We start from the raw sequence: 56,874 nt of genomic DNA on the forward strand, positions 1-56,874 counted from the left end.
GCTGACGAAGTGCTGGCAGACAAGGATCTGAGCGGGCAGACCGTTTTCATCACCGGCGCCAATTCCGGGCTGGGGCAGGAAACCGCCCGCGCCATGGCAGCAAAGGGCGCGCATGTGGTGATGGCGGGGCGCGATCAGGGCAAGCTGGACGATGCCGTGTCCGCGATCCGCGCCGAACATCCCGATGCGAAGCTCGACACCATCGTGTGCGATCTGGGCAACCTTGAAAGCATCCGCGCCGCGACCTCGCGCGCGCGCCAGCGCTTCGACACAATCGACGTCCTGATCAACAATGCCGGAGTCATGGCATCGCCCCTGATGCACACCGCAGACGGGTTCGAGCTGCAGTTCGGCACCAATCATCTCGGCCACTTTGCGCTGACCGGCGAGTTGATGCCGCTGATCGAGCGGGGCACGGCCAAGCGCATCGTCAACCTCTCCAGCCGCGCGCACCACATGGCACCGGCCAATCTCGACGATCCCAATTTCGAGCACCGCGACTACAACCCGTGGGTCAGCTACGGCAATGCCAAGACCGCCAACGTGCTGTTCACCGTCGAGCTCGAACGCCGCTACGCGCTGCGCGACATTCATGCCTATGCGGTGCACCCGGGCGGCATCAACACCAATCTCAGCCGCCACCTCGACGAGGAAATGACCGCTGCTCTGATCGAGCGGGTGAAGAAAAGCGACAGCAACTTTGCCTTCAAAACGATCCCGCAGGGCGCGGCGACCACCTGCTGGGCCGCGACCGCGCCCGAACTGGAAGGCAAGGGCGGGGCCTATTGCGAGGATTGCCACGTTGCCGAAGTGGACGACCAATCCTCCGCTGGCGGCGTGCGCTCCTACGCGCTCGACCCCGACGCGGCGCGGCGGCTGTGGACGATCAGCGAGGAAATGACCGGGGTTCAATACCCAGACTAGCTGGCGAGAAAATCCTTCAGCAGCGCGAACACGTCCCTTGCCTCGCGCGTCGGGGTGATCGCCATGAACACGTGCGGGGCGGCTTCGTATTCATACAGCTTCGCGTCCACTCCGGCGGCGCGCAAGCGGTCCGCGAAGCTGCGCGAATCGACGATGAACAGGTCGTGCCGTCCGGTCCAGATGCGGGTGGGGGGCAGCAGCGCCAATTCCGTTCCCGGCGTGTAGAGCGGGCTGACCTCGGCACTTGCCGGATCGCGCGTCCCTGCCACCATTTCCCCGCAGGCGCGCAGGGTGCCGATCTTGAGCATGATATCATGCGGCTCGACCGCCTTGATCGCAGGGTCGGCCAGCGTCAGATCGAGCCACGGCGCGAACAGCGCAAGCTTTCCCGGCATCGGCGCGCCCGCCCGCGCCAGCCGCAACGCCAGCGCCAGCGCCATATGCCCGCCCGCGCTATCGCCGTTGAGGATGATGCGCGCCGGATCGTGATGCTCGGCCAGCGCGGCGAACACCGCATCGGCCATCGCATCCTGCGCCGCATGCGGAGCTTCGGGCACCACCGGATAGAGCGGCACGGTGACGCTGATTCCGCAGGACTTCACCATCGCGGCCACCAGCGGCCAGTGCACCTTGAACATCGGCTGCACGAACCCGCCGCCGTGGAAATACAGCATGTGCCAGGCGCCGGGGCCGCCTTTGGGGTGGATCGTCACCACCCGATGCCCCTCCGCTTCCCAGTCTGCGACCTGAAAATCGCGGCGAAACTTGTCCGGCATCGGCGCGTCTTCGGGCAGGCGGCGGTTCGCCATGCGCTGGCGAAATCCCTCGGCGGTGTGCGGGAACACCGGCTTGCCTAGCCCCATCAGCCACTTGACCCCGCGCAGGATCAGGCTGGGCTTGGCGCTGCGCAGTTCGGTCGCGGTGTCGGTCGGCATCGGCATTCCCCTTTGCCGCCAGACTGACGCTGCACCGGGCCAAGTCAAGCCAGCGTGCTTGTCATTGCCCAGTCACGCACGGATGGCTATATGTAGCCCCATGTCTTCCATTCGGCCCTGGCGCACAATCGAACGGCGCAAATGTCGCCAGATCATGGTGGGGAATGTCCCCGTTGGCGGTGATGCGCCCATCACCGTGCAGACCATGACCAACACCCCGACCGAGGACGTGCGCGCCACGCTCGACCAGATCCGGCGGTGCGAAGAGGTGGGCGCGGACATCATCCGCGTATCCTGTCCGACCGAGGAATCGACCCGCGATTTTAAGAAGATCACCCAAGGCGCGAACATTCCGATCGTGGCGGACATCCACTTCCACTACAAACGCGCGCTCGAAGCCGCCGATGCAGGCGCGGCATGCCTGCGGATCAACCCCGGCAATATCGGTTCATCGCAGCGCGTGGCAGAGGTCGTGCGCGCCGCCAAGGCTAATGGCTGCGCGATCCGCATCGGGGTCAACGCAGGAAGCCTCGAAAAAGACCTGCTCGAAAAATATGGTGAGCCGTGCCCCGAAGCGCTGATCGAAAGCGCGCTGGATCACATCAAGCTGTTGCAGGATCACGATTTCCACGAATTCAAGGTGGCGGTGAAGGCGTCCGACGTGTTCCTCGCGGTTGCGGCCTATCACGGGCTGGCCGAAACGGTCGATTGCCCGCTGCATCTCGGCATCACCGAGGCGGGCGGGCTGATCGGCGGCACAGTGAAATCGAGCATCGGCATGGGCAGCCTGTTGTGGGCGGGCATCGGCGATACCATCCGCGTCAGCCTGTCGGCGGAACCGGAGGAAGAGATCAAGGTCGGCTACCACATGCTCAAGGCATTGGGCCTGCGCACCCGCGGCGTTCGCGTGGTGTCGTGCCCGTCATGCTCGCGGCAGGGCTTCGACGTGATCCGCACGGTCGAAACGCTTGAAAAGCGGCTCGAACACATCAAGACTCCAATGAGCCTTTCGGTGCTGGGCTGCGTCGTCAACGGCCCGGGCGAAGCGCGCGAGACCGATATTGGCCTGACCGGCGGCGGCAATGGCAAGCACATGGTCTACCTGTCCGGCATGAAAGCGCACGCAATCGACGACGAGGCCATGCTGGATCACATTGTCCGGCTGGTTGAGGAGAAGGCCGCCGCAATCGACGCGGGCGAAGCCGCTGCCTTCGATCCGCACGCCGCGCCGCAGCAACCTGCCGAAGCCGCCGAGTGATCCGCGCCGCCATTGCAGGAACGCTGGCGCTGGCGCTTGGCGCTTGTGCGACCACTCCGCCCGCCCCCGCACACCCCGAGGCGAAATCCTATGCCGTCACGCCCGACGCGATGGGCGATGTCGACGCTGCGCTCGCCCGCGCGTCCGCCAATGGCAAACGCGTGCTGCTGGTGATGGGCGCCAACTGGTGCCACGATAGCCGCGCACTGGCCGGGTGGCTGGAAACCCCGCGCTTCGCCGCGCTGGTGGCCGAGCGGTACGAACTGGTCTTTGTCAATGTCGGCCTACCACAGTCTGGCGACGGGCATAATCTGGCGATTGCCGAGCGGTTCGGCCTCGAAGGCTTTCCGGGCACGCCTGCGCTGCTGGTGCTGACGGCGGAAGGCCAATTGGTCAACGCCGACACCGCGCAAAGCTGGCGCAACGCCGCCACTCGCAGCGAGGACGCAATTCACGCCGAACTCGCCGCGCTGGCAGAGGCACCCGCCCCCGCCGCTGACTGAGCGGGCGCTTGGGATGATCGCCGCCTTTCTCCTCGCACTCGCGCTGGCGATGGATGCCTTTGCCGTAGCATTGACGCAGGGCGCGCGGTTCCGGCCCGGCTGGGGCGGCGCGCTGGCCATCGCGCTGACGTTCGGCGTGTTTCAGGGCGTCATGCCGCTGATCGGCTGGGCCATCGGCGCCTTCGCGCTTTCCTATGTCGAGGCGGTCGATCACTGGATCGCGTTCGGCCTGCTGACCTTTCTCGGGGTGCGGATGCTGGGCGGCGATGTCGGCGAGGACGGGGCGGCGCGCAAGCTGACCGGCAGAGCCCTGCTGGTCGCGGGGGTGGCGACCAGCATCGATGCGCTCGCCGCCGGGATCACCCTGCCGACGCTGGATGTCGCTCCGCTGGTGGCCGCCGCGCTGATCGGCCTCGTCACCTTCGGCTTGAGTCTCGCGGGCGTGGCACTGGGACGCGGCGCGGTGGATCGCTGGGGCGCATGGGCGGAGCGCGTGGGCGGCGTCATCCTGATCGGGCTGGGCGTCAAGATCCTAGCCGAACACACCGGCTGGCTGTGACCGGCACACTGGCCTGTCCTACTGGAAGCGAAGCTGGCATGGCGGTGCCAATGAACATCCCGTGCCGCCTGTTCCTGACCGCGCCCGTGTCCATCGAATCTGCGGCAGGTTTTGCTTCCTTGGACAGTGTCTCATGTGTCTCCTACAGGCCGGGCTGACCGCGTGATGCTCCACGTCGTTCACCACGCCGACTACATGGCCCCGCGCCCCGAACGCGGGTCGTTCCGGTTCGACAAGTACTACCTGGTGATGGAGGAACTGCGCGCCAGCGGAGCGCCGCTGACCGAACACGCCCCGGAGCCCATGCCGCGCGAATGGCTCGAAGCGGTGCATTGCCCCGACTACGTCGATCAGGTGTTCCGGGCCGAGGTTCCGCGCGACAAGGAACGTCGCATCGGCTTTCCGGTGACGCCCGCGATCACCTCCCGCGTGCGCCACACCAATGGCGGAACATGGCTGGCGGCCAAGCTGGCCATGCTGCACGGTTACGCCGCCAACTCCGCCGCGGGCAGCCACCACGCGCTGCATGATACCGGCGCAGGGTACTGCGTCTTCAACGACCTTGCGGTCGCGTCCAATCGCCTGATTGCCGAAGGTGATGCGCGGCGTATCCTGATCGTCGATTGCGACGTGCATCAGGGCGATGGCACCGCCAGCCTCACCGCCGGGCGCACCGATATCTTCACCCTGTCGCTCCATGCCGAGAAGAACTTCCCGGTGAGGAAAGCCCGCTCCACCCGCGATGTCGGCCTGCCGGACGGGGTCGACGATGATGGCTACATGGCCGCGCTGACCCGCCACCTGCCAGAGGTGATGGCCGACTTCGCGCCCGATTTCGTGCTGTATCAGGCAGGCGTCGATCCCCACGCACACGACAAGCTCGGCAGGCTGGCGCTGACCGATGCCGGGCTGGCGTTGCGCGAACGTTTTGTAGTGAGCGAAGCGCGCCGCCGCGGCCTTGCCATCGCCAGCGCGCTCGGCGGCGGATATGGCGACGATCAACGCGCCGTCGCCGCACGCCACGCTGCCTCGATGCTGGCGATGGCGGACGAAAATGCACGCGCCGCGCGGCCAGCATGATGCTACAGCAGCGTGCACGCACAACCGGGGGGACAATGCATGGCCGATCGTGAAACCGATTACCTGATCATCGGCGCTGGCGCGGTGGGCCTCGCCTTTGCCGATACGCTGCTGGACGAAGACCCGACAAGCCACATCACCTTCGTCGACAAGCACGCCCGGCCCGGCGGCCACTGGAACGATGCCTACCCCTTCGTCGCGCTGCACCAGCCATCGGCGTTCTACGGCGTCAATTCGATGGCCTTCCCCAGCGAACAGATCGACGATCATGGCCCCAACAAAGGGCTGTATGCGCTTGCCAGCGGGGCCGAAGTCACCGCCTATTTCGAGCGGGTGATGAACCACCGCCTGCTGCCCAGCGGCCGGGTAGCCTATCACCGGCTGAGCGAATTCAGGGGCCGAGACGATTCCGGCACGGCACGGATCGCAGGCGTGCTGTCCGGTGAGGAGCACAGCATAACGGTACGTCGCAAGCTGGTGGATGCGACCTTCTATCAGACCTCTGTGCCCTCAACGCACAAGCGCGCCTTCGCCGTGGCGGACGGTGTTGAGGTGATCGCGCCCGGCGCGCTGCCCGATCTGTGGAAAGACCCTGCTCGCGCGCCCGGCCATTTCGTCATCCTAGGCGGCGGCAAGACCGCGATGGATACCGGCGTGTGGCTAATCGAGGCCGGGGTCGCGCCCGACCGCATCCAGTGGGTGCGACCGCGCGACAGCTGGCTGAACAACCGCAAGTACATCCAGCCGGGCGAGGACTTCCTTGCCGCCACGGTCGAAAATCAGATCGCGCATCTGGATGCCATCGCGCAGGCCAAGGATGGCCATGAGGTGTTCGAAACGCTTGAACGCGGCGGCTATATGCTGCGGATCGACCCTGACGTGCGCCCCGAAATGTATCACTACGCGGTGATATCCGAAGGCGAGATCGCGCTGCTGCGGCGGATCACGCAGGTCATCCGCACCGGCCGCGTGACGTCTATCGAGCGGGGCAAACTGCACTTCGGAGCGGTTTCGCACCCCGTCCCCGACAACACGCTGTTCATCGATTGCACCGCCCGCGCGGTGCCCTTCACCGCCGAGGCCAACAGCGGGCCGCAGTTTCGCGGCGACACCATCGTGCTGCAACCGGTGCACGTCCCGCTGGTGACGCTCAGCGCCGCGATCACCGCGTTTCTCGAAGCGCATTTTCCGGACGATGCGACCAAGAACCAGCTTGCGCGCACCGGGCCGCTGACCGACACGCCCGAAACTTTCCCCTATGCCTTCATGATGAACCTGATGAACCGCGGCACCTGGTCGCAGACCCCGGAGATTGCAACGTGGCTGGCGACAGCGCGACTCGATCCGACCGGGCCGACGGTTGCGCGGATGATGGCAGCGGGCGATCCGCGGCTGGCGGCGCTCAGCGGGTTCCGGAACGCGGTGAAGCAGGCGATGCCGGCGGTGATCCGGCTGGGCATGGCGGCCAAGGCGATTCACGAAACCGCGGCCCAACGGCTATGACATGGCGCTGGGGTGCGACGAAACGCCATTTTCCGTTACCGGGAACGCAATCCGCGCGCTATAAGTTGTGACAGGATGAAGCGGCGCGACCTACTCAAGGGCACTCTGGTTGCCGGGGCGGCATTGGCCGCACCTGCCTCCCTGCTCGCCACCACTGTCCCCGCCGCGCCGATGTCCGGCTCCCCGCGTGACCGGATGCTGTTCGCCCTCGCCAAGCGGGAGCTTGACCGGGCGGGCGATGCGATCTGGAAGCGTGATATCGTGGGCATCGCTGATTTCGGCCTGCATTCGGCGAAACCCCGGTTCCACTTCGTGAATCTCGACCGGGGCGAGGTGCAGTCCCACTATGTCAGCCACGGCATGGGCTCCGATCCGCAGCACGACGGCTGGCTCAAGCAGTTCTCCAACACCGAAGGTTCCAACGCGACCAGCCGCGGCGCCTATGTGACGTGGGAGTGGTACAAGGGCCGGTATGGCACATCGGTGCGATTGGGCGGGCTGGACGCAAGCAACAATGCTGCGCTGCGCCGCTACATCGTGATGCACCGCGCCGACTATGCCGAAGCCTCGCACATCAGCCGCTGGGGGCGTCTGGGCCGCTCGAACGGCTGCTTCGCGATGGGCGAGGAACAGTTCCGCATCGCGCTGATGCACCTTTCAGGCGGGCGGCTGCTGTTCGCGGATTCGCTGGGGCTGGAGGAAGACGGCAGCATCCAGCCGGTGCCGGAACTGGCGATGATCGAGCGCCAGCCGCTCGACCTGTTGAAGCGTCCGTCAATCTCCGGTTACTGATGGCAGCCGACAGGCGCAGCACAGCGGATGAAATCACTGCCGCGCTGCTCTGGGCGGTGATCGGCGGCGCACTGATCGGTGGCTTGGGACTGACGCTCTGGATGATCGTCCAGAGCGGTGGTCAGCGCCTGCTGGAAGAGCCCCTGGCGCTGATATTCGGGCCAATTGGCGTCGGCGCCTTCAGCCTTTTCGTCGTTGCGCCCTGCACAATCCTGTTCGGCCTCATCAGCGCGGCGCTCATCAATCACCTGCTGCTTAGCCGCCCGGCAGCGCTGGCCGTGTGCATCATCACCGCCACCACCACACAGGTCGCCTGCGTCCGGGTGATGTTCTGGCAGGAATGGCATGAGCCCGCCGACTTCCTGTTCACCACGCCCTTTGCGCTGGGCGCGGCGTTTGTCCTGTGGTGGCGGCTGACCCGCGAAAAGCGCACCTAGCTATCCTGCAAGTCGTCCTCGATGACGATCACCTCGTCGGTCGGCAGGATGCTGCGGTTGCGCACGCGCGGCTTGTCGAGGCTGGCAAGCACCGGGGCGTCGCGGCCGTAGATGTCCTTGAAGGTCGCCATCTCGCCGTTGATGTCGGACGCCATGGTGAAATAGGTGATGTAGGCGGGCAGCTGCTTCTCCAGCATCACCTTGGTGTACTTGCCCGAGGTCGAGATCGCGACCGCCTCGTCCTTGCTCGCGCCCTTGCCGAGGATCGCCATGGTGATCGCCAGTTCCAGCGCGCGTTCCGTGCGGATACAGCCGTGGGACAGTGCGCGGCTATCATTGGCGAACAGGTGGCGCGAGGGCGTGTCGTGGAAGAAGATCGCGTGCGGGTTGGGCATCTCCAGCTTCATCTGCCCCAGCGAATTGCCCGGTCCGGGCTGCTGGACGACGGTGATGTACCCGTTCGCGCCCTTGGTGCCGACATAGCCGTTGCGCTTGGCCCAGGCGGGGTTGGCGAGCACCTTTGCGCCCAGCCCCTCGCCCTTGACGATCGATTGGGGGACCGTCCAGGTCGGGTTGAACACCACCCCTTCGACCATCTCGGCCAATTGCGGCGTGGCGGTGCGACCCGGCTTGCCCACCACCGTGCGATAGGTGCTGATGATGCGGTCCTTGACCGTCAGCCGCAGCTGGAATTCCGGCACGTTGGTGATGAGGTATTGCGAGCCGAGGTCGCGCGCCAGCCAGCGCCAGCGGTCCATGTTGGCGCGGATCAGCTTGCGCTTGTCCGCTTCGCTTTCCGGCGTGGTGGCAAGCGCATCGCGCAGCCGGGCATAGTCCGGATGCGTGGGCGCAAGCTTGTCCAGCGTGGCGGCAATGTCGCCGCTCGCCACAGCTTCGGCCAGCAAGTCGCCCGTACGGAAGGTCTCGCGGTCGGGATCGACCACGAACCACTGTTCGCGCGCGTCCATCGGGGTGCGCCCATCGCGCAGATCCTCGACCAGCCACACGAAGCTTTGCGAGGCGAGCGCATCGAGTTCTTCCGACGGGCCGGAAGTGAGCGCCACCTTGAGCGGTTGCAGATCGTAATCGGCAGGATCCAACCCTTCGGCCCCGATCCCCTCAATCGCGGCGACCAGTTTGGTCGCGTTGGTGATGGTCCACGGCTGCACCAGCGGCGCGGGCAATTCCAGCCCACCCTGCACCACTGGTTCGGAGATCATGCGCGGGAAGGCAGCGTCGAACGTTTCGCTGGGCGTCGGCGCGGGCGTGGGAGTGGGTCGGGCAGGGGGCAGCTCCACCCGTGCCGGCCCCGTCCAATTCTCGCCGCCGGGGATCATGTCTTCGCGGCTGCCCTGCGTCTGGGCAACAGCCGAGCCCGCCAGCAGCGCCGCTGCCGCGATCCCGCACGCCAATCTGCCCGCTGAATGCTTCATCAAAATGCTTTCCAACCCTGTTGTGCCAGCCTTGCCGACACGTGCCGTCGCTACGCATCATACGCGCTGGGGGCGCCCCCTATCAACTGCCTTCGCTTACTGCGGGGTGAATAAGCGGCGATGCACCTCGTCCGCGCCAACCTGCGCGTGACGTGAACCGCGCATGCGGTTAAGCGCGCCCTTGCCATGCCGATGCGCGCCCATCCCCTGCTGCCGTTTGCTGCCGCCTTTGCAGGCGTCGGTTTCCTGTCGCTGATGGATGCCTTCATGAAAGAAGCCGCGCTGCTGATCGGCGCCTATACCGCCACGGTGCTGCGCGCCGGGATCGGGGCGGGAATCATCGCGCCGTTCTGGCTGGCGCGCGGCCCGGCATGGCCGACAAAGGCAGTGATGAAGCTGCATCTGACCCGCGGCGTGGTTTCGGCCTTCATGGCGTTATCGTTCTTCTTCGCGCTTACCCGCCTGCCATTGGCCGAGGCAATCGCGCTGAGCTTCGTCGCGCCGCTTCTGGCGCTCTATCTGGCGCGGGTGCTGCTGGGCGAAACCATCGCCAGGAACGCGATCATCGCCAGCATCCTCGGCTTTGCGGGCACGCTGGTGATCGTTGGCGGGCGGATCGGAGCAGGCGGGTTCGACCGCGATGCCGGGCTGGGATTGGCCGCGATGCTGTTTTCGGCGGTGCTCTATGCCTACAATTTCATCGTCATCCGCCGGCAGTCGCAGGTCGCAGGCCCGGTGGAGATCGCGACGTTTCACAGCGGGATCGGCGGAGCGGTGCTGCTGACCTTCGCGCCGTTCGCTTGGGTCACGCCCAGCGCGCCCGCCCTGCTGCCGCTGATCGCCGCAGGCGCGCTGACCGTGGCGGGATCAATGGCGATCGCCTGGGCCTATGCCCGCGAGGAAGCGCAGGCGCTGGTGCCGATCGAATATTCCGGCTTCGTCTGGGCCAGCGCGTTCGGCTGGCTGTTCTTCCGCGAGACCGTAACCCTGCCGACGCTGGCGGGCACCGCACTGATCGTCGCCGGATGCTGGCTCGTCACCCGGCGCGACGCCGCGACCCGAAACCTGCCCGCCTGATACCATTTCCCTAGGGCAGACCCCTTGACCTCGCGCGCCTGAAAGCGCAGTGCGCGCCCGAAAACCGCGCCTTTTTACGGATCGGGGTGCGGATCAATTCAAAAGGATGAAAACGCCCCATGACCGACATCGGCAAGGACACCCTCGCAATCCGCCAGACCCTCTCTGTGAACGGGACCGACTACGCCTATTACTCGCTGGCGAAGGCTGCGGAACAGTTGGGCGATGTCTCGAAACTGCCGATTTCGATGAAGGTGCTGCTGGAAAACCTGCTGCGCTTCGAAGACGGCGGCTTCACCGTCGGGCGCGAGCATATCCAGGCGATCGTCGACTGGCAGAACAATCCCTCGACCGGCAATGAAATCCAGTACCGCCCCGCCCGCGTGCTGCTGCAGGATTTCACCGGCGTGCCCTGCGTGGTCGATCTGGCTGCGATGCGCGATGCGATCAAGCAGCTCGGCGGCGATACCCAGAAGATCAATCCGCTGGTGCCGGTCAACCTCGTGATCGACCACTCGGTGATGGTCGACGAATTCGGCCACCCCAAGGCGATGGAAGCCAACATGGCGTTGGAATATGATCGCAACGCCGAACGCTACGACTTCCTGAAATGGGGCTCCAAGAGCTTCAAGAATTTCTCCGCCGTGCCGCCGGGCACGGGCATCTGCCATCAGGTGAACCTCGAACACATCGCCCGCGGTGTGTGGTCGTCCGAAGGGCCGGACGGCGTGATGGTCGCCTATCCCGACACCTGCGTCGGCACTGACAGCCACACCACCATGATCAACGGTCTGGGCGTGCTGGGCTGGGGCGTCGGCGGGATCGAGGCCGAAGCCGCGATGCTCGGCCAGCCGGTGTCGATGCTGATCCCCGAAGTGGTCGGCTTCTATCTCGAAGGCGCGATGGCCGAGGGCGTGACCGCCACCGATCTGGTGCTGACCTGCGTGCAGATGCTGCGCGAAGTCGGTGTGGTGGGCCGCTTTGTGGAGTTCTACGGCCCGGGCGTCGCCAACCTCACGCTGGCCGACCGTGCGACCATCGCCAACATGGCGCCCGAATATGGCGCGACCTGCGGCTTCTTCGGGATCGACGACAAGACCATCGAATACATGCGCCTGACTGGCCGCAGCGAAGACACCATCGCGCTGGTCGAAGCCTATGCCCGCGCGCAGGGCATGTGGTTCGATCCGACCAATGTCCCGGTCTTCACCAAGACCCTGAGCCTGGACATGGCGAGCGTCGTCCCCAGCCTCGCCGGACCCAAGCGCCCGCAGGACAAGGTGATCCTGCAAGAGGTGGACGATCTGTTCAACGGCGACCTGTCGAAGGTCTACGGCAAGAGCGGCCCGGCACGGGTCGCGGTCGAAGGCAAGTCCCACGACATCGGCGATGGTGACGTGGTGATCGCCGCGATCACCAGCTGCACCAACACCTCCAACCCCGATGTGCTGATCGCCGCCGGTCTGGTGGCCAAGAAGGCGAACGAGAAGGGCCTGAAGCCCAAGCCGTGGGTCAAGACCAGCCTCGCGCCAGGATCGCAGGTGGTGACCGATTACCTCGTGAAGTCCGGCCTGCAACAACATCTCGACGCGATCGGGTTCGATCTGGTCGGCTATGGCTGCACCACCTGCATCGGCAATTCCGGCCCGCTCGCCCCGCCGATCAGCGCGGCCATCAACGGCAATGATATCGTTGCGGCATCCGTGCTGTCAGGCAACCGCAACTTCGAAGGCCGGGTCAGCCCCGATGTGCGCGCCAACTTTCTCGCCTCGCCGCCGCTGGTGGTCGCCTATGCGCTGAAGGGCACGGTGACCGAAGACATCACCACGACCCCGATCGGGCAGGACCAGGACGGTAATGACGTGATGCTCGCCGATCTGTGGCCGACCAATGCCGAAATCGCGGAAAACCGCGCCGCCAACATCGACCGCTCGATGTTCGTCAGCCGCTATGCCAATGTCTACGACGGCGACGAGCACTGGCAGGCAATCACGGTCGAACCGTCGGACACCTATCAGTGGCGCGCCGGATCGACCTATGTCGCCAACCCGCCCTATTTCGAGGGCATGACCATGACCCCGGCGCCGATCACCGACATCGTCGATGCCAAGCCGCTGGCGGTGCTGGGTGATTCGGTCACCACCGATCACATCAGCCCGGCCGGCTCGATCAAGGAAGATTCGCCCGCAGGCGCCTACCTCGTATCGAATCAGGTCGCGAAGAAGGACTTCAACTCCTACGGCTCGCGCCGCGGCAACCACGAAGTGATGATGCGCGGCACCTTCGCCAATATCCGCATCAAGAACGAAATGGTCCCCGGCGTCGAAGGCGGGTTCTCGACCTATAATGGCGAGACCATGCCGATTTACGACGCGGCGATGAAGCACAAGGAAGACGGCACGCCGCTGGTGGTCATCGGCGGCAAGGAATACGGGACAGGCTCCAGCCGCGACTGGGCGGCGAAGGGCACGATCCTGCTCGGCGTGCGGATGGTGATCGTCGAAAGCTTCGAACGCATCCACCGTTCGAACCTCGTCGGAATGGGCGTGCTGCCGCTGCAGTTCAAAGACGGCGACACCCGCGAAACGCTCGGCCTCACTGCCGACGACATCTTCTCGATCCGGGGCTTGGCTGACCTCAAGCCCGGTCAGGACATCGAGGTCGAGGTCACCCGCGCAGACGGAACCACCTTCAGCTTCACCGCGCTGTGTCGCATAGATACCGCAAACGAGATGGAATATTACCGCCATGGCGGAATTCTCCATTACGTTCTGCGCAAGCTTGCGGCATAAGGAGGCCGATGAACGCGTCCCGCAAACTTCTGCTTGCCGCATCGGCGTTGCTGGCGATTACCGCCTGCAGTGGCGATTCTCAGGCAAGCAAGAAGCGGGACGCACCCTCCGCGCCGCTAGGGTTCGAACTGGCGTTCGCCGGAGCGGGTGCTGCCACGGCCGATGATGCTGCCGCAGTGCCAGAGGCGCACGCCTCTGCATCACCGATGATCGACCTCTCGCCGGAACAGCTGGCGAGACGCCTCGCTGCCGGGAACACCCGGCTGATCGATGTGCGCACCGATGCGGAAGTTGCAGAAGGCGTGATCCCCGGCGCCGAACACATCCCGCTCGATCGGTTCGATCCGGCCAGGCTCGGCCCGCCGGACGGGCGCGGCGTGGTGCTCTATTGCCGATCGGGCAAGCGTTCCGCGATGGCCGGGGCCAAGCTGGCAGAGGTGACAGGCGCACCGGTCGAACATCTCGCCGGAGGTATCCTGGCGTGGGAAGAAGCCGGCGAGCCGCTCGAAAAACCCTGACCCCGGAAAGCCGAGTTAAGCGTATCGAATCAAGAAGGGCGGCTCCCCCCGGATGCCGCCCTTCGCGTTGCGGTGCACCGCAGACGTTTCGCTGTCAGGCGCCCTGCCCGGCATGCAGCTTGCGCCGCCCGAGGATCGCCGCTGCCGCCAGACCGAATAGCACCACCATCGGCGGAGCCGGGACTTCGTGCCCGCCGCTGCTGCTCGATGACGAGGACGACGACGAGGACGAGGACGACGAGGAACTGCCCGACGACGACGAGCCGCTGCTGCCAGACGAACCCGAGGAGCCGCTGGAGCTGCCCGAGGACGACGAGGAGGACGATGACGAAGACGTCGACGAACTGCTGCTGGTGCTGGTCGTCATGTCGCCCGAAGTGCTGCCACCGCTGGTCGCTCCGCCGGACGAGGAGGACGAGGACGAGCCGCTGCTCGAGGACGAGGACGAACTGCCGCCCGAGGAACCGCCCGAAGTGGTGGTGGTGCCCGGATGACCGCTCGAACCGCCACTCCCGCCCGAGGAACTGGACGACGAGGAGGACGAGGAGGAAGAACTCGACGACGACGACGAGGAGGAAGACCCCGAACTCGAAACCGCGCCGGTCGAAGAACTGACGTTCCCCGAACTGCTCGACACGTTGCCGGAAGAACTGGAGACGTTGCCCGAGCTGCTCGAAACATTGCCCGAGGAACTCGAAACGCCCCCGGTCGAGCTGGACACTGCCCCGGTGGAACTCGAAACCGCGCCGGTGGAGGAGCTGACGTCCCCGGAGCTCGACACCGCGCCGGTCGACGAGGAGACATTGCCCGAAGACGAAACCGCTCCGGTGCTGCTCGATATTGTGCCGGTCGAGGTCGAGGTCGAAACCTGACCGGTCGAGGAACTGATCTGGCCCGAGGACGAGGTGGTCGAAGTCGAATTGTCGATATCGATGTCGATCACGACGCCGCTGCTGCCGCCGGACGAGGTCGAGGAACTGACATCGCCCGATGACGATCCGCCGGAGGTCGAGGTGGTGGTCGACACCGAAACATCGCCCGATGACGAACCACCGCCGCCGCCGAAGAAACCGCCGAAGAAACCGCCACCAAAGCCGCCGCCGAAGCCCAGACCGCCGCCGATGATCGGTCCGCCGCCAAAGCCGCCGCCGCCCTGGATCGGCGGAAGCGGAGGCAGCGGCGCGGGCATGTAGGCGACCTGCGCGATCGGCGGGCATTCGTTCGGGTCGAAATAGGCCTGCACCGCGCCCGTCGGCATGCTGGGGACGCTCTGCCCCGGAGCAACCGGCTGGCACTCGATCGTCCGCTCAACGATCCGGCGGCGGCGTTCTTCCGGCATCGGCACGATGCGCTCACGCGACTTGATGTAACGCGCCCCGGTTTCCGGATCGACCGCAATCAGCTTGCCATCGATGTTGGTGGAGTAATCGGGGGCGTCGGTGTTCATCGGCTCAGCCACGCGCACCGCGCCGCCCTGCAACAATGCGACCCCCGCAGCAGCGGCGGAAAGCTTCGCGATGGCCAGTTTGAGCGACATAGTCGATAACCCTGTTTGCCTGTGGTGACGGGCAGCGGCCAATCCGCATGCATCACCTGATCAGCTTTCATTTGATGGGAGAAAGCCGCGAAGGGCAATCGGGTTAACCAGTGCGCAGCCCGCCGAATCGCGCTAATCGCCCCAAAATCATGGGTTTTGCGCGGGCATGTCCCGATCTGGCACCGAAAACCGCTGCTTGGTTAGCCGCAGTGTTAACCATCTTCCTCGAACAGTCCGGCCTGCCCAGCCAGAGAATCGCCCCGCCCGGAATCGCTCGGCCCTGTGCGGGGCGGCACCATCTCCATGTGTTCCCACCCGGCATCATTGAGCATCCGCCCACGCGCCGTGCGGGCAATCAGGCCGAGTTGGATGAGGTAGGGTTCGACCACCTCCTCGACCGTGTCGCGCGGCTCAGCGAGGCCAGCCGCCAGCGTTTCGATCCCCACCGGCCCACCCTTGTAGGTCGTGGCGATCATGGTGAGGTAGCGCCGGTCCATCGCGTCGAGGCCGAGCCGGTCGATCTCCAGCCGCGTCAGCGCCTCGTCTGCGACATGGCGGGTCACGCTGGCCGCGCCCGCGACATCGGCGAAGTCGCGCACCCGCCGCAGCAGGCGTCCTGCCACACGCGGGGTGCCGCGCGAACGGCGGGCGATTTCATGCGCGCCATCCGGCTGAATTGCGAGGCCGAGCAACCCGGCGGCGCGGGTGACGACGCGTTCCAGCTCCTCATGACTGTAGAAATTAAGACGGACGGGGATGCCGAAGCGGTCGCGCAACGGCGTGGTCAGAAGGCCTTGGCGGGTGGTCGCCCCTATCAGCGTGAAGGGCGGCAGGTCGATCCGCACAGAGCGCGCCGATGGCCCCTCCCCGATGATGAGATCCAGCGCGCGGTCCTCCATTGCGGGATAGAGCACTTCCTCGACCACCGGCGACAGGCGGTGGATCTCGTCGATGAACAGCACGTCATGCGGTTCGAGATTGGTGAGCAGCGCGGCCAGATCGCCCGCCTTGGCAATGACGGGGCCGCTGGTGGCGCGAAAGCCGACGCCCAATTCGCCCGCAATGATCTGCGCCAGCGTGGTCTTGCCGAGGCCGGGTGGGCCGAAGAACAGCGTATGATCCATCGCCTCCCCGCGCGCCCGCGCGGCGGCGATGAAGACCGCAAGGTTGCCCTTTGCGGCTTCCTGCCCGACGAACTCCGCAAGCCGCCGCGGGCGGAGCGCTGCATCCGGGTCGCCCGGTTGGCGGGCGGGGGTGTGGAGGGGCGGCTCGGCAGATGTCACGCTCGCCTTGCTCCCCGATCACTATAATCGATTACGCCGGACGCAGCTTTCTCGCGATCGCCGGCCACAGCACCCAGAGTGTCAGCACTGCCAGCGCCGCGTATTGAAACGAACCCATGCCCGCGCCCACCATCGGCGTGTTGCGGAAGGTACCGGTACCGCCGATCTCGCCGATGATGGAGATGATCAGGTTCGGTCCGACCAATACCAGAAAGATGAGTTGCAGGACCCGCGGCGCACGCTTCGGGTCGAGGGGGACAGGACGGGTTTTCGGATATTGCCGCAAGCTCTGTTCGGCAGTGCGGCTCGCCTGATGCACCTTCCATGGAAACCACATTATCCAACTCAGCGCCCAGCCTAGCAAGCTGCTCACCAGCAGCGTGATCGCGACAATGTGCGGCAGGGCCTGCGCAATGAACAGCGCGAAGACCAGAATCACAAAGGGGAGCCCGAAGACGATCATCATTGCTCGTCGCTTGGCCGCACGAACCGGTCGGCTGTAGGCTTCCCCGATCTGTTCCCATTTGCGCGCCGGGACCAGCACGGCCCCGCTCTTGTCCCGCAGCATGTAGACCCAGCTGCCATCTGCCTGCTGCGTCGCGCGATGCTCGAATCCGGTGCGCACGATGGCTTCGTAGAGTGACGGTTCGAACACGGCGGCCCCCCTTCAGGTTTGTGCCATGGTCGCAGCAAGAGGTTGAGATTCCATTGCTCCGGGTCATCATCCCGCCGCCTTTTTCGATGGTACGCGGATCAGGTCACCCTCGCCACAAGTTGAGCGCGGGACGGGTGCTGAAACAAGTTCAGCATGACGAATGATGGGGCTAACCAACCCCATCAAAACGGGTTCAGCGTAAAGCCGCTGCTCTGCAACAGCGCGTGGGCCGTCATCGCGGAAAGCGCCATCTCCACGCCGGGGATCAGATCTTCGGGCGCGATGCCATTGGCCGCTGCGCTCTGGCCGCACAGGATGAAGCGTACGTCCTCGGCCAGCAGCGCCTCCACCAGCTTGCCCGAGGGGTTGTCGCCCTGGCGCGAGAGCGGGTTGGCGGCGTGGGCGGCATTGGTCAGCAGTTCGAGCGCGGCCTTGCCGTGCACCACCACCACGAGGCGGACATTGTCCTGCGGCACGCCGTTCGCCACGTGCATGTTGAGGAACCGCGCCGCGCTGTCGAACCCGCGATTGGACGAGCCTTCGGCGGCGGGCGTGCTGACATCGAAGGCGATGGCGAATTCGGTGTCGGCGGGCAGTTGCTCCACCCCCGGCACGGGCGCGTGGGCGCCGAACTCGGTCAGCACCGGGCCGGGCTGGAACGCGCTCATATCCTGCGCGGCGAGCGGGGCTGCGGCAAGTGACAGAGCGATAGTCATTGCGATACGCATCATTCGTCCTCCTAGGATGCCGCCTTCTTAAGCGCCACGCGGATCAGATCGCCTTCGCTCGCGCCCTCGCCCAGTTCTGCCTGCGCCCGCGCGACAGCCTGCGCGGCGACGGCGGGTTTGAACCCAAGGTTTTCGAGCGCGCTCACCGCGTCCGCGCTTGCGCCTGCGACCGGAGCCGCCGCCACGCCCGCAAAGCCGCCGCTGCCGCCCGGCATCGCGCCCGCCTTGTCCTTCAACTCGTTGACGATCCGGGCCGCCAGCTTCGGCCCCACCCCATTGGCCCGCGCCACTTGCGCCGCATCGCCGCGTCCGCAGGCCTCGCGCAATTCGCCGGTCGCAAGCGCGGACAGGATCGCCAGCGCGACCTTGCTGCCCACACCCTGCACCGCTGTCAGCAGCCGGAACCAGTCCCGCTCGGCACTTTCCGCAAAGCCGAGCAGGCGCATGTCGTTCTCGCTCACCTGCAACTGCGTGTGGACGGTGCACCCCTCACCGACCTCACCCAGCGCGGCGAGCGTGCGGCTGGAGCAATGGACGAGGTAGCCGACCCCGCCGACATCGACGATGGCCCAATCCTCGCCCGTGGCATCGAGCCTGCCTGAGAGTTTCGCGATCATCGCTGATAAGTGCCCCAACCCCGGCCCAAATGCCAGAGCGCCCCTGCACCTGTCCGCAATTCGCGTGGCGGCCTGTAGGAGACACATGAGACACTGTCCAAGGAACGAAAACCTGCCCTCGCAGGACACCTCGGACAGCCGGGCGCAAAACGGGGGAATGGCGGTTCATGGCGGCGGGCATACCGGCGGCGCTCGCAGTAGGAAATCAGCGCAATCTCGACAGGCGGCGCTTTTGCGGTAAGGGAAGCGGCATGAGCTGGAACACCTTCGGGCGCGTGCTGCGCTTTACCACTTGGGGCGAAAGCCACGGGCCTGCACTGGGCGCGATTGTCGACGGGTGCCCGCCGGGGCTGGCGATCAGCGAGGAGTTCATCCAGCCGTTCATGGATGCGAGGAAGCCCGGCACCAGCCGCTTCACCACCCAGCGGCGCGAGGATGATCTGGTGCGCATCCTTTCGGGCGTGTTCGAGGGCAAGACCACGGGCACGCCGATCAGCCTGATGATCGAAAACACCGATCAGCGCTCGAAGGACTACAGCGCCATCGCCCAGCAATACCGCCCGGGCCATGCCGACTACGCCTATGACGCCAAATACGGCATCCGCGATTATCGCGGCGGCGGGCGATCATCGGCGCGCGAGACGGCGGCGCGGGTGGCCGCGGGCGCGGTTGCGCGGCTGGTGATCCCCGAGGTCACCATCACCGCCTACGTGTGCGAACTCGGCGGCGACCGGATCGACCCGGCGCGGATCGACCACGCCGAAATCGCCAACAACCCGTTCTTCTGCCCCGATCCCGAAGCCGCCAAGCGCTGGGAGGCAAAGGTCGATGAAGCGCGCAAGGCCGGATCGTCACTCGGTGCCATCGTCGAATGCGTCGCCACCGGCGTCCCGGCAGGCTGGGGGGCGCCGATCTACGCCAAGCTCGACAGCGATCTCGCCGCGGCAATGATGACAATCAACGCGGTCAAGGGTGTCGAGATCGGCGACGGCTTTGAAGCCGCGCGCCTGACCGGCGAACAAAACGCCGACCGGATGCGCCCCGGTGCGGACGGCCTGCCCACCTATGCCAGCAACCACGCAGGCGGCACGGCGGGCGGCATTTCGACCGGACAGCCGGTGGTGTGCCGGGTGGCGTTCAAGCCGACAAGCTCGATCCTCACCCCGGTGGAATCGATCAACTCGGCGGGCGAGGCGGTGGAAGTCGTCACCAAGGGCCGCCACGACCCCTGCGTCGGCATCCGCGGCACGCCGGTGGTCGAAGCGATGATGGCGCTGGTGCTGGCCGATCACAAGCTGCTGCACCGCGCTCAAGTAGCGTAAGCGTAGCGCGTTAAGAACGCAGGCAGGTAGCGTAAGCGGTAGCGCAGCAAGAAGCGCATGAAACCCGCACGCCTGCAAACGACGCGTTGCGGCAGTCGCGCGGGCCCACCCCCAGCCCCTCCCGCAAGCGGGAGGGGAGCGAGACTTAGCGGGCCGCAGGCGCGCTTAGTCGCAGCGGGGTGGGCATGGTGCGACGGCTGTTTCACACACGAGCAGCCAAAACGGTCGCCGAGGCTCGCTCCCGAAAGCGGCATGTCGGCTTCAGCCCCGACCTTGCCATAAGCCGACCTTCTGCAATCGACCCCATTGCCGCCGTTCTTTTGCTGTGACAGATCATCTGCCAGCGGACATTCCGATCTGGGGGCAGCATGGACGAGCGGCAGAAGGAAAGGGAATATGGGTTCGGTCGGTTCTGGGAGTATCGAAATCACATTGCCTATGTCGTAATGGGCGCTTCGCTCGGGTTTCCAAAAGAAGACTTTGAAGAGCAAATGACGCTCGAAAAAGCCTATGATATCTTACGTAGTGGTCTTCCGGTCTCGTTTGACCGAATCAAGGACAAAGAGGCAATCCCACAAGTCACGACACTGCTGGAAGCATCATATGCTGCTTTCAAAAGTGGCGACATTCAAAGCGGGGCGCATCTGCTTCAAGATTTCGAGGCGAAGCTGCTCGATCTTCGACGTGGGCGACCCAAAAAAGCCGACTAACGTAGCGCCTGCTTATGTCACGAGAGTGCCAAGACCCGCCATTCGCCTTCCCACCCACATGCGGTCATAGCGAAAGAGGTTGCCAACCTCCAAAAGCAGACCAAGCGCAACGCTAGCCTATCTTCACATTGGCAATCGGGTGGGCCAAATTGAATCATACTCTGCGCTATCGCTACGCCCCCGGATCAATTCCGGGGCGACATCGTTGACGAGCGGGTGAAGGTCAAACCAACCCGGTTCCCGCCTCCACGATTGAAAAAAGCGATCTTCGCAATCGCAACAATCACCTTTTGTGCAGCGCAGAAACGCCTATCTGGGCAGCATCAGTTTCAACCCTCTCTCTCAACCCCATCAAAAGGAAAATTCCCATGGGTATTATCGGTTCGACCATCCAGCCGTTCAAGGCGACCGCGTTTCAGGCGGGCAAGGACTTCTTCGACGTCACCAACGAAGACCTCGCCGGCAAGTGGTCGGTGTTCTTCTTCTACCCGGCCGACTTCACCTTCGTGTGCCCGACCGAACTGGAAGATATGGGCGAAAAGTACGCCGTGCTGCAGAGCATGGGCGTTGAAGTCTTTGCCGTCAGCACCGACACGCATTTCAGCCACAAGGCTTGGCACGACACCTCGGACAAGATCGGCAAGCTGACCTTCCCGTTCCTGGGTGACCAGAACCACGTGCTGTCGAACCAGTTCGGCGTGCTGCGCGAAGGCGTTGGTCTGGCCGACCGTGCGACCTTCGTGGTCGATCCCGACGGTGTGATCCAGATCATGGAAATCACCTGCGAGGGTGTGGGCCGCAATGCCAACGAACTGACCCGCAAGATCAAGGCCGCGCAGTATGTGCGCGCCAACCCCGGTCAGGTCTGCCCGGCAGCGTGGGAAGAAGGCAGCGACACGCTGGCTCCCTCGCTCGACCTCGTCGGCAAGATCTGACGTAACAAGACCGGCCGGCGCGGGGGATTCCCCCCCTCGAAACCTCGCGCTGGCCGTAAAATCCCGAGGCTACCCAAGCCCTCGGGTCGTAGCCGGGACCGGATGTTCCCGCCCACTCCCCCCCTTTGTAGGGCGGATGGCAGCCGGTCCCGCGTTACCCGAACAGCAGCCATTATCGGGGGTCACCCCAGAATTCACGCGCGCCCGCCGCGCCCGGAGGACATCATGCTCGACGCCGCAATGCAGGCCCAGCTGAAGCAATATCTCGGCAATTTGCGCGAAGGGATCGAACTGGTCGCCTCGCTCGATGATAGCGAGAAGTCGCGCCAGACCCGCGCTCTGATCGAACAGATCGCCGCGCAGCATGATCTGGTGTCCGCGCAGTTCGACGGCACCGATGATCGCAAGCCCAGCTTCGTGATCCGCCGCGCCAGCGACCCGGCCAAGTGGGTGCGCTTTGCGGGCCTGCCGATGGGGCATGAATTCACGTCGCTGGTGCTCGCGCTCCTGTGGGCCGGTGGCCACCCGCCCAAGGTGGATGCCGACCTGATCGAACAGGTGCGCGCGCTGGAAGGCGATTTCAATTTCGAGATGTTTTTCTCGCTGAGCTGTCACAACTGCCCCGACGTGGTGCAGGCGCTGACGCTGATGGCATTCGAGAACCCGCGCATCACCGCGACCCTGATCGAAGGCGGCACGTTCCAGGACGAGGTCGAGCGCCGCGACATCATGGCGGTGCCTGCGACCTTCTTGAATGGCGAACCGTTCTACAACGGCAAGATGGAACTGGCCGAGATCCTGTCGAAGCTCGACGTCAATGCCGATGCGCGTGCGGCGGAAAAGCTTGCCGCCAAGGCTCCGTTTGAGGTGCTGGTGGTCGGCGGCGGGCCTGCGGGTGCAGCCGCGGCGGTCTATACCGCGCGAAAGGGCTTCAGCACCGGGATCGCGGCGGAACGTTTCGGTGGGCAGTTGATGGATACGCTCGGGATCGAGAACCTGCCCGGCACCTCCTATACCGAAGGGCCGAAGCTGACCGACAGCCTGAAGGCCCACGTCGGCGAATACGAGATCGATTTGATGGACTTGGCCCGCGCGGTGGAACTCAAGCCAGCCAAGGAAACCGGCGGCTATCATGAAGTGGTGATGGCCAACGGCGCGAGCCTCAAGGCGCGTTCGCTGGTGCTGTCCACCGGCGCACGCTGGCGCAATCTCGGCGTGCCGGGCGAAGCGGAATATCGCAACAAGGGCGTGGCCTATTGCCCGCACTGCGACGGCCCGCTGTTCAAGGGCAAGCGCATCGCGGTGATCGGCGGCGGCAACTCCGGCGTCGAAGCGGCGATCGACTTGGCGAAGATCGTCGGCCACGTGACGCTGATCGAATTCGATACCAAGCTGCGCGCCGATGAAGTGCTGCAACGCAAGCTGCGTTCCATTCCCAATGTGGAAATCATCACGAACGGCCAGACCACCGAGGTGCTGGGTGACGGCACGCGGGTGAATGGGCTGGTGGTGAAAGACCGTGCCAGCGGCGACGAGCGGCGGATCACGCTCGAAGGCGTGTTCATCCAGATCGGCCTTGTCCCTAACACCGAATGGCTGCGCGAAACTGGCCTTGAACTCAGCAAGTTCGGCGAGATCATCATCGACGATCACGGCGCGACCAACCTCCCCGGCATCTACGCTGCGGGCGATTGCACCACTGTGCCGCACAAGCAGATTGTGGTTGCGATGGGCGAAGGCGCGAAGGCCGGCCTCGGCGCGTTCGACTTCCTGATCCGCAACGAGCCGGTCGAGGCGATCGCTGAAGCGGCGTAGCCTGGTGCAGCAGAGGCCGAGCGAAGACGGGCTGCCCATGCGGGAGTCCGTTTGCGTTTGCGTGCCGCCGATCGTGTAATCGGTTGAGCCAATCAATCGCCGCGCATTAATCGATTGGACGCACCATCCTGAAAGCGTAATCTTCTCGCCATAGGCTCACCCCAGCGGGGCGAGTCTGAATAGATAACAGGCGAGAGGAGACACGATCATGGATGCCAAGACCGGAGAAATGAGCGGCGGATGCCCGTTCCACGGATCGAGCGAAATGCGCAACCTGCTGGGCCGCACCAACCGCGACTGGTGGCCCGATGCGCTGCAGCTCGACATTCTGACCGAGCAGGGCAAGAGCGCGAACCCCTATGGCGAGGATTTCGATTACGCCGAGGCTTTCAATGCGCTCGATTACAATGCACTGAAGGCTGACCTCACCGCACTGATGACCGACAGCCAGCCATGGTGGCCGGCGGATTACGGGCATTACGGCCCGTTCTTCATCCGCATGGCGTGGCACGCCGCAGGTACTTACCGCACCGGTGACGGGCGCGGCGGTGCCAACTCCGGTCAGCAGCGCTTTGCTCCGCTCAATTCCTGGCCCGACAACGGCAACCTCGACAAGGCGCGCCGCCTGTTGTGGCCGATCAAGCAGAAATACGGCAAGAATATCAGCTGGGCCGACCTGTTCATCCTCACAGGCAACGTGGCGATTGAATCGATGGGCGGGCCGGTGTTCGGCTTCGGCGGCGGACGCGCGGACGTGTTCGAACCTGAAAGCGTCTACTGGGGTACCGAGGAGCAGTGGGTCAATGAAGGCGTTGCCACCCGCATCCACCCCAAGGAAGGTCGCGCGCTCGAAAACCCGCTCGCCGCAATCCAGATGGGCCTGATCTACGTCAATCCCGAAGGGCCGCAGGGCAACCCGCATGACCCCGAAGGCATGGCCCGCGACATGCGTGAAACCTTCGCCCGGATGGCGATGAACGACGAGGAAACCGTCGCGCTGACCGCCGGAGGCCACGCCTTCGGCAAGTGCCACGGCGCGCACCCGGCCGATACCTTCGGCGGCGCTCCGGAAAGCGAAGACCTGCACCTGATGGGCTTCGGCTGGCTGAACGACGAGGAGGAGATCGCCAACGGCAACATCACCACCTCCGGCATCGAAGGTGCGTGGACGCCCAACCCAACCGCGTGGGGCAACGACTATTTCCGGCTGCTGTTCAAGTACGAATTCGAGCTGGTGCAGTCGCCTGCAGGGGCCAACCAGTGGACCCCGATCAACCCCGATCCCGAGGACATGGCCCCTGACGCGCGCGACCCGTCGAAGAAGGTGCCGACGATCATGACCACCGCCGACATGGCGCTGAAGCGCGATCCCGAATACCGCAAGATTTCCGAGCGATTCCTGAACGACCAGGCGGCGCTGGACGATGCCTTTGCGCGCGCATGGTTCAAGCTGTGCCACCGCGACATGGGGCCGAAGATCCGGTACATGGGCCCCGAAGTCCCGGCCGAAGACCTGATCTGGCAGGACCCGGTTCCCGCAGGCACCGTGCCTTCGGATGCGGACATCGCCCGCTTCAAGGATGCGATCCTCGGCAGCGGATTGTCAGTGCGCGAACTGGTCAAAGCGGCGTGGGCTTCGGCCTCGACCTACCGCAATTCCGACCATCGCGGCGGCGCCAACGGCGCGCGCGTGCGGCTGGAACCGCAGCGCGGTTGGGCGGTCAACGATCCCGAGGAACTGGGCAAGGTGCTGGACACCATCGAACAGCATCGCGGCAACCTCAGCATGGCCGATGCGATCGTGCTGGCAGGCTCGGCAGCGGTCGAGAAGGCGGCCAAGGATGCCGGGTTCGACGTGACCGTGCCATTCATGGGCGGGCGCGGCGATGCGACCGAAGACCACACCGACGCGGCCAGCTTTGAACCGATGGAGCCGTTCGCCGATGGCTTCCGCAACTATCTCAAGACCAAGGCCAGCGTGAAGACCGAGGAAATGCTGATCGACCGGGCGCATCTGCTCGGCCTGTCGATCCCGGAAATGACGGTGCTGGTCGGCGGACTTCGGGCCTTGGGCGCGGTAAGCAAGCACGCGCATCACGGCTACAAAATCGGCGTGCTGACCGAGACCCCGGGCAAGCTCACCCCCGACTTCTTCCGCAACCTGCTCGACATGGGGACCAAGTGGTCGCCCGTGGATGAAAGCGGGGACGAGGAATATGTCGGCACCGACCGCGCTACCGGCGCGGAAAAGTGGCGTGCGACCCGCACCGATCTGGTGTTCGGATCGAACTCGCAGCTGCGCGCACAGGCCGAGGTCTATGCCGAAAGCGGATGCGAGGGCAAATTCGTGTGCGACTTCATCTCGGCCTGGAACAAGGTGATGAACGCTGACCGCTTCGATGTGAGCTACGCCAAGTATCACTGAGGTGTGACGGCTTGAACCATGAAGGCCCCTGGTAGCGATACCGGGGGCCTTTTCGTGCCGGTTTGCGATCCTGCGCCGTGCTTCTATGCTGGCCAGCGGGTATGAGGTGGCGGGAGGATTAATCGATGCAACCGGTCGGAGTTGACGCGGCAAGCGAAGATCGCCGCGAGGCGATTTCGCGTACCATCACTCTTGGCTTCGCAACCGATCCGGTCGCGCGCTGGGTGTGGCCCGATCCGGCCAAATATTTCGAGGTTCAGCCGCAATTCGTCGACGCCTTCGGTGGCAACGGATTTGCGCATGGCAGCGTCTACGAGACCGCCTGCCGGCGCGCCGCTGCAATGTGGCTGCCGCCCGAGGTCGAGCCCGATTCCGAACGGATGATGCTGCTCGCCGCGCAGAGCGTTGCACCGGAACGGTTGGAGGAAATCGGCGCATTCATGGCGCAGATGGAAAATTATCACCCGGAAGCGCCGTGCTGGTACCTGCCGATGATCGCCGCCGATCCCTTCGCAACCGGACAGGGTTTGGGAGCTGCCCTGATGAAGCACGCCCTGGCAGTCGTCGACGAAACCGGTCTGCCCGCGTACCTGGAATCGTCGAACCCCCGCAACATATCGCTCTATGAACGGCACGGGTTCGCGGTGATGGGCGAGATTCAGGCAGGCACATCGCCGGTCATGGTGCCGATGTATCGCGCCGCGCGCGGTTAGATCTCCGGTCTAGATCCAGCGTGCGTCCTTCAATTCGGCGAGTTTGGCGCGGGCCACCGGGGCCTCGATCCCGCGCGCCAGCTTCAGGCGGACGTTGCGCCCCTCGCGAATGATGTCCTCCACCGCGCCGCGCGCCACCCACCAGCTGCGGTGCACCTGCATCCCCTCCAGATCGCCCACCAGCGCGATTCCGTCGCGCAGCCGCATCAGCACCAGCGCCGATCCCAATGCCGTATGGACGCGGACATAGTGGTCCTCCATTTCCAGCGCGATGATGTCGCTGCCCAGTTCAGGCGGTAGCTGGTCGAACAGCGGGTTGGGCGCCGGAGGCGGGCTGGGTGCCGGGGCGGGTGCCGGTGCCGTGGCCGGGGCAAAAACCGGCGAAAGCATGGGCGCGGGCATCGGGCCGGGGGCGGCCATCGGGGGCGGGACAGCGGCAGCATCGCGTTCACCCGGCCTGGCGAGATTGAAGAACGCCGTCACGGCGCCGCCGATCACCAGCACCGATAAATAGGTCGCCATCGCCGATTCCAGGCCCGGCCATGATGGCGCGTCCGGCAAGCTGACTATGGCGATGATCGCAAAGGACATCGGGAAAGTCGCGATCAGGCAGGTTCCGATCAGCAACGCCCAGCGTGGCAAATCGAGCGTTCGATGCGCCCAAGTCGCCAGCGGGTCCATCGGACGGTAGAACACATAGCCCAGCAGAGCGAACCCGACCCAGCTGACGATCCGCACCGGCAGCGGCGCGTCGATGCTGCCGAACGGTCCAAGCACGCCGAGAAATGCCCCGATCGCCACCATCACGGCCAGATCGATCACGATCCGCCGCATAAACTGGCGGCGCTGCGGGGGGAGCGATTGATCCATCACCTCGTAGGTGCCTGCCAGTTCACGCTTCGTAAAGTGGCAAGGTGCCGATTTGCGGGACATTTCACGCAAGCATTGCGCCATCGGCGCAGTCGCGGTTGTCCGCAAACGGGCCTGCGACATTCTCGGCAGGGAAGCACCAATCGACCCTTGAGGAAATCTGCCATGAACGCTCTTTCGCTGCCCTTCGCCGCCCGTCTTGCTGCTCCGGCAGCGCAAGGTTTCGATATCGGCCCTGTGGCCCGCACCGCCGTCAGCCTCGCCTGCTTTACCATGAGTTTTGCTGTGCTGGTGGCACTCGGCCGAGCGGGGCTCGGCATGGTCGACAATCTCCACCACTACAACAAGCTGCCGGTTATCATTCATGTCGCGACCGTGCTGCCGACGATCCCCTTAGGCGGGTATCTGCTGCTCGCCCGCAAGGGCACGGCGCTCCACAAGCAGCTGGGCAAGCTGTGGCTGGCGCTGATGCTGATCACCGCGACATCGGCGATTTTCATCCAGTCTTCGGGCGGCTTCAGCTTCATCCATGTCTTTATCCCGGTGACATTCCATGCCGCGTGGAAGACCATTGCCACAGCCCGGCGCGGTGACTTCAAGGCGCACAAGAACCACCTTGTCCTGACGTACCTGACAGCACTGATGATCCCTGGCATCTTCGCCTTCGTCCTGCCCGGACGCCTGATGAACGTGATGCTGCTGGGTTGAGCATCCCGCCCACCCGTGCCCCGCACATTCCGCAAAGCGTTAACGAGGCTTTCACCGGTTCCCGCCTAAAGCTCTGATATTGATTATGGTTTTATCGCCAAGGGCCGCTGTCATGACGCTGATCGACCCATCGTCACTTCCGCGCCTTGCTGCGTGCTATCCGCATGCAGCAGGGCGCTTGCAGCATAAGCTCGCCGCCGAGCCGTTGCTGTCCCATGCCGCATTGGCCGAGGCCGCCCGCGCGCTTCCGCCCACCCATGTCGAAAAGCGGGTGCATGACGCCGAAGATGGCGCGGCGTTCCGCATGTCGGGCGACCAGCGCGACAGCGCCGATGCAATCGCACAAGGCGGGATCGACGCGGCGTGGATCATGCTACGTTGTATCGAGCAATTGCCGGACTACCGGGCGCTGCTCCATCGCCTGCTGGCCGAACTCGCCCCGGTCATCACCCCCGCCAGCGGCCCAGTGCGCGATGTGAAGGGCTTTGCCTTCATCTCCGCGCCCGGCACCCACACGCCATTCCACTTCGATGCCGAATACAACATCCTATTCCAGATCGCCGGAGACAAGGTGTTCGCGACCTATCCGCCCGCGCCGCCGTTCGTCGATCTTGACGCACGCGAGGCATTTCATGTTTCAGGCGCAAACATGCTGGGCTGGGAGCCGGGGTTCGCGGCAGCCGGGCAACAACATATGCTCGCGCCCGGCGATGCGTTGTTCGTGCCCTATGCAGCGCCGCACTGGGTGCATGCCGGGGACACACCGTCGGTATCGCTGTCGGTTACATGGCAGACCCGCGCGAGCCGGGCAGAGGCCGACGCGCTGGCGCTGAACCCGGCACTGCGGCGGATCGGGCTACCATATTATGATCCAGCCGCTGCCGCCCGAGTCCCGTGGCTGCGGGCGGCAGCCAGCCGGATCGGTCAGCGGGTGGGGCTGCTATGAAGTATGATGTTCAAAGCACTTTCACGCCGGCCGGGGCGACTCGTAACGCACACTCACCGCAAGAAAGTGCGGTGCCGCTGTCGGTTGATGTCCTCGCGCCCGCCGGTCTGCCTGCAGGCGAACGCGCACGCTGGGCGCGGCTGAGTGCGCGCGCTGCTCCGGGCAATATCTTCGCGCAGGACTGGTTCATGGAACCTGCGCTGCGGCACTGCGGTACGGATGCATCAGTAAAACTAGCGGTGGTGCGGCAGGCCTCCAATGAATGGCTGGGCGTGTTGCCGATCACCTTCGAAGCCGCTCTCGGTCGCTGCCCTCTGCCAAGTTTCCACGGCTGGCACGCGACCAACCAGTTCCTCGGATCGCCAATGATTTTGCCGGGCGCGCAGCGGGCCTTCTGGCAGGCCTTGCTGGCCCACCTCGATCATCGGCCGGGGATCGCGCTGGGGCTGTGCTGCCACGCTTTGCCGCTCGACGATCCGGGGACGGCCGCCTTGACCAGCCTGTGTGCGGAGCAGGGTCGCCTGATTCACTGCACCGAACGGTTCGAACGACCGGCCCGCATTCCGCAAGGCAAGGCGGCTTCCCATCCACGCGCCAACCGTAAGCTGGAGAAACGGCTCGACACGCTGGAGCAGCGGCTGGAGCAGGCAATGGGCCCTGTCAGCCTGTTGCTGCACACCAATGCGGAAGAAACCGAGGTCTGGATCGGCGCTTTTCTCGCGCTCGAACGGGCCGGATGGAAAGGCCGTGCGGGCAGCGCGCTCGCCAGCAGCGCTGCGACCGCCGGCCTGTTCCGCGAAGCGATCCGCCATGGTCAGCGGGTCGGTGCGGTGCGGCTCGCAAGCCTGCGGGCGGGCGACGATATCATCGCCATGACGTGCTGGTTCGTCGCGCAGGGCCACGGCTACGGGTTCAAGATGGCCTATGACGAGGCATTGCGCCCGCTGGCACCGGGCCGCCTGTTGATGCGCCGCGTCTTGCGCCTGTTGGACGGGGACGCACCGCTGCTGTTCGACACCTGCAACCCACCGGACACGCCGAGCGACGCGTTCTGGCCGGACCGCCGGGAACTGGGCAGCTTTGCCGTTGCGATCGGCGGCACCCGGCGCCGCGCGCTGTTCGCGGCCATGCTGAAGGCGCAAGCGCGCTGGCGGGGCCGCAGGGGTCGCTGACCGCCCACAACATTCCGGAAGCTGTGCGGCCCGTCTCCCAATTTCGAGACGGATGATGACATGATCATATCGACGCCGGGTTCGAAGTGCTGCTGCGCAAGGTGTTGGACCGGCGCGAGGTAAAGACCCCCTCACCGAAACGGAACGCTACGGGGGCGGACGAGCGATTGGGACTGACGGCGCTTGTCCAGCACCGGCAGGAGGTCAATCAAGCGTCGCATACTCCTCAATTATTTCGCGCACATCGGCGAGAGCGAAGAGGATGGTCACGCTAGCAGGTATCAGCTTGCGGCTCAGTTTGGCCTTGGTCAGAGATCGGCTCGTGCTCGCGAGCTTGCTCGCGCGTTGCGCCTCGATATGGTCCATTTTCCGGGCAAGTTTGGCAAGTTTCTTGGGAGACCTCTTGCCTAGCATCTTGGCTCCGACCTCGTCCATTTGCGCCTGCCCTTCCTGTGCCAGCTTCCAGGTAACGTTGGCGTTCTTGAAGTGGGTCATGGCGGCATTTTCGGCGAATTTCCCGACCACCTTGTCCGATGCCTTTTGGCTGGCCTTCAAGCCCACGACCAGCCCCGCCTGGCCCAGCGATGTGGCCTGAACGAGTTCGATCCCGGCGCTTGCCCAACCCTGGGCCGTCACGATTGCGGCCGCTGGCCCCCCCGACAGAGTGGCGGCCAAGCCTCCGAAAGTCTTGAGACTTTTCAGAGCAATGACGTGCTCGGTCCAGTAGTTTGCCACTTCCTGATTGAGTTTGCGTGTGTCCTTCAGAGCCTCCAGGTAGAGATCCTTGGCATCGGCAGCCATCTTCACGAGGCTGTCTGCATACTTGTCGGCAGCGACAGGACTTTCCATGAGTTTCCTGTAGAAAGTGGCTTGATAACTTGATGCGAGGGTAAAGGTTCGCTTCTTGACCTGCTCATGGTCGGTTTCGATCTCTTGGGTACCAGGAGGCGCTTTCCAAGGGAGGACCTTGTAGGCGGTGGAAAACAGCCAGTCATCCTTGTAGCTTTTGTCGGTCTTCCATTCCGATCGGGTGTTCTCAAGCAGCGCCCTCGGCCGTGCGGCATCGACGCACATCTTGGCGACGGAGAAGGTATCGAGAAGGCTCGTATTGACTTTCCTGCTGGTTGCCATCGTCTAGTCCCTTTCTCACCTGGACATCGGCCAGGCGCCTGCACATTACGCGCGCACGTTCACTTGTAACGAAAGTCGAAATGCTTCGATTTGACATAACCGCGGCTCGGAAGCGTTTGAATATGTACCATGAAATGTTCGCGAAATAGCATGCGCGCAATTCGCATGTTGCGTTTCGGATAGGATCCGTTGTCCCTGATCATTTCGAAGGAGACGTCTGTTGCATCGAGAAAGGTGACCCGTATTTCGGCGCCTTCCTGAATGTGGTTGAGCATGTTGCGCGGCATCGCCCGCGCGAAGTAGCGCCCGCCGAGATCAATTTCATCATTCATCTGCATCCCCCGTCTTGCTCACCCGAACCCGTAAACGAACCCGCTCTCGCCCGCCGATACCTCGATCCGCGTCACCGCTTCGCCGTCCATCTGCTTTTCGAGCAGTTGCACCGACATTTCCGGCAGCATCGTGTTGGTCAGGATGTTGTCGATCATGCGCCCGCCCGAATCCCCGTCGGTGCAGCGCGCGACGATGTATTCGATCACGTCATCGCCGTAGGTGAAAGCAATCTTGTGGTTGCTCTGGATGCGCTTCTTGATCCGGTCGAGCTGGATGCGTACGATCCTGCCCAGCATTTCCTGGCTGAGCGGCACATACGCCAGCTGCACGGTGCGCCCGATCAACGCGGGCGGAAACACCTTGAGCAGTTCGGGACGCAGCGCGGTGGCCATCGCCTCGGGCTCGGGCGCCAGTTCGGGATCGGAGGTCATGTCCATGATCAGGTCCGTGCCGCAATTGCTGGTGAGCAGAATCAGGGTGTTTTTGAAATCGATATACCGCCCCTCGGCATCGTTCATGAAGCCCTTGTCGAACACCTGGAAGAACATCTCGTGCACGTCGGGGTGGGCTTTTTCGACCTCGTCGAGAAGCACCACCGAATAGGGCCGCCGCCGCACCGCTTCGGTCAGCACCCCGCCCTGCCCGTAACCGACATAGCCAGCCGGCGCGCCCTTGAGCGTGGAGACGGTGTGTGCCTCCTGAAATTCGCTCATGTTGATGGTGATCATCGATTCCTCACCCGCGAACAGCAGTTCGGACAGCACCACTGCAGTCTCGGTCTTGCCGACGCCTGACGGGCCGCACAGCATGAACACGCCGACCGGCTTGTTCGGATTATCGAGCTTGGCGCGGCTGGTCTGGATGCGTTTGGCGATCGCGTCCATCGCGTGATCCTGTCCGATCACGCGCGCTTTCATCCGTTCGGCAAGGTCGAGCGTGGAGCGGATTTCGTCCTTGACCATCCGCCCGACCGGAATGCCGGTCCAATCGGCGACCACGGCGGAAACCGCGTCGCTATCGACCACGCCGAAGACCATCGGATCATCGCCCTGCGCGGCGTGAAGCGCATCAAGCGCCTCTTTCAGCTTAGCTGCGGCCTTGGATGGACGGATTGCGGCGCGGCGGAGGCGGTCAAGCCATCTGAGCCGAAGGCCTGATGAAACCGGAATGCGGCATTGGTGCCAGCGGGGAAAACGCTCGGACGCGGGCGACTTGCCCGGCCCGCACAAAGCCGATAGCCTGCCGCTCCAGGCATCGGAGGCCTACCTCATGTATGTTCGGCTTTTGATCATGATGGCGCTGGCGATAGCGCTCCTGCCTTCGGATCGAGCCCGCGCTGCCCAGGCTTCTGCCCTCCCCGACGAACTGGCGCTGCGCGGTGATGCCTTCATCGAAGTGCTGCTGAACGGCGCGCCGGTCCGTCTGGAAGTCAGCGCCGAGGCGTTCGGCCCGCCGATCGTCAATCCCGATCTTGCCGCCCGGCTGCAACTGGTCGCGACGGGACAGCGCGGGTGGCTATTTGGCCCCGTCTCGGTACCCGGCTGGAGCAGCGTGGAAACGATCGATTTCGGCGCCGGGGCCCAGACGATGACGATCAGCTGGGCGGATCGTCCGGTCTCGACCCGCGCCGATGGTTTGATCGGCGTGCACAACCTGCCGCACAAGCGCATCACCTTCGAACTTGCGGCACCCGTTTCCGGCGAGCGGACTCATATCTTCACGCTGGCACGGGCAGGCGGGCGCAATAATGCCCGGCTCGGCACCGAGGTGACGGTGGGCAAGAGGCGGCTGATGATGGTGTTCGTGCCCGAACGGGCCGAAAACCTGATCACCGCGCCCACTGCCAATTTCATCGCGACCCATCTCGACGGCGGGTTCGTGCCGGGTTCGGACGGCACCGCGATCATGGACTTCGCGGTCGAACGCCCGACCCGGACCATGCGTATCGCCCGGCCGCTGGAACTGGGCGAGTTGCTGATCGACAAATTCGCGGTGCGGGTGGAGGATTACGGCGACCCCAAACGGGTGGGCGAGATCGGCGAAAACGATCCGCGCTTCCGGAAAGGCCAGATCCTCGTCAGCCGCCGCAAAGGGCGCGGCAAGCCCGATCTGCTGACCCGGATCGGCCACGACCAGATCGCGCATTGTTCGCGCTTGACCTATGATGTCGAGCGGCGCGAAATCCGGCTGTTCTGCGCTGACCGGCAGGAATAGGGCGACGGCCCGGCTCAGCCGCCGCGTGCGATCCGGTAACGCCGCGCACGCGGGTCGCCGCCCGTGGTGGCCTCGACACAGCAGATGCAATCCTCGGCGACCAGACGCTGATAGAGCCGCGTGAACACCGCCGCGTACCAGAGAAACAGGCTCTCGGGCGGCGGGATGACGTCACCGGCGGCGCTGCGATCTATGCTGAAACGCCACGCCCCTTGCGGTGCAAACACGCCCGCGCCGATAAACGTCCACGCATGTTTGCGGATCGCCGCCATTAGCAGCGGTGCGCCAAGGCGCGCGGGCAGGTGCCCGAGCAGCCAGACGGCAGGTTTGGGGATGCGGTTGGCGATGATGTAATCGGCGGTGCGACTGCCCGCTTCTTCTGCGATGGTGAAACTGCCGAGCGGATCGTGCAGCGCTAGCCAGCGATGAAGCCTCAGCGCGTGGATCTCGGGGATCATGGACTCTCCCGAAGGCAACTGATCGATCCGGGCGTCGGCGAGGATCGCTCGGGTCTCGGCATGGCCCAGGCATTCCTCCATCACCGCGACCGCCTGCAGCACGGCGTTTGGTCCGATCAGCGCCGCAACAGGTGCGCTGTCCACATCACAGCTCCAGCCGGTCCTGCACGCGCCCTGCCGCACGCTCTTGCCCGCGCGCTTTCATCTGCGCCCGCACCGCATCGCGGCGTTCCTGTGCCTGCGCGGCCTTGTCGGCATTGGTTTCCCAATCGGTCGCGGCATCGGCTGCCGCCGCTCGGCTTTCGTCGAAATGGAAATCGACCTTCTTCGATGTCTGCGGCCCCCAATATCCGGCTTTGCCGAGATCGTAGAACGTCCGCTTGAACCCGGCCCTGAGGAAGGCATAGAGGCACCCTAGCAGGTATCGCCGCCGGAAGCCGGTGCCACGCCACGGATAGTGGAACAGCGCCTTTTGCATATAGAACCGGCGGTAGTTCTTCATCACCCCGTTGAGCAGTTCCCCGCGCTCCATCGCGGCGGGCTTCATGATCGGAGTGACGAAATTGTATTTCGAGAAATCGTGGACCTCGACCTGATCCTTCAGCTCTTCGAACAAGGGCGTGTAGGGCCACGGCGTGTACATCGCCCAATTGGCGAGATCGGGCTGCCAGTCCCACGCCATCTGGTAGGTTTCCTCCAGCGTTTCGGGCGTTTCGTTGTCAAGGCCGACGATGAACTGCGCCTCAACGAAAATATCGGCTTCGCGCAGCAGGCGGATGGCTTCCTTGTTCTCGCCGACCTTGGTTTCCTTGTTGAACCGGTCGAGCTTCATCTGGGCCGCCGCCTCGGTGCCCAGGCTGACATGGACAAGGCCCGCCTTGCGGTAGAAGCCAAGCAATTCCTTGTCGCGGTAGATATCGGTGACGCGGGTGTTGATGCCCCACTTCACCTTGTCGGGCAGGCCGCGGTCGATCAGCTCCTGGCAGAACTTGATGAAAGCCTTGCGGTTGATGGTCGGTTCCTCGTCCGCGAGGATGAAGAAGCCGACGCCGTGCTTTTCGTGCAGTTCCTGAATTTCGTCGACCACGTCTTTCGGGTCGCGCACGCGGTAATCGCGCCAGAACTTCCATTGCGAACAGAACGAACAGGTGAACGGGCAGCCGCGCGCGAGGTTGGGAATGGCGACGCGGGTGCCCAGCGGGATGTATTTGTACTGGTCCCAATCGAGGATGTCCCAATCGGGTTTGATGCTGGCCATGTCCTTGATCGTGGGCGCGGCCTCGGTGGCGATGATCTGCTCGCCGTCGCGGTAGGCCAAACCCTGGATGTTGCGGCGGTCGGCAATCCAGCGGCCTTCGGCAATCGCGGTGAACAGTTCGACCGCAATCTCCTCGCCCTCGCCGCGCACAATCACGTCGATATGCGGTGCTTCGGCCAGAACCTGCCCGTACATGAAGGTCGCGTGGATGCCGCCCAGCACTCGCACGGCGCCGGGAACGGTCAGCGCGGCGACTTCGAGCACACGCTCGGCGGCGTAGATTGAAGGGGTGATCGCGGTGGTGCCGACCACATCGGGTTGGAGCGCGGCCATGCGGGCGGCGAGCTCGTCATCCGACAGGCCTTCGGTCATCGCGTCGATGAAGTGGATGTCGTCAAATCCGGCGCGGCGCAGCGGGCCGGTGAGGTAGGGCACCCATGCGGGCGGCCAGGTGCCTGCGATCTCGGCCCCGCCGGAACGGTAATTGGGATGAACGAACAGAATGCGCATGGGCCGACTCCCCCTCACTGGATTTGTCCAGAATGGGGGAGTGTGCGCAGCTACGCTTTGCGTCAGATCAAATTAGCGCAACAGGCGATCAGCCCTGCTTTTCAGCATGTTCCTTGCGCGCCAGTTCATGCAGCCAGTCGGCGTGACGGGGGGCTTTCTTGGTCTGCGACCATTCCTCCAGCATGATAGGCGCAACGCGGGCGAGTTCGGCATATTGTTCGTCCGTGCCGATATCGGCGGCCAGTTCCACGCGGTGGCCGTTGGGATCGAAGAAGTAGATCGATTTGAAGATGCCGTGATGCGTCGGGCCGAGCACGTCGATGCCCTCGGCCTCGATATGCGCCTTGGCGGCGAGAAGTGCGGCCTCGTCGGGCACTTTGAGCGCCAGATGCTGCACCCATTGCGGGGTGTTGGCGTCGCGGCCCATCTCCGGCTGGTTCGGCAGTTCGAAAAACGCCAGGATGTTGCCGTTCCCCGCATCGAGGAAGATGTGCATGTAAGGATCGTACTCGCCCGTGGACGGCACGTGATCCTCCGCAAACGCGGTGGTGTAGGTCATGCCGAGAACACGGGCGTACCACTCCACGGTCTCCTTGGCGTCCTTGCAGCGATAGGCGGCGTGATGGATGCCCCCCAACTTTACCGGGTGGTTTACTGGATGGGTCATTGCGCCGGTTCCTCGACATTCAGCACGCCGCGGATGATCTGGTCGCGTTCAAGGCTTTCGAACAGGGCCTTGAAGTTGCCCTCGCCGAAGCCTTCGTCGCCCTTGCGCTGGATGAATTCGAAGAACACCGGGCCGACCTGCGCCTGCGCGAAGATCTGGAGGAGGAGCCGGGGGCTGCCGCCTTCCGTAGTGCCGTCCAGCAGAATGCCGCGCATCTTCAGGCTGTCCACGTCCTCGCCGTGGCCGGGCAGACGTTCGTCGAGCATCTCGTAATAGGTGGCCGGCGGCGCGGTCATGAAGGGCACGCCGAGCTTTTGCAGGCGATCCCAGCATGCCGGAAGATCGTCGCAGATGAGAGCGATGTGCTGGATGCCCTCGCCGTTGAAAGCCTTCAGGAACTCGTCGATCTGGCCTTTCCCGCCTTCGCCTTCCTCATTGAGCGGGATGCGGATCTTGCCGTCGGGCGCGGTCAGCGCCTGCGAGGTAAGGCCGGTATATTCGCCCTTGATGTCGAAGAACCGAATCTCGCGGAAGTTGAACAGGGTCTCGTAGTAATCGGCCCAATACTTCATCCGCCCGGTGTAAACGTTGTGGGTGAGGTGATCGATCGTGTGGAAGCCCGCCCCCACCGGATGCTGATCGACGCCGGGCAGGTATTCGAAATCGATGTCGTAGATGGTGAGGTTGTTGCCTGCCCCTTCATAGCGGTCGACGAGGTACAGGATCGCGCCGCCGATGCCGCGGATCGCCGGGATGCGCAGTTCCATCGGTCCGGGATCATTGGCGACCGGCTCTGCCCCTTGCGCGATCAGGTGGGCATAGGCCTTGGCCGCATCGCGCACCCGGAATGCCATCCCGCAGGCCGAAGCACCATGTTCGCGCGCGAAATACCAGGCCGCGCTGCGCGGTTCGTAATTGGCGATGAGGTTGATGCCGCCCTGACGCCATAGGTGCACGTCCTTGGACCGGTGCTGCGCCACGCGGGTGAAGCCCATCGCTTCGAACACCGGTTCCAGCACGCCCTTTTCGGGCGCGCAGAACTCAACGAATTCGAAGCCGTCGAGGCCGGCGGGGTTGTCGAACAGGTCTTTGGTCGGGGCGTTCATGCGGGGACTCCTCCGGCAAGCATTTAGTTTCAATTGAAACCAAATACGCGCAAACGCCGATTCGCGCAAGCATAGCGGCGCGGTGCGGGCCATGAATTAAGGTTAGTCCACCCGTCCCGCCAAACGCCCGCCTTCGTCCTGCGCAAGCGTGAGCCGCGCGCCGAAGGGCTCCCCGCCCTCGAACAGCGCGGCGGTGGCAGCGTCGGCAAGGTCGGCGTTGGCGATCACTCGTTCACCCGCATCGCTGCGGCCAATGACGATCGCCTCATCGCCCTTCGGAACGCGGTTGATGGTGTAGGTTTCGACCGTCGCCGTCTCCACCGGCCCGCGTGCCAGCGGCACTGAGTCGGTCGCCTTTGGCAGCCTGGCGAAACGGTCATTCGCGGCCCAGTCAGCCGGCGTGGTCGAGTAAATGCCAGACGCATACTTGCTCATCCAGCCGCCATTCGCGCCGACCAGCGCAAAGCTGCCCCGGTCGCCGCGCACCCGCTGGACGGCTTCTGCAATTGCGTGGGCCGAATAGTTGTTCCCCGCCCCGCCGAAGAACGGCAAGCCTCCGGTCAGCGTCAGCCCGCGCGGGTCATCAACCGCGAGGCCGAAATGGTCGCACTGGTTGAAGACGGGGATCGCGAAGCATGAGTAGAAATCGAGATAGCGCATCTCGCCGATTGTCTTGCTCGCCCGTGCGAGCGCCGCTGCGACGCTGGCGATCGACGCGGGGTTGGCGGCAAGGTCGGGCCGCTCGGACAGCTTGCGTTCCGTCGCGGCGGTGACAGCGTGGACATGCACCCACCTGTCTTGCGGAACGCCCAGTGCGCGGGCCAGCCCGGCGCTGGCGAGGATGATGGCTGCAGCCTGGTTCACCTGATCGCGCGCCACCGTCATGCGCGGATAGGGTTCGGCAACGATTCGGTTACGGTCGGTAATGGTGGCGAGTTCTTCCGCGCTACGCTCCACCGGCGCGGCGGAGTGCGGATTGGCCGCCGCGACCTTGGTGAACGGCGCGAACAGCTTGCCGATTTCCCGCCGGTACTCCGCAAGGCCCAACCTCAGCTTCGCCCGCCGCGCATTTTCCGCCAGCGCATAAAGGGGGATCGCTCCGCTCGCGCCGTGGGCGAACAGCGCGGGTTCCAGCAATTCCTCGACCCCGAAGCCCTGATCCTCGAAATCGCCGGGGATGTCCTCGGACCAGTCGGGCTTTTCGTCCTTGGCCGACAGCGCCAGCACGGTCGAGATCGCCTCGGCGCCGACGATCACCGCGCAGTGGCTGTTCCCCGCCGCGATGGTCGCCGCGAACTCGCCCACCAACTGCTGATTGGTCTGCCCGCCGGTGGTGGTCAGGATCGCCCGCGTCGGGTTCGCACCGACCCGCTTCGCGATAGCCCGCGGCACATTGTTCGGCGCTCCGAACGGCGGCACGCGGTCCGGGCGCGACATTTCGAAGGCCCGGATCGCAGCGAGGGTGTCGATGGCGCCCGCCACCGACCCGCTCGCACCCGAATCCGCAATTGCCGCTGCCAGCGCCCGTCCGCCGAGATCCATGTAGGACAGGGCGGCGTAACCCGGCTCGCCCACCCTCTCCGAATATTGACCCACCCCGATGATCACCGGGGTGTTGTCCGGCACGTCAATCGGCAAAGCCATCCACCCGCTCGACGATGATCGCCGGGGCCATCCCGCCCGCCGCACACATGGTGACAAGCCCATAACGCCCGCCGCGCCGTTCCAGTTCGTCGACGATGGTGCCGATCAGGATCGACCCCGTGGCGCCGATGGGGTGACCCAGCGCAATCGAGCCTCCGTTGACGTTCACCTTGTCCCAATCAAGCTGAAGATCGCGCACGAACTTGGCGGCGACGACCGCGAAAGCCTCGTTGATTTCGAACAGGTCGATATCGTCGGTGGTGAGCCCAGCCTTGGCCAGCACCTTCTTGGCCGCTGGCACCGGCGCATTCAGCATAAGCGTCGGATCATCGCCCATATTGGCGGTGGCGACGATCCGCGCGCGCGGCTTCAGCCCATGCTTCTGGGCGTAGTCCTTGCTCGTCACGAGCACGGCCGCCGCTCCGTCCACAACGCCCGAGGAATTGCCCGCATGGTGGAAGTGCTCGATCTCCAGATCGGGATACTTCTGGTTGATCAGCCCCCGGAAAGTGGTGCCACTCGCGTCCAGCGGCACGTCGGCGATCTTGGTAAAGGCCGGCTCCAGCTTGCCCAGATCGTCCATCGTGGTCTGCGGACGAGGGTATTCGTCATGGTCGAGCAGCACGGTGCCATCATCCGCCACCACCGGCACCACCGACTTGGCGAAGCGCCCTTCCGCCATCGCTTCGGCAGCGCGTTGCTGCGAACGGTAGCCGACTTCGTCCAGTTCGGCGCGGGTGAAGCCTTCCAGCGACGCAATCGCATCGCCGCAAATGCCCTGGTGCGACTGCGGGTGAACCGCCTGCAGCCGCTCGTTATAGCTGCCCATCATCGGCGGCTTCAGCCCGGCCTGCATCTTCTCCTTCGCCATCGCGCCGGTGAGGCTCATCATCTCGGTGCCGCCTGCGACGACGCAATCCTCCATCCCGCTCATCACCTGCGCGGCGGCCAGCGCCACACTGGTGATCCCGCCGCCGCAGAAGCGATCGAGTGTGGTGCCGGACGAGGTGATGTCATAGCCCGCATCAAGCGCCGCCATGCGACCGAGATCGCCCGCCTGCATTCCGTCCTGCGTGCTGACCGACCAGATCACGTCATCGACGGTCTTGGTGTCGAGATTGTTGCGGTCCTTGATCGCCTTCATCACGGTCGCGGCGAGGTGCTGCGGATGCTGCGCGGCCAGCGCGCCCTTGCCCTGCTTGCCGATCCCGCGCGGGGTGCGCACTGCGTCGATGATGTAAGCGTCTGCCATGGTGATCCTCTCCGATCTCTTGAAAATGCGGTTGACGCGTTCGTAAAGCGCCTGCACCACTCGCACAAGAATTGAGTTTCAATTCGAAATGCCAAATTCGATAGGGCCCAAGCTGTCAGGGCCAAGCTACCAAGGGAGAGAACCGTGAGCGAAACCGCCACACAAGAAGTTTTGACCGAAGTTCAGGACGGCGTCCTGATCGTCACGATCAACCGCCCCGAAGCCAAGAACGCGATGACCAAGGCCGCAGCTGAGGGCATTGCGGCAGCGATGGACCGGCTGGATGCCGAAGACGATCTGCGCGTCGGCATCATCACCGGCGCGGGCGGCACCTTCTGTTCGGGCATGGACCTGAAGGGCTTCCTGCGCGGCGAAACCCCCAGCGTGGAAGGGCGCGGGTTCGGCGGCGTGGTGCAGGCCCCTCCGGCCAAGCCACTGATTGCCGCGGTCGAAGGCTATGCACTGGCTGGCGGGCTGGAACTGATGATCGCCTGCGATCTGGTGGTCGCCAATGCCAATGCCAAATTCGGCATTCCCGAAGTGAAGCGCGGGCTTGTGGCGGCAGCGGGCGGCGTGATGATGCTGCCCGACCAGATTCCCGAACGGATCGCGCTCGAACTGGCGCTCACCGGTGATTTCATCGGTGCCGAGCGCGCTTACAGCCTCGGCATGATCAATGAAGTGACCGATGGTCCCGCGCTCGATGCGGCCAAGGCGCTCGCTGCGAAGATCGCCGCCAACGGCCCGCTGGCGGTGAAGGTGTCCAAGGCGGTGATGAAGCAATCGCGCGGCTGGGCGATGGAAGACCGCTACGCCAAGCAGGGCGAATTGATCGGCCCTGTGTTCGTCAGCCACGACGCCCGCGAAGGTGCGGCGGCGTTCGCGGAAAAGCGCAAGCCCAATTGGACGGGCAAGTAAAGCGCGCAAGTCCCCGCGAAGGCGGGGATCTCATGCCGCCAGCGCAGAGCCGAATGCCCGAGACCCCCCGCCTGCGCGGGGGAGCACCGAGATAGAGAATTGAGCGAGAGGAACCACAATGCCCGTCATCGATGTGCCGCAACCGGCCTTCATGGAAGAAGAAGAAATCGCCATTTTTGCTGATGCAGTCGGCAAGTTCTACGCGCAGCACGCCCCGCAGAAGCGGATCGAGAAATGGCGCGAAGACGGGCAGGTCGAACGCGAATTCTGGCGCGAGGCGGGCGCGGCGGGCCTGCTCGGCGTGTCGGTTCCCGAAGCCTATGGCGGCCACGGCGGCGATTTCCGGCATGACATGGTGGTGATCGACCAGCAGGCCAAGCACGGCGTCGAAGGCTTCGGCGCGTCGCTCCACAACACCATCATCCTGCCCTATCTGGTGCGCCACGGAACCGAGGAGCAGAAGCAGAAATACCTGCCGCGTCTCGTCACCGGCGACCTCGTCAGCGCGATCGCGATGAGCGAGCCGGATGCCGGGTCCGACCTGCAAAGCATCAAGACCACCGCTTTGAAAGACGGCAACGGCTACCGGCTGAACGGCTCGAAAACATGGATTTCGAACGGCCAGCTTGCCGATTTCATCATCGTCGTCGCCAAGACCGATCCGGCCGAGGGCGCGAAGGGCATTTCGCTGCTGCTGCTCGAAACCGAAGGCGCGGAAGGCTTCGCGCGCGGCAAGAAGCTCGACAAGATCGGGCTGGATGCGCAGGACACCAGCGAATTGTTCTTCGACAACGTCTTCATTCCGGCCGACAATCTGCTCGGCGGGGTCGAGGGGCGCGGGTTCTATCAGCTGATGGGCGAACTGCCGCAGGAACGGCTGGTGATCGCGATGAACGCTATTACCGGTATCGAAAAGGCGCTCGATGTGACGGTCGATTACGTCAAGAACCGCAAGGCATTCGGCAAGACGATCTGGGATTTCCAGAACACCCAGTTCGTGCTGGCCGACCTCAAGGCGCGCGGCACCGCGGCGCGGGTGTTCGTCAATGATTGCATCGCCAAGCTGCTCGAAGGCAAGCTGGACGTGGCGACTGCCAGCATGGCGAAATACTGGGTCACCGAGTTGCAGAGCGAGGTCGTCGACAAATGCCTGCAATTCCATGGCGGCGCAGGCTACATCAACGATTATGCCATCGCCCGGATGTACCGCGACACCCGCATCGCCCGCATCTACGGCGGTTCGAACGAGATCATGAAGATGCTGATCGCGCGTTCTATGTGAGCGTGCCCGCCTCCGCGGGCACGTCCTCGGCGCTGTTCCGGGGCTGCGCCCCGGGCACCTGCGGGGCGGCCGCGTGGCCTTGCGGTCGCTAACGCGACCGATTTGGTGCGAGGATCGATGTAGAAAGGCGGCCCCCGCAACGGGCCGCCTTTTTCGTGCCCGCCTTAAGCCTTGCAGGTCGCGCTGTGACGGCGCCGAAGGCGTCGCAAGCGCGCCCGCGCGCCCGCAGGTGCTCAAGCCGGGACGGCTTGAAACGCACCCAGGACAGGCCTGCGGAGGCAGGCCTGCAAACAAAAAAGACAAAGGGCAGCTCGCTTATCGCGAGCCGCCCCCTCTCCCGCTCCGTTCCGGAGCTAACTTGTTACGCGCGTCAGAACCTGGCGCGCAGCGTCACGCCGTATTGGCGCGGCGGCAGGACGAAGGCCGAGCGCGAATTCGCCGCCCCGCTCCCACGCAATGTGGTGTTGAAGGTCACCCCGCGCACCACTTCATCGGTGAGGTTCGTGACCCAGCCCTCGATCGCGTAGGCGCCGCCGGCAAAGCGCAAGCCTGCACGCAAGTTGACGAAGGCCTTGCCGTCCTGAATGTCGGCGATGATCGGCGGCGCAGTGTCGATCGCTTGCTGGAGCCCTCCGGCCGCGGCGATTTCAGCAGCGCCGGGCAGGATGATCGCCTGCGTCGAGGTGCGCTGATCGTCTTCGATGCGAACCTGTCCAGAGACGAAGAACTCGGTCGTATCGTTGATTGGCTTTTCCCACAGACCACCCAGCAACGCGATGATGCGCGGAGCGTTGGTCAGATCATAACCGCACAGCGACAACACCTGAACAGAGGTTTGGGTGCCGGCGCAATCGTCGGGATAGCTCGCTTCCAGGAAGGTCGCCCCGAGGTTGATTGTCAGTTCGTCATTCGGACGGAGCAGGCCTTCGATTTCGACCCCGCGGCTTTCCGCCACGGGCACGTTGAAGGTGGCGAACGCCGTTCCGGTGAATTCGAGCACCTGGAAGTTGCTGAACTCCTCGTAGAAGGCCGCGATGTTGACCTTTGCCTTTCCGTTGGCGGTCTGCGCCTTGAGCCCGATTTCATAGGCGTCGACCTCTTCCGACAGGAAGGTCGGATCGGCGCCCGCCACGGCAGCGGTGGTATCGAGGTTGATGCCGCCCGCTTTGTAGCCGTGCGTGAAGCTGGCATAGGCATTGACCGAGGGACTGAATTCATAGCCGAGATTGATGGTGTAGATCAGTTCCTCATCGTCGAAATCGGACTGGAACGTCCGCACCAGCGGCAAAACGGCAGCCTGCGGCAGATCGGCCGGAGCGGCAAAACCGAAGCAGCCAATGCCGAAGAACGCGTTGGCCGTTGCCTGAATAATTTCTGCCGGTGTTCCTGCCGGAAACAGGCTGGGAACGGTGCCAAGCGATGCCAAGGTTGCAGGGCAGACCTGGTTGTTTGTCCCGGTCTGGGTGAAGCCGCCGGACTTATCCTCCCACGAATAGCGCGCACCGACTGTCAGTTCGAGTCCGTCGGTCAGTTCCAGCGAATTATGCGTGAAGATCGCGTAGCTTTTGGCATCCTGCTGGAAGCGATTCGTAGTCCGCGTCCCAGCCGGGTCAACCGGCGTCACACCTGGCGTTTCGCTGTGAACCAGCTGCAGCGGGTTCGGCCCAAAATTTGCGCCGAGAAGTGCGCCGAAGTTTTCCTCGAAATCCGCCCCCAATGCAAAGGTCGCCGACTGATCGATCTGCTCATCGGAATAGAACCCGCCGACCATGTAGTTCAGCTTGCCGCCCAGGCTCTCACCCTGCAGCCGCAGTTCGGCGGACCAAGTGTCGATTTCGAGGTTCAACGGCACGACATTGAAGATGTCGAGCCCGGTGAAATCGGAATCGTAGGTCTCCGAGCTTTCATACTTGCGATAAGAGCCGATGAAGATCAGGTCTGCGCTGTCCGAGACCGGAAACTCGAGTTCGCCCGTGATACCATAATTGTCGACATCGGCGCGCGGCGCGAAATTGGCGGAGACCACACGGTTGTCGAGCGCCTGTTCGAAGGCACCCTGATCACGCCGCGTGGTGGAAACCGAAGGCTGCCCGTTACCGCCATTGGCACCGAGCCCGACGTCGGCGTAGTCTCCGTCGGTGACCAGCGGAGACTGATACAGTTCGATCGCACCGCAGCAGCTCGACTGGCTCTTGGAATAATCGGCGATGATGCGCCCGCGCAGGCCGCTATCGGTGTCCCAGCCGATCTGGCCGCGTACGAGCCACTGGTCGACATCGTTGGTGTCGCCGATCTTGGTGCCGGTGCGATCGACCACATCGAGGAAACCGTCACGCTGACGATAGGCACCGGTGAGCCGCACTGCCACCGTATCCTTCACGATCGGAGCGTTGATTGCGCCTTGCACGCTGATCTCGTCGAAATTGCCGTAGCCTGCATTCACGAAGCCGCCGAATTCGGTGACATCCGGGCGGACGTTGGTGATGGTCAGTGCCCCGGCCGAGGTGTTGCGGCCGAACAGCGTGCCTTGCGGCCCGCGCAGCACTTCGACCCGCTCGACATCGACGAATTCGCTCAGCGCGACGCCGGGCCGCGACTGGTAGGCGCCGTCGACGAAGATGCCGACTGCGCTTTCGAAGCCGATATTGTTCGAAGTTGTGCCGACCCCGCGGACACGCAACACGACCGAGCCAGAGGCAAGCTGCGCCTGCGAACTGGTGAAGCTGGGTGCCAGCGCCGAGATCTGCTGGATGTTGACCACGCCTTGATTGTCGAGCTGCTGGGGCGAGATCGCCGTCACCGCCAAGGGAATATCCTGCACGTCCTGCGCGCGGCGGGTGGCGGTCACGATGATGACGTTGTCGTCCCTGACCTGGGGCGCCTCGGGCACTTCGTCCTGGGCAAAGGCGGGGGTGGTAAGCGCGCTGCAGGCCATAAGGCCGCCAGCAAAAGCTGAAAGCTTGCGTGTCATGTTGATCCTCTCTCCACAATCCAGCCGACTTTTCGCCGATCTCGGGTTTGTGAAGCAGAGCCTATCAGGGTCCCGCCACCTAACAAGAGTCATAGAAAAGTTCTGAATAAGAGTAGCAAAAATGCAACATGGCTTGCTGCGGCGCAGCATGAAGATAATGGTGACCCGAATTTGTGAAGCATAGTTGCGCAGGCGCAGCAGCCCGGCTGCCACCGCCCCATCGGTGATGCGCCGTCGGCATCGGCCCCAAACTCAGTTGCAGATTGCCATTCAAGGCTGGCTTTTGCCCGACGTGTGTGGTTACATCCGTGTCAACAAGGGAGAGAGAGGCCCATGCCTAACACACCGCCAGATTACGACGTGCTGATCGTCGGCGCCGGGATTTCCGGCATCGGCATGGCCGCGCATATGGAAATGAAGGCACCGCATCACAGCTACGCCGTCGTCGAACAGCGCGACAAACTCGGCGGAACCTGGGATCTGTTCCGTTATCCCGGCATCCGTTCGGACAGCGATATGCACACGCTCGGCTTCGATTTCGAACCCTGGCGGCATGAAAAGTCGATCGCCGATGCCCCGGCAATCCTCGACTACCTTGATCGGATCGTGGACGAACGCGGCATCCGCCAGCATATCCGTTTCGGCCACAAGGTTCTCAGCGCCGATTTCCACCATGCCGACGCGCGCTGGCATGTCGAGATGGAACTGGCCGACGGGTCGCGCACCCGCATGACCGCGAACTTCATCTATCTCGGTTCGGGCTATTATGATTACGACGAAGCCTATGATCCGGGCTTCGATCTGGGGGAATTCGAAGGGCAAGTCGTTCACCCGCAATTCTGGCCCGAAGATCTCGACTACGCGAACAAGCGGGTGGTGGTGATCGGCTCGGGCGCGACGGCGGTAACGATCGTCCCGGCAATGGCTGAGAAGGCCGCGCACGTCACGATGCTCCAGCGCACCCCCACATGGATGTTCACGCGGCCCGCCAAGGACGCCATCGCCAATTTCCTGCGCAAGGTCCTGCCGGAAAAACTCGCTTACCGGCTCACCCGGTTCAAGAACATCAAGATGCAGGACTTCAGCTTCAAGCTGGCGCGCGACAATCCGCAGAAGGTGAAGGACGCGCTCTACAAGAAGATCGAAGCCGCGCTCGGCCCGGATTACGAAAAGGACAGCTTCACGCCGCCCTACAACCCCTGGGAACAGCGCTTGTGCCTGGTGCCCGACGAAGACCTGTTCCAGGCGATGAAGGCAGACAAGGCCGATATCGTCACGGGCCACATCGCCGGTTTCGAAAAAGGCGGCGTGCGGCTTGCCAACGGCGATTTTCTGCCCGCCGACATCGTCGTCACGGCGACGGGTCTGAAACTGGCGGTTGCCGGGAAGATCGCCATCCATGTCGATGGCGAGCCGGTCGCATTCAACCAGCGGTTCTATTACAAGGGCTGCATGTTCTCGAACCTGCCCAATCTGGCGGTGGTGTTCGGATATTTGAACGCCAGCTGGACTCTGCGCGCAGACATCAATTCCGATTACGTCTGCCGGGTGCTTGAACACATGCGCACGACCGGCACAACCATCGCGACCCCGGTGCTGACCCCGGAAGGCGAGGCCGCCATCACCGAAGACGACGTGTTCGATTTCTCCAGCGGCTACATCCAGCGCGGCAAGCACATCATGCCGCGCAATTCGGTCAGCTACCCGTGGCGGCTCAATCAGGAATATGTGCTGGATCGCAAGCGCATGAAGGCAGATCCGCTGCTCGACGGCATCCTGACATTCTCCCGCGCAGGCGCAATCGCACGACCTTCCGAGCCCGAGCTCGAAGCTGCTGAATAACCGATCATCCTCGCGGCGGGGGGCATCTGCGCCGCGCCGCGAGGAATCTCTTTTGCTTGGCTCCGGCTTGGCCTAATCCCCTTGGCATGACCTCTCCCGAAAAGATCTGGACCGCCGCGCTTGTGGTGATCGGCGATGAAATCCTCTCCGGCCGCACGCAGGACAAGAACATCGCGCAGGTGGCAAGCTGGCTGCAGGTGCAGGGCATCCGCCTTGCCGAGGTGCGAGTGGTGCCCGATGTCGAGGCGCGGATCGTCGCGGCGGTGAACGAATTGCGGGCCGGCAACGACTATCTGTTCACCACTGGCGGGATCGGCCCCACCCATGACGACATCACCGTGGATGCCGTCGCCGCCGCCTTGGGCGTGCCGGTCGTCATCCATCCCGAAGCGCGCGCGCTGCTTGAAAACTACTACGCGACCAAGGGCGGGCTCAACGAAGGCCGTCTGCGGATGGCGCGGGTGCCCGAAGGATCGGAACTGATCCCCAACCGCATGTCCGGAGCGCCCGGCATCAGGCGCGGCAACCTGTTCCTGATGGCGGGCGTGCCGCACATCACCGCCGGGATGCTCGATGCGCTAACCGGCCAGCTCGAAGGCGGCGCGCCGCTGCTGACCGAGACCATCGGCTGCTGGGTCGCCGAAAGCGAGATCGCCGACCTGCTCCGGCAGGTCGAAGCGGCGCATGACACCTGCCAGATCGGCTCCTACCCGTTCTTCCGCGAAGGCCGGGTGGGCGCCAATTTCGTGGTGCGATCCACCAGCGCCGAAGATCTCAGACGCTGCTGCGACAGCCTTACCGATGGGCTTGTCACCAGCGGGCGCGAGGTCACGCCCGGCGGGATCTGACCTTCGGGTCGTTCAGGAGACATCATCACGGGCCCTTAACCCTTTGCCTTTATGGGCTTTGCGGCCATGACCCGCGTCTACATAACCATCGATACCGAGTATTCCTCGGGTCTTTATACCGGGCCGGGACGGGCGGACCGGGCGGAAAACTACGCCCGGTCGATCGCCTGCATCACACCCCAAGGCCCTGCGGGTATCACGCACAAGATCGCGCTGCTGAACGAATACGGCCAGAAAGCGGTGTTCTTTGTCGACCCCATGCCGGCGCTGGTGTGGGGCGTGGCGGCAATCGAGGACGTCGTCGGTCCGATCATCGCTGGCGGGCAGGACGTGCAGTTGCATTGCCACACCGAATGGCTCGAACTGGCAGGCGCCGCCAATCCGCTGCGTTCGCAACGGACCGGCCGCAACATCGCCGATTTTCCGTTCGACGAGCAGTGCCAAGTCCTCGACTTCGCTCGCACGACCCTGATGGCGGCAGGCGCGCCCGCGCCGGTGGCGTTTCGCGCGGGCAATTACGGCGCCAACGACGATACGCTGCGAGCGCTGGCCGCAATCGGCCTTGCCTATGATTCCAGCCACTGCCCTGCGCTCACGGACGGAGCGTGCCGGATCAGCCTCAGCCCGGAAGACCGCGATCCCGTGCTGCATCAGGGCGTCATCGAAATCCCGGCCGGCTCCATCGGCACCATTGGCGGCGGGCAGCGCCACGCCCAGATCACCGCCCTGACGCTTGCTGAAATGCTCGCCGCGATCCGCCATGCCCGCGACACCGGACGCGAAAGCTTCACGCTGGTCAGCCACTCCTTCGAACTCATCAATCGCCGCCGGATGGCGGTGAATCGCATCGTCCGCCGCCGCTTCACCGGACTGGTTCGCGCGCTCGCTGCCATGCGCGGGGTCGATACCGCCACCTTCGCGGACAACCCGCCACCACTCTCGGCGCTTGGCGGCAGCAGTCAGCCGCTCCCCGTCAGTCCGATGCGCACCGGCATGCGGCTGGCCGAGCAGATCGTCTCGAACTCGCTCTACGGCGCGCTCTAAGGGGGCGGCGATGGCAGAGGTGCGTCAGGTCGGGATCGATTTCACCATCGGCGCGCGGCGCTTGGCCGTGATCCCGCGCAGCCTTGCCACCTGGAGCTTCAGCCTCGAACAGGTGCTCGCGCGCAGCTTGCCCGATCCCCCGGCCCCCGGCCCCGACGGCTTGCGCGTGCTATCCGCCCCGACCGAACGGCTGGCCGAACTCGCCGCCCGCTATCCCAGCTTCGTCGCTGGTGGGCGGCAGGATTACCGGCGCCACTATATCGACATGGAGCAAAGCTTCGCCGATTACCTCGCGCGGTTCTCCGCCAAGACCCGCTCGACCCTCAGACGCAAGGCGCGCAAGCTGAGCGAAGAGACCGGCGGCTATTTCATCACCGAACATCGCACCCCGGCCGAGATCGAGGCCTTTCTGGCCGCCGCCCTGCCCTTGTCGGCGCGCACCTATCAGGCCCGGTTGCTCGATGCCGGCCTGCCCGACACTCCCGCCGTCCGCCGCGCCATGCTGGAAGCGGCGGAGGACGACCGGATGCGCGCCTTTATGCTGCACGCAGGCGGGCAGCCGATCGCCTATCTGTCACTGCCGGTCGTGGGCGATACGCTGGTCTATGCCCATCTCGGATACGATCCCGATCAAGCCCGCCTGTCACCCGGCACGGTGCTGCAGATGGACGCGTTGGAGGTGCTGTTTGCGCAAAGGCGCTATCGCTGGTTCGACTTCACCGAAGGCGAAGGCGCACACAAGGCCATGTTCGGCACCCACAGCGCGGCGTGCACGAGCGTGATGCTGCTGCGCCCGACGCTGGCCAATCGCGCCCTGCTCGCATCGCGCGGAGCCTTCGATGGGGGTGTGGCGCAGGCCAAGGCGCTTGCCGGGAAATCCGGCGCGCTCGGCCGGATACGTGCAGCCTTACGCGCCTGAGCGCGGATCGCGATTCGGATCACTGTCGGCAGCATGGCGGCGATTGCTGCCCTGCTTACGAAACCGCTCCTGCATTGCCCGCCGTTCGGAAGGGGGCGATCCGCCCAGCAGACCGAACCGCAGCGCCAGATACAGCCACAGCGCAGCAAAAACGCCGAGCAGCGAGCCCACGGCCAGACCAAGGCGGAGATCGTAATGCAGGATCAGCGCAAATGCGGCGACGGCAAAGCCGATCACAAACCACTTGGGATCGAGAAACGACCCGTCGTCGGGGGAAGCGCCCATTCGATTGTCCTTTTTCAGGCGCGCCGGGAGAGGATGCCGGGGAGCACGCCTTGACACCTAAGATGGTGACACAGTTCAGGAAAATCAATGGGACATTTGGCCCCCTCAGCTATTCTTGCGCGCGCGCTCCTCGCGTTGGCGGTGGGCCGCTTCCTCGGCCTTGCGCAGATTGGCGCGACCGGCGCGGCGATTGGCAAGCCACCCGTAGATGATCGCAATAAGCAGCAGGCCAGCACCGACCGGAGGCGCCAGCCGCGAATCGGTGAGATAAACCGCGACGAGGATCACGAGCACGACGACGATGACAGCGGCTTTGGTCATGGTTTACTCCTTCCCTTGATCAACGCGAGAGGGCGCGCGCATGATCCCCGGTTGTCGACCACCCGTCGCGGCCCCGCCGCCGCCCGACGCAAAAGGGGCCGGATGCACACGGCATCCGGCCCCCAGTTGCCTCATCAGAGGCGCTGTAGGAAAGTGCTCAGATCAACCGACGCGCCTCTCGATCCCGCAGGGATCGCAAGGCCGACTGGCCGCCGCGCCTAATGGCGCGGTAGCCAAGGGGCCGGACGGCCCCGCCGGCGCCTGAGGCGCAACAGATTATGCCCCTTCGACTTCGCCGAGGTCGACCTTGAGGCCCGGGCCCATCGACGAAGTGAGCGAGATCTTGCGGACATACTTGCCCTTGGACCCGCTCGGCTTGGCCTTGACCACCGCTTCGGTCAGCGCCTTGAAGTTGGCCTTCAGCGCATCATCGGAAAAGCTCAGCCTGCCGATGCCCGAATGGATGATGCCCTGCTTTTCCACGCGGAATTCGACCTGGCCGGCCTTGGCATCCTTCACCGCCTGTTCGACATTCGGGGTCACCGTGCCCAGCTTGGGGTTCGGCATCAGCCCCTTGGGGCCGAGCGTCTTGCCCAGACGGCCGACAATGCCCATCATGTCGGGCGATGCGATCACGCGGTCGTAATCGAGATTGCCCGCCATCATGTCTTCCATCAGGTCTTCCGCGCCGACCTTGTCAGCCCCGGCAGCCAGCGCCTTTTCAGCGTTGTCGCCGCGCGCGAACACTGCAACGCGCACGTCCTTGCCGGTGCCCGACGGCAGCGACACCATGCCGCGCACCATCTGATCGGCGTGACGCGGATCGACGCCGAGGTTCATCGCGACTTCGACGGTTTCGTCGAACTTGCGCTTGAACTGGCGCAGAGTGGCCAGCGCTTCCTCAACCGAATAGAGCTTCTCGCGATCGAGATTGGCCATTTCCTTGGCCTGCTTGGAAATCTTCACCATCGGATTAGCCCTCCACCACTTCGAGGCCCATCGAACGGGCGCTGCCTGCGATGATCTTCATCGCCTGATCAATGTCGTTCGCGTTCAGATCGGCCATCTTGGCTTCCGCGATTTCCTTGATCTGCGACTGCTTGATGGTTCCGGCCGAAATCTTGCTGGGCTCCTTCGAGCCCGATTTCAGGCCAGCCGCCTTCTTCAGGAAGTAGGACGCCGGCGGGGTCTTGGTGATGAAGGTGAACGAGCGATCCGCATAGACCGTGATCACGGTCGGGATCGGCATGCCCTTTTCCATTTCCTGCGTCGAGGCGTTGAATGCCTTGCAGAATTCCATGATGTTCACGCCGCGCTGACCCAGTGCCGGGCCGATCGGGGGCGAGGGCGTTGCGGAGCCCGCGGGCACCTGCAACTTGATATAGCCTTCGATTTTCTTGGCCATGAGGCCTTACTCCTGTCGCACTATTGCCCCGTTCTTTCGACCGGGGCTCATGTTGAGCGGTCAAACGCCCCTGCTTCGTGCATTGCAGGGGCTCCCGCACGGAATCGCTGCACCCGAGGTTCAGCGAAGGCGCGCGCATAGCGGTTTGCAGGCGGAATGCAAGGCTGCTCTGCCTGATCGCCGTTCAGCTTTCGCGCCTGCGAGCTGAAGCAGGAGACACATGAGACACTGTCCAGGAACAGGAAAACCGCCCTCACCGCACGTGGATTCTGCAGGAGGTGGCGAGAGAGTGGGCCAATGGGGGAATGCGCAGCGGCGGGAGAGGACAGGGATCAGGCCTAGCTTGGCCCGGTGGTGTAGGAAACGGCTGCTGCGCGCCGGGCGGCAGCAAGCCGATGGCTCATTCGCCGGGCGGCTTCGGCTGCGGGACGGGCGGACGCAGGCCCTTGGTGCGGCTGGTGAGGTGGAATGCGCGGCACAAGGTGCACTTGTAAGCGCGCAAGGTTGTGTCGGCCCGCAGGGCCACCGCATCGGCCTCGTCGCGAGTGGCGAAGCGGCGCTTGCGCTGACAGATGCCGAGGCTGGTTTTCATGACCTGCCGTTAGGGCATCGATATTCGCGCTGAACCGGCCTCGCCAGAGGCCGCGAGCGCACGCGCACGAGCCGCAGGCGCCCGTAGGAGCGGAGCGTAGCGGAGGAAACCCGCCCTCAAGTAGCGGACGCGAAGCACAGCCACAGGCTGAACCGATAGGGCTACAAGCACTCGCCGAGGACGCACCCGCGGAGGCGGGTGCGCAACCACTACTTCGACAATTCGACCTGTTCGAAGTCCAGCTCGACCGGGGTGGCGCGGCCGAAGATCGACACGCCGACCTTGACCTTAGCCTTGTCGAAATCGAGTTCTTCCACGATGCCGTTGAAGCTGGCGAAAGGGCCATCCAATACCTTGACCGAATCGCCGATCTCATAATCGACGCTGATTTCGCGCTTGGGCGCGGACTGGGCTTCGGCGACGCCGCCGAAATAGCGCGAGGCTTCTTTTTCCGAAATCGGCTGCGGCTTGTTGCCCGAGCCCAGGAAACCGGTGACCTTGGGGGTGTTCTTGACCAGGTGATAGACATCATCGGTCATGTTCAGCTTGGCCAGCACATAACCGGGCATGAACTTGCGTTCGACCTGCACCTTCTTGCCGCGCTTGACCTCGGTGATGGTCTCGGTCGGGACCTGCACTTCCTCGACCCCTTCGGACAGGCCCAGCCGTTCGGCCTCGGAAATGATCGCGTCGCGAACCTTGTTCTCGAACCCGGAATAAGCGTGAATGATGTACCAGCGAGCCATGGATTGTCCTTGGAATGACGTCTGACGGGCAGCCCTGAACGGGCGCGAATTACTTCAGCAGGCCGATCGCTGCGCCCACCAGCGCCGCAAAGGCGCTGTCGATGGCGAGGAAGAACAGCGACAGGATCACCATGAAGATGAACACGAAGATCGCCGTGCGCACCGTCTCGTCGCGGGTCGGCCACACGATCTTCGCGGTTTCGGCACGCACCTGGTTGACGAATTCCGCCACCGAGGTCTTGCGCTTCTTTTCTTCGGTCACATTCTTCTGCTCGGCCATCTGAGCCTCGTTCCTTCGGTAGTGCCTGCGTCTTCGCCGGTCGGCTTTCAGGTAGGGGGCCGCGCCGTCCGGGACAAGGTCTCGGAGGGGCTGGATGATCGCCGATGTCGGGAAGACCGCGCTCCTTTACGTCCGGTGCACAGCAAATGCAAGATGATGCTCGCATGCATCAGGCGGCGCGCCGATGGCGGAAAAGCCGGACGGCAGGACTAGGCAAGGCGAAAGCGCCGCACTAGCGTGCACGCCCTGACACATCATGGCTCCAGCAACAGGTTTGCATGAGGCCGCAACTTCGGGGATCACATCAACATGGCAGCAGGCAGCACGATGTCGCTGGGGGAGCGGCTGGTCGCGCCCGTCACCAATGTCTCGGACTTTATCTGGGCGGGCACCTGGGACGGGAAGCCATTGTGGTGGCTGTCGATCGATGGTCAGTCGATCCCGCCGATGACGATCATCCTGCTGGGCATCGGCCTGTGGATCATGGTCGGCCTGAGGTTCTATCCGATCGTCAAGCTGGGCAGCGCCTTTGCCGGACTGTTCGCCAGCCGCAAGGGTTCGGGCGCGGGCGAGATCAGCCCCTTTGCCGCGCTCTCCACCGCGCTGTCGGGGCAGGTCGGCACCGGCAATCTGGCGGGGGTCGCCACCGCGATCGCGCTGGGCGGGCCGGGCGCGATCTTCTGGATGTGGATCACCGCGCTGTTCGGCATGGCCTTGGCCTTTGCGGAAGGAAGCCTTGCGATCCGTTACCGTGAACGCACTGCGGATGGCGTGTATCGCGGCGGACCGATGACCTACATCATGATGGGCCTCGGCCCGAAGTGGACGTGGCTGGCGGTGGTGTTCTGCATCGGCACGCTGTTTTCCGCGCTGGTCACCGGCAATTCGATCCAGGCCAACGAAGTCGCCAGCGGGCTGAACGAATTGTTCGGTTGGGAACGCTGGTTCGGCGGCGCGGTGGTGGCGGTGGCGGTGTTCATCGTCATCATCGGCGGGATCAAGTCGATCGGCACTGTCGCGGAAAAGGTCGTCCCGTTCATGGCGGCGACCTACATCGTCATGGCGCTGGTGGCATTGGCGTTGAACTTCGGCGACCTGCCCGAAACCTTCAGCCGCATCTTTACCGGCGCGTTCAATTTCCAGAGCGCCAGCGGCGGGTTCGCAGGCGCGGCGCTGATCCTCGCGCTGCGCGCCGGGGTGGCGCGCGGGCTGTTCTCGAACGAGGCGGGTCAGGGTTCGACCGCGATGGCCCATGCCGTCGCCCAGACCGACGATCCCGAACTGCAGGGCCGCATGGCGATGATGGGCACCTTCATCGATACCATCATCATCTGCACCATGACCGCGCTGGTGATCCTGACGGTGCAGGGCGACTTCGCCTATCAGGGACAGAGCGTCGAACACGTGTGGCAGTCCGATCTCGGCACCACTGCGATGAGCGGGTTCGTGACGACATCCGGCGCGTTTGCCGCGGCGTTCCCGTTCCCGATCGCGGGCATCCCGCTGGGCACGCTGGTCGCTTCGGTCGCGCTGATCCTGTTCGTGTTCACCACGCTGCTGACGTGGAGCTATTACGGCGAACGCGCGATCACCTTCCTGTATGACCGCATCCCCGGCGCGAGCCGCCGCGGCGAAAAGGCGCTGCATATCGGCTGGCGGGTGCTGTGGTGCGCAGGCATCTATGTCGGCGCGACCCAGCCTTCGCAGCTGGTCTGGCGGCTTGGCGACATCTCCAACGCGGCGATGGCCCTGCCCAACCTGCTCGCCCTGCTGATGCTGTCGGGCGTGGTGTTCGCGCTGTCCCGCGGGAATCGCACAGCCGGCAAGGATTTTGCCGGCGACGCGGCTGCAGAACCGGCGGAATAGCGGGCGTTCGTGCTTGGTCAGTGGTGATCGACGCCACAGGCGGCACAAGGGCGCCAAAGCCTTGTGGCGCCCGCCCGCAGCGACGCTGGCTCAGCCAGCGTGAGTGAGGATTTCGCGCGCCGGATGGCGTGCGGAACACAAAGACCCGAAATGAAGGATCAGCCGGGAGGGCGAACCGGCGGAGGGCGGTTCATGCGGCGAAAAATTGGCAGGGGTGTGCGGACTCGAACCGCAGGCCCTCGGTTTTGGAGACCGATGCTCTACCAACTGAGCTACACCCCTGCAGCGCGTTGGAAGGCGCCCTTTATCGAAGCCTCCGAGGATAGGCAATCCTCTTTGCAGGCCGGCCCGATCGCAAAGGACTGACCTTCAGGCCTCTGCGCGCTGGCATCGCGCGCCAGACGCATGTATTGTGCAGCGCTGCCATGCACGCTCCCCTGCGCCCTCCGATCCCGGTCGAAACCTTGCTGCTCGCCTATCGCAGCGGGATTTTCCCGATGGCCGACCGGCGTGAGGATACCGAGGTGTTCTGGGTCGAGCCGCGCGAGCGGGCGATTCTGCCGCTGGACGGCCTGCATATCTCCAAATCCCTGCGCAAGGTGCTGCGGACCGATCGCTTCACCGTGACGCTCGATCGCGCCTTCGAACAGGTCGTCCGCGCCTGCGCCGAGCCGCGCCCCGATCATCCCGAAACCTGGATCAGCGAACGCATCGTGCACAGCTATATCGGCCTGC

Annotated in this window: 54 protein-coding genes and 1 tRNA gene (2 of these 55 cut by a window edge); 29 read left to right on the forward strand and 26 right to left on the reverse strand. The window is 64.2% G+C overall.

Features of this window, described 5'->3' with window-relative positions:
- Positions 1-924, forward strand: the 3' portion of a protein-coding gene (locus tag J3454_RS06980) for an oxidoreductase (RefSeq protein ID WP_349513009.1). Its footprint begins 27 nt before the window's first position; only the last 924 of its 951 coding nucleotides appear in the window; the start codon falls outside the window, past its left edge; its stop codon occupies positions 922-924.
- Here J3454_RS06980 and J3454_RS06985 read toward each other — a convergent pair.
- Positions 921-1,859, reverse strand: coding sequence for an alpha/beta hydrolase (locus tag J3454_RS06985; RefSeq protein ID WP_349513010.1), 939 nt, complete (start codon positions 1,857-1,859; stop codon positions 921-923). The two genes, J3454_RS06980 and J3454_RS06985, sit on opposite strands and share 4 nt — an antisense overlap.
- A 100-nt stretch (positions 1,860-1,959) precedes the next feature.
- Here J3454_RS06985 and ispG point away from each other — a divergent pair, with 100 nt between their 5' ends.
- The 7 genes from ispG to J3454_RS07020 all read left to right on the forward strand — a co-directional run bounded on the left by ispG (position 1,960) and on the right by J3454_RS07020 (position 7,991).
- A complete protein-coding gene (gene ispG, locus J3454_RS06990) occupies positions 1,960-3,117 on the forward strand; it encodes a flavodoxin-dependent (E)-4-hydroxy-3-methylbut-2-enyl-diphosphate synthase (RefSeq protein WP_349513011.1) in 1,158 nt (385 codons plus the stop codon).
- The gene (locus J3454_RS06995) at positions 3,114-3,620 is read left to right on the forward strand and encodes a thioredoxin family protein (RefSeq protein ID WP_349513012.1); all 507 of its coding nucleotides are present in this window, start codon (positions 3,114-3,116) and stop codon (positions 3,618-3,620) included. Before ispG ends, J3454_RS06995 begins: the two co-directional genes overlap by 4 nt.
- A gap of 13 nt (positions 3,621-3,633) precedes the next feature.
- Positions 3,634-4,179 (forward strand): manganese efflux pump MntP, encoded by a 546-nt coding sequence (locus J3454_RS07000; protein WP_349513013.1) that lies wholly within the window; start codon positions 3,634-3,636, stop codon positions 4,177-4,179.
- Between the two features lie 165 nt (positions 4,180-4,344).
- Positions 4,345-5,259, forward strand: a complete 915-nt coding sequence (locus tag J3454_RS07005) for a histone deacetylase family protein (protein WP_349513155.1) — start codon at positions 4,345-4,347, stop codon at positions 5,257-5,259.
- Between the two features lie 39 nt (positions 5,260-5,298).
- On the forward strand, positions 5,299-6,762 hold the full coding sequence (locus J3454_RS07010; RefSeq protein ID WP_349513014.1) for an NAD(P)-binding protein: 1,464 nt from the start codon (positions 5,299-5,301) through the stop codon (positions 6,760-6,762).
- Positions 6,763-6,837: 75 nt separating this feature from the next.
- On the forward strand, positions 6,838-7,554 hold the full coding sequence (locus J3454_RS07015) for a murein L,D-transpeptidase catalytic domain-containing protein (RefSeq protein ID WP_349513015.1): 717 nt from the start codon (positions 6,838-6,840) through the stop codon (positions 7,552-7,554).
- Complete coding sequence (locus J3454_RS07020) at positions 7,554-7,991, forward strand: hypothetical protein (RefSeq protein WP_349513016.1); 438 nt, start codon at positions 7,554-7,556, stop codon at positions 7,989-7,991. Before J3454_RS07015 ends, J3454_RS07020 begins: the two co-directional genes overlap by 1 nt.
- Here J3454_RS07020 and J3454_RS07025 read toward each other — a convergent pair.
- Positions 7,988-9,424, reverse strand: a complete 1,437-nt coding sequence (locus tag J3454_RS07025; RefSeq protein WP_349513017.1) for a L,D-transpeptidase family protein — start codon at positions 9,422-9,424, stop codon at positions 7,988-7,990. The genes J3454_RS07020 and J3454_RS07025 overlap by 4 nt on opposite strands.
- Before the next feature lie 186 nt (positions 9,425-9,610).
- Here J3454_RS07025 and J3454_RS07030 point away from each other — a divergent pair, with 186 nt between their 5' ends.
- The 3 genes from J3454_RS07030 (at position 9,611) to J3454_RS07040 (ending at position 13,811) form a co-directional block, all read left to right on the forward strand.
- A complete protein-coding gene (locus J3454_RS07030; RefSeq protein WP_349513018.1) occupies positions 9,611-10,501 on the forward strand; it encodes a DMT family transporter in 891 nt (296 codons plus the stop codon).
- A gap of 119 nt (positions 10,502-10,620) precedes the next feature.
- Complete coding sequence (acnA, locus tag J3454_RS07035) at positions 10,621-13,293, forward strand: aconitate hydratase AcnA (RefSeq protein WP_349513019.1); 2,673 nt, start codon at positions 10,621-10,623, stop codon at positions 13,291-13,293.
- 8 nt (positions 13,294-13,301) lie between these two features.
- Entirely contained in the window at positions 13,302-13,811 is a 510-nt protein-coding gene (locus J3454_RS07040; RefSeq protein ID WP_349513020.1) for a rhodanese-like domain-containing protein, read from the forward strand.
- A gap of 94 nt (positions 13,812-13,905) precedes the next feature.
- Here the strand turns inward: J3454_RS07040 and J3454_RS07045 are convergent, their stop codons facing one another.
- The 5 genes from J3454_RS07045 to ruvA form a co-directional block, all read right to left on the reverse strand.
- Positions 13,906-15,348: a hypothetical protein gene (locus J3454_RS07045; RefSeq protein WP_349513021.1), complete on the reverse strand. Its 1,443-nt coding sequence runs from the start codon at positions 15,346-15,348 to the stop codon at positions 13,906-13,908.
- A gap of 212 nt (positions 15,349-15,560) precedes the next feature.
- The gene (ruvB, locus tag J3454_RS07050) at positions 15,561-16,631 is read right to left on the reverse strand and encodes a Holliday junction branch migration DNA helicase RuvB (protein WP_349513022.1); all 1,071 of its coding nucleotides are present in this window, start codon (positions 16,629-16,631) and stop codon (positions 15,561-15,563) included.
- A gap of 31 nt (positions 16,632-16,662) precedes the next feature.
- Positions 16,663-17,286: a hypothetical protein gene (locus J3454_RS07055; RefSeq protein ID WP_349513023.1), complete on the reverse strand. Its 624-nt coding sequence runs from the start codon at positions 17,284-17,286 to the stop codon at positions 16,663-16,665.
- A 182-nt stretch (positions 17,287-17,468) separates the two neighbouring features.
- Positions 17,469-18,017 carry a DsrE family protein gene (locus J3454_RS07060; RefSeq protein WP_349513024.1) on the reverse strand — a complete coding sequence of 183 codons (549 nt, stop codon included), beginning with the start codon at positions 18,015-18,017 and terminating at the stop codon, positions 17,469-17,471.
- An 8-nt stretch (positions 18,018-18,025) separates the two neighbouring features.
- A complete protein-coding gene (gene ruvA / locus J3454_RS07065; RefSeq protein ID WP_349513025.1) occupies positions 18,026-18,631 on the reverse strand; it encodes a Holliday junction branch migration protein RuvA in 606 nt (201 codons plus the stop codon).
- A 251-nt stretch (positions 18,632-18,882) separates the two neighbouring features.
- On the opposite strand from ruvA, the gene aroC reads away from it, so the two are divergent.
- The 6 genes from aroC (at position 18,883) to J3454_RS07095 (ending at position 26,551) form a co-directional block, all read left to right on the forward strand.
- Positions 18,883-19,953 (forward strand): chorismate synthase, encoded by a 1,071-nt coding sequence (gene aroC, locus J3454_RS07070; protein WP_349513026.1) that lies wholly within the window; start codon positions 18,883-18,885, stop codon positions 19,951-19,953.
- 368 nt (positions 19,954-20,321) lie between these two features.
- The gene (locus J3454_RS07075; RefSeq protein ID WP_349513027.1) at positions 20,322-20,663 is read left to right on the forward strand and encodes a hypothetical protein; all 342 of its coding nucleotides are present in this window, start codon (positions 20,322-20,324) and stop codon (positions 20,661-20,663) included.
- Positions 20,664-21,031: 368 nt separating this feature from the next.
- Positions 21,032-21,598 carry an alkyl hydroperoxide reductase subunit C gene (gene ahpC, locus J3454_RS07080; RefSeq protein ID WP_349513028.1) on the forward strand — a complete coding sequence of 189 codons (567 nt, stop codon included), beginning with the start codon at positions 21,032-21,034 and terminating at the stop codon, positions 21,596-21,598.
- 225 nt (positions 21,599-21,823) lie between these two features.
- The gene (gene ahpF, locus J3454_RS07085) at positions 21,824-23,413 is read left to right on the forward strand and encodes an alkyl hydroperoxide reductase subunit F (protein WP_349513029.1); all 1,590 of its coding nucleotides are present in this window, start codon (positions 21,824-21,826) and stop codon (positions 23,411-23,413) included.
- Between the two features lie 208 nt (positions 23,414-23,621).
- The gene (gene katG, locus J3454_RS07090) at positions 23,622-25,838 is read left to right on the forward strand and encodes a catalase/peroxidase HPI (RefSeq protein WP_349513030.1); all 2,217 of its coding nucleotides are present in this window, start codon (positions 23,622-23,624) and stop codon (positions 25,836-25,838) included.
- Between the two features lie 125 nt (positions 25,839-25,963).
- Positions 25,964-26,551, forward strand: a complete 588-nt coding sequence (locus tag J3454_RS07095; protein WP_349513031.1) for a GNAT family N-acetyltransferase — start codon at positions 25,964-25,966, stop codon at positions 26,549-26,551.
- A gap of 9 nt (positions 26,552-26,560) precedes the next feature.
- Here the strand turns inward: J3454_RS07095 and J3454_RS07100 are convergent, their stop codons facing one another.
- Positions 26,561-27,484, reverse strand: coding sequence for a LytTR family DNA-binding domain-containing protein (locus J3454_RS07100; protein ID WP_349513032.1), 924 nt, complete (start codon positions 27,482-27,484; stop codon positions 26,561-26,563).
- A gap of 102 nt (positions 27,485-27,586) precedes the next feature.
- On the opposite strand from J3454_RS07100, the gene J3454_RS07105 reads away from it, so the two are divergent.
- The 3 genes from J3454_RS07105 (at position 27,587) to J3454_RS07115 (ending at position 30,247) form a co-directional block, all read left to right on the forward strand.
- Complete coding sequence (locus tag J3454_RS07105; protein ID WP_349513033.1) at positions 27,587-28,129, forward strand: DUF2306 domain-containing protein; 543 nt, start codon at positions 27,587-27,589, stop codon at positions 28,127-28,129.
- A 112-nt stretch (positions 28,130-28,241) separates the two neighbouring features.
- Positions 28,242-29,075 carry a JmjC domain-containing protein gene (locus tag J3454_RS07110; protein ID WP_349513034.1) on the forward strand — a complete coding sequence of 278 codons (834 nt, stop codon included), beginning with the start codon at positions 28,242-28,244 and terminating at the stop codon, positions 29,073-29,075.
- Positions 29,076-29,146: 71 nt separating this feature from the next.
- Positions 29,147-30,247 carry a GNAT family N-acetyltransferase gene (locus J3454_RS07115; RefSeq protein WP_349513035.1) on the forward strand — a complete coding sequence of 367 codons (1,101 nt, stop codon included), beginning with the start codon at positions 29,147-29,149 and terminating at the stop codon, positions 30,245-30,247.
- A 204-nt stretch (positions 30,248-30,451) separates the two neighbouring features.
- On the opposite strand, the gene J3454_RS07120 is transcribed toward J3454_RS07115, so the two are convergent.
- The 3 genes from J3454_RS07120 to J3454_RS07130 are packed head-to-tail and all read right to left on the reverse strand — an operon-like array spanning position 30,452 to position 32,748.
- Positions 30,452-31,378: a hypothetical protein gene (locus J3454_RS07120; protein WP_349513036.1), complete on the reverse strand. Its 927-nt coding sequence runs from the start codon at positions 31,376-31,378 to the stop codon at positions 30,452-30,454.
- A gap of 59 nt (positions 31,379-31,437) precedes the next feature.
- Entirely contained in the window at positions 31,438-31,710 is a 273-nt protein-coding gene (locus J3454_RS07125; RefSeq protein WP_349513037.1) for a hypothetical protein, read from the reverse strand.
- An 18-nt stretch (positions 31,711-31,728) separates the two neighbouring features.
- Entirely contained in the window at positions 31,729-32,748 is a 1,020-nt protein-coding gene (locus tag J3454_RS07130) for an AAA family ATPase (RefSeq protein WP_349513038.1), read from the reverse strand.
- A 232-nt stretch (positions 32,749-32,980) separates the two neighbouring features.
- Here J3454_RS07130 and J3454_RS07135 point away from each other — a divergent pair, with 232 nt between their 5' ends.
- The gene (locus J3454_RS07135; protein WP_349513039.1) at positions 32,981-33,925 is read left to right on the forward strand and encodes a hypothetical protein; all 945 of its coding nucleotides are present in this window, start codon (positions 32,981-32,983) and stop codon (positions 33,923-33,925) included.
- Positions 33,926-33,939: 14 nt separating this feature from the next.
- On the opposite strand, the gene bchJ is transcribed toward J3454_RS07135, so the two are convergent.
- The 6 genes from bchJ to J3454_RS07165 all read right to left on the reverse strand — a co-directional run bounded on the left by bchJ (position 33,940) and on the right by J3454_RS07165 (position 40,820).
- Positions 33,940-34,527 carry a bacteriochlorophyll 4-vinyl reductase gene (gene bchJ / locus J3454_RS07140; protein ID WP_349513040.1) on the reverse strand — a complete coding sequence of 196 codons (588 nt, stop codon included), beginning with the start codon at positions 34,525-34,527 and terminating at the stop codon, positions 33,940-33,942.
- Position 34,528: 1 nt separating this feature from the next.
- Positions 34,529-36,151, reverse strand: coding sequence for a magnesium-protoporphyrin IX monomethyl ester anaerobic oxidative cyclase (gene bchE / locus J3454_RS07145; RefSeq protein WP_349513041.1), 1,623 nt, complete (start codon positions 36,149-36,151; stop codon positions 34,529-34,531).
- 88 nt (positions 36,152-36,239) lie between these two features.
- Positions 36,240-36,818 (reverse strand): VOC family protein, encoded by a 579-nt coding sequence (locus J3454_RS07150; protein ID WP_349513042.1) that lies wholly within the window; start codon positions 36,816-36,818, stop codon positions 36,240-36,242.
- Positions 36,815-37,924 (reverse strand): 4-hydroxyphenylpyruvate dioxygenase, encoded by a 1,110-nt coding sequence (gene hppD / locus J3454_RS07155; protein ID WP_349513043.1) that lies wholly within the window; start codon positions 37,922-37,924, stop codon positions 36,815-36,817. Before hppD ends, J3454_RS07150 begins: the two co-directional genes overlap by 4 nt.
- A gap of 102 nt (positions 37,925-38,026) precedes the next feature.
- Complete coding sequence (locus tag J3454_RS07160) at positions 38,027-39,568, reverse strand: TLP1 C-terminal extension domain-containing protein (RefSeq protein ID WP_349513044.1); 1,542 nt, start codon at positions 39,566-39,568, stop codon at positions 38,027-38,029.
- Positions 39,552-40,820, reverse strand: a complete 1,269-nt coding sequence (locus tag J3454_RS07165) for an acetyl-CoA C-acetyltransferase (protein ID WP_349513045.1) — start codon at positions 40,818-40,820, stop codon at positions 39,552-39,554. Before J3454_RS07165 ends, J3454_RS07160 begins: the two co-directional genes overlap by 17 nt.
- 144 nt (positions 40,821-40,964) lie before the next feature.
- Here J3454_RS07165 and J3454_RS07170 point away from each other — a divergent pair, with 144 nt between their 5' ends.
- Positions 40,965-41,738 carry a crotonase/enoyl-CoA hydratase family protein gene (locus J3454_RS07170; protein WP_349513046.1) on the forward strand — a complete coding sequence of 258 codons (774 nt, stop codon included), beginning with the start codon at positions 40,965-40,967 and terminating at the stop codon, positions 41,736-41,738.
- A gap of 118 nt (positions 41,739-41,856) precedes the next feature.
- Complete coding sequence (locus tag J3454_RS07175) at positions 41,857-43,020, forward strand: acyl-CoA dehydrogenase family protein (RefSeq protein WP_349513047.1); 1,164 nt, start codon at positions 41,857-41,859, stop codon at positions 43,018-43,020.
- 370 nt (positions 43,021-43,390) lie between these two features.
- Here the strand turns inward: J3454_RS07175 and J3454_RS07180 are convergent, their stop codons facing one another.
- Complete coding sequence (locus J3454_RS07180) at positions 43,391-45,991, reverse strand: TonB-dependent receptor (RefSeq protein ID WP_349513048.1); 2,601 nt, start codon at positions 45,989-45,991, stop codon at positions 43,391-43,393.
- A gap of 333 nt (positions 45,992-46,324) precedes the next feature.
- On the opposite strand from J3454_RS07180, the gene J3454_RS07185 reads away from it, so the two are divergent.
- The 4 genes from J3454_RS07185 (at position 46,325) to J3454_RS07200 (ending at position 50,644) form a co-directional block, all read left to right on the forward strand.
- On the forward strand, positions 46,325-47,833 hold the full coding sequence (locus tag J3454_RS07185; protein ID WP_349513049.1) for a flavin-containing monooxygenase: 1,509 nt from the start codon (positions 46,325-46,327) through the stop codon (positions 47,831-47,833).
- 86 nt (positions 47,834-47,919) lie between these two features.
- The gene (locus J3454_RS07190; RefSeq protein WP_349513050.1) at positions 47,920-48,681 is read left to right on the forward strand and encodes a competence/damage-inducible protein A; all 762 of its coding nucleotides are present in this window, start codon (positions 47,920-47,922) and stop codon (positions 48,679-48,681) included.
- 66 nt (positions 48,682-48,747) lie between these two features.
- Positions 48,748-49,725, forward strand: a complete 978-nt coding sequence (locus J3454_RS07195) for a polysaccharide deacetylase family protein (protein ID WP_349513051.1) — start codon at positions 48,748-48,750, stop codon at positions 49,723-49,725.
- A 10-nt stretch (positions 49,726-49,735) separates the two neighbouring features.
- Positions 49,736-50,644 (forward strand): GNAT family N-acetyltransferase, encoded by a 909-nt coding sequence (locus tag J3454_RS07200; protein ID WP_349513052.1) that lies wholly within the window; start codon positions 49,736-49,738, stop codon positions 50,642-50,644.
- On the opposite strand, the gene J3454_RS07205 is transcribed toward J3454_RS07200, so the two are convergent.
- The 7 genes from J3454_RS07205 to secE form a co-directional block, all read right to left on the reverse strand.
- On the reverse strand, positions 50,633-50,929 hold the full coding sequence (locus J3454_RS07205; protein WP_349513053.1) for a hypothetical protein: 297 nt from the start codon (positions 50,927-50,929) through the stop codon (positions 50,633-50,635). The genes J3454_RS07200 and J3454_RS07205 overlap by 12 nt on opposite strands.
- 105 nt (positions 50,930-51,034) lie before the next feature.
- Positions 51,035-51,250, reverse strand: a complete 216-nt coding sequence (locus J3454_RS07210; protein ID WP_349513054.1) for a hypothetical protein — start codon at positions 51,248-51,250, stop codon at positions 51,035-51,037.
- Positions 51,251-51,526: 276 nt separating this feature from the next.
- Complete coding sequence (gene rplA / locus J3454_RS07215; RefSeq protein ID WP_349513055.1) at positions 51,527-52,219, reverse strand: 50S ribosomal protein L1; 693 nt, start codon at positions 52,217-52,219, stop codon at positions 51,527-51,529.
- A 4-nt stretch (positions 52,220-52,223) separates the two neighbouring features.
- On the reverse strand, positions 52,224-52,655 hold the full coding sequence (gene rplK, locus J3454_RS07220; protein ID WP_296721459.1) for a 50S ribosomal protein L11: 432 nt from the start codon (positions 52,653-52,655) through the stop codon (positions 52,224-52,226).
- A gap of 400 nt (positions 52,656-53,055) precedes the next feature.
- On the reverse strand, positions 53,056-53,247 hold the full coding sequence (locus J3454_RS07225; protein ID WP_349513056.1) for a hypothetical protein: 192 nt from the start codon (positions 53,245-53,247) through the stop codon (positions 53,056-53,058).
- A 209-nt stretch (positions 53,248-53,456) separates the two neighbouring features.
- Entirely contained in the window at positions 53,457-53,993 is a 537-nt protein-coding gene (gene nusG, locus J3454_RS07230; RefSeq protein WP_349513057.1) for a transcription termination/antitermination protein NusG, read from the reverse strand.
- A gap of 49 nt (positions 53,994-54,042) precedes the next feature.
- Positions 54,043-54,273: a preprotein translocase subunit SecE gene (secE, locus tag J3454_RS07235; RefSeq protein ID WP_296721464.1), complete on the reverse strand. Its 231-nt coding sequence runs from the start codon at positions 54,271-54,273 to the stop codon at positions 54,043-54,045.
- A 309-nt stretch (positions 54,274-54,582) separates the two neighbouring features.
- Here secE and J3454_RS07240 point away from each other — a divergent pair, with 309 nt between their 5' ends.
- Positions 54,583-56,139, forward strand: a complete 1,557-nt coding sequence (locus J3454_RS07240; protein WP_349513058.1) for an alanine/glycine:cation symporter family protein — start codon at positions 54,583-54,585, stop codon at positions 56,137-56,139.
- A gap of 206 nt (positions 56,140-56,345) precedes the next feature.
- Here J3454_RS07240 and J3454_RS07245 read toward each other — a convergent pair.
- Positions 56,346-56,421 (reverse strand) — tRNA-Trp (locus J3454_RS07245).
- 143 nt (positions 56,422-56,564) lie between these two features.
- On the opposite strand from J3454_RS07245, the gene aat reads away from it, so the two are divergent.
- On the forward strand, positions 56,565-56,874 hold the 5' end (the start) of the coding sequence (aat, locus tag J3454_RS07250; protein ID WP_349513059.1) for a leucyl/phenylalanyl-tRNA--protein transferase. The gene runs 431 nt beyond the window's last position; only the first 310 of its 741 coding nucleotides appear in the window; it begins with the start codon at positions 56,565-56,567; its stop codon lies beyond the right edge, outside the window.

Source organism: Erythrobacter sp. NFXS35 (assembly GCF_040148725.1).
In the GTDB taxonomy this organism is placed as follows: domain Bacteria; phylum Pseudomonadota; class Alphaproteobacteria; order Sphingomonadales; family Sphingomonadaceae; genus Erythrobacter.

Coding starts and splice junctions, on each gene's coding strand:
- J3454_RS07005 (WP_349513155.1), top strand. CDS start 4,345: ATGCTCCACGTCGTTCACCACGCCGACTACATGGCCCCGCGCCCCGAA.
- J3454_RS07045 (WP_349513021.1), bottom strand. CDS start 15,348: ATGTCGCTCAAACTGGCCATCGCGAAGCTTTCCGCCGCTGCTGCGGGG.
- J3454_RS07105 (WP_349513033.1), top strand. CDS start 27,587: ATGAACGCTCTTTCGCTGCCCTTCGCCGCCCGTCTTGCTGCTCCGGCA.
- J3454_RS07240 (WP_349513058.1), top strand. CDS start 54,583: ATGGCAGCAGGCAGCACGATGTCGCTGGGGGAGCGGCTGGTCGCGCCC.
- J3454_RS07010 (WP_349513014.1), top strand. CDS start 5,299: ATGGCCGATCGTGAAACCGATTACCTGATCATCGGCGCTGGCGCGGTG.
- J3454_RS07120 (WP_349513036.1), bottom strand. CDS start 31,378: ATGGCAACCAGCAGGAAAGTCAATACGAGCCTTCTCGATACCTTCTCC.
- J3454_RS07200 (WP_349513052.1), top strand. CDS start 49,736: ATGGCAGAGGTGCGTCAGGTCGGGATCGATTTCACCATCGGCGCGCGG.
- ahpF (WP_349513029.1), top strand. CDS start 21,824: ATGCTCGACGCCGCAATGCAGGCCCAGCTGAAGCAATATCTCGGCAAT.
- J3454_RS07095 (WP_349513031.1), top strand. CDS start 25,964: ATGCAACCGGTCGGAGTTGACGCGGCAAGCGAAGATCGCCGCGAGGCG.
- nusG (WP_349513057.1), bottom strand. CDS start 53,993: ATGGCTCGCTGGTACATCATTCACGCTTATTCCGGGTTCGAGAACAAG.
- J3454_RS07015 (WP_349513015.1), top strand. CDS start 6,838: ATGAAGCGGCGCGACCTACTCAAGGGCACTCTGGTTGCCGGGGCGGCA.
- J3454_RS07040 (WP_349513020.1), top strand. CDS start 13,302: ATGAACGCGTCCCGCAAACTTCTGCTTGCCGCATCGGCGTTGCTGGCG.
- J3454_RS07180 (WP_349513048.1), bottom strand. CDS start 45,991: ATGACACGCAAGCTTTCAGCTTTTGCTGGCGGCCTTATGGCCTGCAGC.
- ispG (WP_349513011.1), top strand. CDS start 1,960: ATGTCTTCCATTCGGCCCTGGCGCACAATCGAACGGCGCAAATGTCGC.
- J3454_RS07150 (WP_349513042.1), bottom strand. CDS start 36,818: ATGACCCATCCAGTAAACCACCCGGTAAAGTTGGGGGGCATCCATCAC.
- J3454_RS07075 (WP_349513027.1), top strand. CDS start 20,322: ATGGACGAGCGGCAGAAGGAAAGGGAATATGGGTTCGGTCGGTTCTGG.
- J3454_RS06985 (WP_349513010.1), bottom strand. CDS start 1,859: ATGCCGACCGACACCGCGACCGAACTGCGCAGCGCCAAGCCCAGCCTG.
- J3454_RS07100 (WP_349513032.1), bottom strand. CDS start 27,484: ATGTCCCGCAAATCGGCACCTTGCCACTTTACGAAGCGTGAACTGGCA.
- J3454_RS07190 (WP_349513050.1), top strand. CDS start 47,920: ATGACCTCTCCCGAAAAGATCTGGACCGCCGCGCTTGTGGTGATCGGC.
- secE (WP_296721464.1), bottom strand. CDS start 54,273: ATGGCCGAGCAGAAGAATGTGACCGAAGAAAAGAAGCGCAAGACCTCG.
- J3454_RS07060 (WP_349513024.1), bottom strand. CDS start 18,017: ATGATGCGTATCGCAATGACTATCGCTCTGTCACTTGCCGCAGCCCCG.
- acnA (WP_349513019.1), top strand. CDS start 10,621: ATGACCGACATCGGCAAGGACACCCTCGCAATCCGCCAGACCCTCTCT.
- J3454_RS07125 (WP_349513037.1), bottom strand. CDS start 31,710: ATGAATGATGAAATTGATCTCGGCGGGCGCTACTTCGCGCGGGCGATG.
- katG (WP_349513030.1), top strand. CDS start 23,622: ATGGATGCCAAGACCGGAGAAATGAGCGGCGGATGCCCGTTCCACGGA.
- J3454_RS07195 (WP_349513051.1), top strand. CDS start 48,748: ATGACCCGCGTCTACATAACCATCGATACCGAGTATTCCTCGGGTCTT.
- J3454_RS07185 (WP_349513049.1), top strand. CDS start 46,325: ATGCCTAACACACCGCCAGATTACGACGTGCTGATCGTCGGCGCCGGG.
- J3454_RS07130 (WP_349513038.1), bottom strand. CDS start 32,748: ATGGTCTTCGGCGTGGTCGATAGCGACGCGGTTTCCGCCGTGGTCGCC.
- J3454_RS07160 (WP_349513044.1), bottom strand. CDS start 39,568: ATGGCTTTGCCGATTGACGTGCCGGACAACACCCCGGTGATCATCGGG.
- J3454_RS07205 (WP_349513053.1), bottom strand. CDS start 50,929: ATGGGCGCTTCCCCCGACGACGGGTCGTTTCTCGATCCCAAGTGGTTT.
- J3454_RS07030 (WP_349513018.1), top strand. CDS start 9,611: ATGCCGATGCGCGCCCATCCCCTGCTGCCGTTTGCTGCCGCCTTTGCA.
- ruvA (WP_349513025.1), bottom strand. CDS start 18,631: ATGATCGCGAAACTCTCAGGCAGGCTCGATGCCACGGGCGAGGATTGG.
- aroC (WP_349513026.1), top strand. CDS start 18,883: ATGAGCTGGAACACCTTCGGGCGCGTGCTGCGCTTTACCACTTGGGGC.
- ahpC (WP_349513028.1), top strand. CDS start 21,032: ATGGGTATTATCGGTTCGACCATCCAGCCGTTCAAGGCGACCGCGTTT.
- J3454_RS07135 (WP_349513039.1), top strand. CDS start 32,981: ATGTATGTTCGGCTTTTGATCATGATGGCGCTGGCGATAGCGCTCCTG.
- rplA (WP_349513055.1), bottom strand. CDS start 52,219: ATGGTGAAGATTTCCAAGCAGGCCAAGGAAATGGCCAATCTCGATCGC.
- J3454_RS07110 (WP_349513034.1), top strand. CDS start 28,242: ATGACGCTGATCGACCCATCGTCACTTCCGCGCCTTGCTGCGTGCTAT.
- J3454_RS07000 (WP_349513013.1), top strand. CDS start 3,634: ATGATCGCCGCCTTTCTCCTCGCACTCGCGCTGGCGATGGATGCCTTT.
- J3454_RS07225 (WP_349513056.1), bottom strand. CDS start 53,247: ATGAAAACCAGCCTCGGCATCTGTCAGCGCAAGCGCCGCTTCGCCACT.
- J3454_RS07210 (WP_349513054.1), bottom strand. CDS start 51,250: ATGACCAAAGCCGCTGTCATCGTCGTCGTGCTCGTGATCCTCGTCGCG.
- J3454_RS07175 (WP_349513047.1), top strand. CDS start 41,857: ATGCCCGTCATCGATGTGCCGCAACCGGCCTTCATGGAAGAAGAAGAA.
- bchE (WP_349513041.1), bottom strand. CDS start 36,151: ATGCGCATTCTGTTCGTTCATCCCAATTACCGTTCCGGCGGGGCCGAG.
- rplK (WP_296721459.1), bottom strand. CDS start 52,655: ATGGCCAAGAAAATCGAAGGCTATATCAAGTTGCAGGTGCCCGCGGGC.
- J3454_RS07020 (WP_349513016.1), top strand. CDS start 7,554: ATGGCAGCCGACAGGCGCAGCACAGCGGATGAAATCACTGCCGCGCTG.
- J3454_RS07165 (WP_349513045.1), bottom strand. CDS start 40,820: ATGGCAGACGCTTACATCATCGACGCAGTGCGCACCCCGCGCGGGATC.
- hppD (WP_349513043.1), bottom strand. CDS start 37,924: ATGAACGCCCCGACCAAAGACCTGTTCGACAACCCCGCCGGCCTCGAC.
- J3454_RS07025 (WP_349513017.1), bottom strand. CDS start 9,424: ATGAAGCATTCAGCGGGCAGATTGGCGTGCGGGATCGCGGCAGCGGCG.